The sequence below is a fragment of the Vibrio sp. D404a genome (assembly GCF_030248535.1).
Classification (GTDB): domain Bacteria; phylum Pseudomonadota; class Gammaproteobacteria; order Enterobacterales; family Vibrionaceae; genus Vibrio.
This window is the reverse complement of sequence record NZ_JAHGAJ010000036.1, coordinates 57672-105207: the sequence shown is the minus strand read 5'-3', so window position 1 is coordinate 105207 and position 47536 is coordinate 57672. Positions and strand designations below refer to the sequence as shown.

The window sequence follows — 47536 nt, the reverse complement described above, 5'->3', positions numbered from 1 at the left end:
CTCGAACATCTGACCAATAACCAGTACCACCGGAAATGGATTGGCTCGGGTAATAAAGGAGGCATGCCATTTATATATGGACTCTTTTTCACGGTGTAGATTGCTATTACCAAGTAATCGGTCAATACGTTTGATGGCATGCTTCACTGTGGTGTCAGTGTCGAGAGCTCTTCCAATTTTGGTGAGTGTTAGGTCAGAGCCATCAAGAACCGTTTTGGTTGCAAGTATCAGAGATATAAGTCGTTTTTTGTGAATTTCAGGGCATTGATTCTCAATAGTTTGCTGTAGAATTTGAATGTCGCGCATCGTTAGGGCTCCCTATTAAATCCATTTAATCATGTGTGTTTTTGGCGAAATTCATTAGATCAGAATGAGCGATGGGCGTCTACTCATTGTTTTATATAGAAATTATGAGGGGATTCGTAAGAACTGGGCGTTATGTTTTCGGCAGATTTCTATCACAAGGAAGTTTATGTGATCAAAAATGATATAAAATCAATAAATTACCGACTTTGGCTTGTGTTGGCTTTAACTAGCTTTATGCCATTAATTTACTCTACAACAAGAATCTACTTTTTAGGGAGCATCCCTAATACTTGGACATTTAGTATCGCAGCACAAGTTGCATGGTTAAATGTTGGATATGAAGTGCTTAGTGAAGCTTTATTAGTTCCATTGTCATATCTATTAGGCAAGTCTTTATCGGATAGTGCTAATTTTAACTATAAGGGTAAAAAAGCCCTAAAAATCATACTGTCTTGCTATTTTTTTGTAACGCTCTTTGTTATCACTTATACAGAAAATTTAGTTGTTGCTATGCAACAACAGAAAGAGTTGTTTGATGCTACAGTGACTTATATTAGGCTTGAATCATTAGCAATATTTATTTCAAGTATATATGCTTTTTTTTCATTGGTTCTTGTTTTGAAAAATGAGAAAAAAACGATGTATAAGTTGTTGTCTATACAAGTACTGTTAATGATTTTGTGCGATAGTTTATTAGTCAGTCAGTTACCATTTTCCCGGAACTTTGGTGTCAATGGTGTAGCATTTAGCAATATTATTGTTAATTCAATCTTAGCTGCTGTTACAACGATATACTTTGTTAAGTCTGGTTTATTTTCTAGCTCTTCTAAAAAACATGCACGACAGAGTGTATGGATTAAAGAGTGGGTAAAAATAGGGTGGAAGTCAGGTTTAGAGTCGCTTGTTCGTAATACTGCATTCATTGTTATGATCTTACAACTAGTGAATGAGGTTCAGCAGGCAGGTACATACTGGATAGCAAACCAATTTATTTGGGGGTGGTTGTTACTTCCAGTATTAGCTTTAGGTAAGTTGGTTACGCAAGATGCCGCTACAAATAGTGGTCTATCAAAAGTGAGAGTTCAGAGTTACCTTTGGCTAACTGTTGGAATTGTTCTTGTCTGGGTAATAACATCACCAATGTGGAGTGGATTTATATCTAATGTAATGGGTATTGCAGACCCTAGTAGTATCATTGAACTAGTGTGGTTATTAGTAGCTTTTTATATCGTATTTAGTCTGAATAACGTTATTGATAGTTACTTCTATGGTATTGGTCGTACAGATCTAATGCTCTATCAATCGTTAATAGTCAACAGCTTATTCTATGGTAGTGCTTTTGTGTGTTACCAAGTCGGCATGTTTACCCCTAACCTTGAAACTATTAGTTTAATGTTTGGTGTAGGGATGACAGTTGATGCCATCATTACATGGCTGCTATATCACATACATCGTAATCGAAAGAATGACGGTTTTGTTCTTGTCACGCTGTAGTGGAAGAAAAACATAACAATCTGTTTAAGAGTGATTCGCAACGCTTAGCATTTTTGCTATGCGTTGCGTTTAAGGTGGTATGCGGCGGCTTCAATATTGTGTTGCTCACACCGTAATTTGGCGTTAGGCATTATGAATAAATTTAAAGACTTGATTAGTACCGCGGTAGTTAATGGAACTTTGGCATTTTTGCTATTTATAAGTTATGCGTGGCTTGTATATGGTCCAATTGGAAGGTTAGACGAGCTATTTGTAATTTGGATTTTTGCTCTAACTCTAGTTGGGAGTGTTAATATATTTATTAATTACCCTGTTTCTATTTTATTAAGTGCTCGATTAAGAACTTTTACTTTATCGCAAGTGCTAGCTTTAGTTGGTCTAGTTTGTGTTTACGCGTTTTTTTCATTTTTCACTAATGCTTCTTTGAGTTTTGAATCTCAATTAAGGCTTAATTGGTTATTTTACTTAATATTTTATATCAACGGCATAGCTTATTGTATTCAGCATAAAAAATGCCTAACAATCGCTTAAAAATCAACAAAAACAGTTGGTTAGGTTCCGCTTCTCTCAACATTATAACCAACTATTTTTGTCCGCATAAGCAGGCGTTAGCTCTGCCATGAGACTAGAATCACTCCAACTGTGATCAGAATGATCCCAAACCAGTTTGTAGTGCTTAGTTGTTCCCCTAATAACATCACGCTGAACACTGCGACCAGAACCACACTCAATTTGTCGATTGGTGCTACCAGATGCCTGTCCTAGATTCATCGCTCTGAAATAGCACAGCCAAGAGGCACCCGTTGCGAGCCCTGACAAAACGAGAAATGTAAGCCCTTTACCTGAGATAGAACTAATTGGTTGAAATTGTTTCGTCGCATGAGCAATAACGGTTACAAGCACTAGAATTACGCATGTTCTAATGAAAGTAGCAAAATCTGAATTAATGGTATTTACCCCAAGCTTTGTAAATACAGCAGTCATAGCAGCGAAAATGGCAGATAGTAAAGCCCAGAAAAGCCATGAAGTATTTGGCATGGTACACAGTCCACTTAAGTATCAGAAACTAATGACCATTCTACCTTAGTACTCTCTAATTCTGTTATGTATGGAATGAATAATCAGTATCCTGCGCTTGAGGCAAAGCATACAAACTGTTTAAAGTGGACAAAATCATGCTAGCTCAGTTTCGCTCCGCTTCACATTTTAGCCAACATAATTTTGCCTATTAACGGGGCCTTATATCTAATTTACATCACACATTCACAACTGTATGGATGCACATGATTTTGCGTTGATATACTATTCACCGGTTTTTTAGTTATAGAGTTATAAAATGACCAAGTACCTAGAAGCTGGCATCAGAGAGCTAGTCGAAGAGTTTCAATCTAATGGTAAACCTTGCCCTTCAGCACAAACAGTCGCTGATCGCCGGGCTGGCTATATTGGTAGTACTGTATTGGCTGGTGAGAGTCCTAAAATTGAAAGCGAATACTTAGATGTAATTAATAGTATTCCGGTTAAGATTTACAAGCCTACAGATGAAGTGAACTTACCTGTAACGGTCTATTTTCATGGAGGCTGTTTCATCAGTGGTGGCTTTGATACACATGATGCTCAGCTAAGACAAATTGCTCTACTATCCAACTCGATAGTTATTTGCATTCAATACAGGCTTGCACCTGAACATACTTATCCAGCAGCACACGATGATGTATACCAAGCTGTACTTGGTATTAAGGAACAAGCGCACAAGTATGGTGGTGATTCCGATCACTTAGTATTTGTCGGCGATAGCGCCGGAGGGCAATTAGCTTTGGCTACGACGCTTAGACTGAAAAAGCTAGAGCAGTGGTTGCCTCGTCAGCAAATTCTTATTTACCCAATGCTGGATCCAACAGGTAATTCGCAAAGTTACAGAGAAAATGGCTCAGATTACATTATAACGGCAAATATGCTTCTTTCTGGTTTCGAGTTATACGCGAATTGTTGCTCTAACGAAATTGTTGAACCAGAGCTTAATCTTTTAAACAGTGACCTCAGCGGTCTGCCCACCACAACTATTATTACCGCGGAGTTTGATCCGTTACGTGATGAGGGTGAGCACTTACACAAGTTGATGCTTTCACAAGGCGTAGAGGCTTACTGCGAACGTTATTTGGGTGTGATTCATGGTTTCTTTCAGTTGTCCGGCGTGTGTAATTCGGCAAAACGCTGTATCACTGCAATTTCAAACCAAATAAAAAATTAGATATATATAAGCGTTTAAGACAGATTCCCAACGCATGGCATTTTTCATTTCATCGTTGGGTTTTGTGTTTACGGTGGTATGGTTAGGCTCTGTGGTGGCGTTACTCACTACTTAACGCGCGTTAGTTGCACAGGGGAGATTTCGTGGAAGAACTATCAGGCGGAAGACAATCCGCAATATATCGAGATGGTGAAGTTGTCTATCGACCTCTTCAACCGTGGAGCCCTACAATTCACCTTATTTTGAAGCACCTTGAACAAGAGAATGTGAATGAATGTCCAAGATTCCTTGGGGTAAATCAAGATCAGGAAATCTTAAGTTTTGTCGTTGGTAACACTGATAATTATCCGTTGGTTGGTGCAATCGCTACAGTTGATGCTCTCATTTCTGCGGGTAAGTTATTACGTAAAATACATGACTCAACAGTGCCACTTTTGGAGCAAATTGATGTTAATTCCAACAAGTGGATGCTAGAGCCACGAAAACCTTTTGAGGTTATCTGTCATGGTGACTTTACTCCATACAATGTTGCTCTGTCAGAGAATACAGTTGTTGGTGTATTTGACTTTGATACTGCACACCCTGCCCCAAGAATATGGGATCTAGCTTACTCAGTTTATTGCTGGTCTCCTTTCAAAACGGACAATAATGACAAGCTAGGCTCAATCACAGAACAAGTGGCTAGAGCTAAGTTGTTCTGTGATAGTTACGGTGCAAATGAGTCCGAAAGAAATCAATTAGCCGACGCAATGGTTCAGCGATTAGAAGCTTTAGTCTCATTCATGCAAAGTGAGGCTGAAAATGGCAATGAGTCCTTTGCTGAAAACATAGAGCAAGGTCATCTTCAATCTTACCTAAATGACATAGAATATATCATTGAAAATAAGCAAAAAATTCAGCGCGCATTGTGCAACTAATAATTGAAGAGTTATTCAGCACGCATGGTATTTTCATTACGCGTTAGTTTTTATGTTTAAGGCGGTATCAGTATTACGTTGCTCCCCTATAGCAAGGTGTTAGGCATATAAAATGGAAATTAAACTCATACTCTATTTACTGGTTTGGATATGCATATTTTCTGCTCCGGTTTTCATTTGTTTCCTAGTTCGAAAGAGGTCAATTGGGGTCAAAGCTTGGCTAACTTCATTTATTGTTTCATGGGGTGTCATGGCCCTTACGGTGTGCGTGCTATGGCTTGGATATGATCTATACCTTTCATATAAGACAGCGTTGTTAGACATAGATGGTCGAATCAGGAAATGGAGTCTTGGACCAAAGATGATCACAATGTGTTGAACCGACATATCGGAGATGGGGGAAGAAATGTTTTTGCTCTATTTATATTCCCTACTTTTTCATTAGCCTACTCATTGATGGCCACTGTTGTGTATTGGCTCATAGCAGATAAATTTAGCAAAGTGCCTAACAAATAGCTTAAGACGGAATATGTGTTGACAAGCTCTAATGGACACCTTCAATAACTATTGGAGGTGTTTATACCAGATTATAAATCAGCTTTGGTGTTCTGGGCACAATGGTTTAAGTGCAGTGGCCTGCGTTGCTCACCACTTGATACAGCGTGAGTTGAATACAGAGAACCATCGAATGGAATTAAAGTGTCACTGCGGAAACGTTAGCTTGATTTTGAGTTCGCTTCCTAAAGAAGTTGGAGAGTGTAACTGTTCTATTTGCCGTCGCTATGCTGCGGCTTGGGCATACTTTTCTCCAGAGCAAGTTCAAATCAGCATGAATGAGAAGACGGCTTTCTATTGTTGGGGGGACAAAGAAGTAGAATTTCATCGTTGTAACTCGTGTGGTTGTTTAACGCATTACATAACAACACAGAAATGTTCTGAAGATATCTTAGCGGTAAATATGAGAATGGCTGAAAACGAAGTGCTTTCCAGCATCCCAGTTAGGAAGATCAATGGTGCATCGTACTAATCGCCTAACATTTAAAGAGGGATTCCCAACACTTGGCATTTCTGCTTATACTTCAATTTTAGTATCTATGGAACAATAACTTAGGCTAGATGGCCGCGTTGCTCACTGTTAATTGGGCGCTATGTTTTTAGGAGAGAATATGGAAGTTCTAAACCAACTTTTTCCATCAGAAAGTCAGATGGAAAGGCTAAAATCTTCACCGGAATCAGGTGAAATTCATCTACTCAACCTTTTTAAGTTCAAAGAGAAGGCAGAATATACAGACGGCCGAGAAACCGATCTAACGGGCAAAGAAGCATATGAACTTTATGGTCAGCCTATGCTTAACGTTCTAGAAAAGTATGGTGCTGAGGTTGTTTTCTATTCAGAGGTGACAGGCTTGATCATTGGACAAGTTGAAGACCTTTGGGACTCATTTGTCATTGTAAAATACCCCTCTCGCCAAGCCCTCCTTGAAATGACGTCATCCGAAGAGTTCTTAGCATTAAGCGTGCATCGCGAAGCAGGATTGGCGGGCCAGCTCAACATAGAGACGAAGATCCCTTGAGTCAAAACATAGCGATAAATCTAAGAGTGATCCCCAACGCATAACATTTCTCATTCCATCTCTAACTTTAGTGATTAAGTTAGGATGCGTAGGCGTCTATATTAATTTGGCTCTCCTCTTAAAGCAGGGGCAACTGGCAAGGTAACAATGGAAGTTCAGCTAGTCGAAATTAAAGAACAAGAACGTAAAATCCTTGAGAACCTGTTTTCTTATTACATATACGACATGACCGAGTATATGAAATGGAATCCTGATCATGAGGGAAAGTTTAGTTACGATCCTTCGCAATTTGACGTGTACTGGGAGCTGGAAGATCATATTCCTTACTTCATTTACGCGGAGTCCGAACTCGCGGGGTTCGTGTTAGTTCGGCGTTATCCTCATGACTTATCGACATATGATGTTGCTCAGTTTTTTGTACTTCGAAAATTCAAAGGTCAAGGTGTAGGTAAGGAAGCGTTGGCAAAGATTGTTCATATTCTTCCCGGTAAATGGCAAATTAGAGTGCTTTTGGAAAATTCAGGTGCACTTAGTTTTTGGAAGTCTGCTGTTTCTAATATCGTCGGAGAAAAATACAGCGTGTCAAAGGCCAATGACGTGGATCTTTTAATGTTCTTTATCCACTTTGAGGTAGCCCGTTAACAAACTGCTCAAGAGAGCAATCTATTTTTAGGTAAATTATGCGATTTCAAGCAGTTAAAGAGTCGGATGTAGATTTGCAGAAAGAGTTTCTATTGGTGGCTCTTTGGACTCCAGATCACGAACCAGACCATAAGTCTGATATTTTGGATGTTCCTCATATCAAAGAGTATTACGCAGATTGGGGCAAGGATGGTGATCTGGGTTTCTTTGCCTTTTTATCTGAAGACGAGCCCGTGGGTTTGATCCAATTACGCTACAAATCCTGCCAAACTCAAAAATATGCTGACTACCCGGAAGTTGCGATTGCTGTACATTCTGAATATCGAGGGCTAGGCGTGGCTTCCTCTCTGATGCAACATCTCATTGAAAATTCAGCTTCAGGCTTAAGACTTGGTGTACACCCCCAGAATACCTCGGCGATAAAGTTGTATGAAAAATTTGGATTTCGTATATATGAAGTAGCCAAAAGTGGATACCCACAAATGGTTCGAGAAAAACACATATAACAATCTAAGGTTGATTAGCAAGGAAACGTCATCTAATGAGTAAAGTCGAAATCCCAAATCCTATACTATCTAAGCTTGGTGCAGAAATGAAAATGGATGTTCATTGGGTAAATGTAAAATTAGATAATGGAGCTGTTCACGCTAGGATGGTTGTTCGTGGCGGCCGCTATATTACTGGCTTTAGTCGTGACAAAAATGGCGGAGGCACAGTTCCGTTTAAATCTTCACAGATTGTATCTATTCGCAGACAAAAGCTAGTTACGTGGTGGCCATTTTGGTAAATAAAGTATGCTTTGATTGGTGCAAGAGCAGGCTTATCCCACATGGTTCTAATTGGCTTAGGATCATTAGAGAACAACTTATATTAATACCGAGCTTGAGATGGCTTGGTAACATAACTCGACGCTCGCTTCCAAAGTGATTCATTCTGTTCAGTCACACAATCCGTGCCATTCTAGACTGGTCTCCTACCCTCTCAATCGCATTCATCCTCAGGTTGCAGTTAATCGTTAAGACAATTTCATAATCCGCATTTAAGCTGTACCACCATTTCTAGTTACTACCTTTTAATGAAATTTGAGACATTTTGTTGATTGTTACGTAGTGGTCCAATAAAAAAGGAACCACATGCAAACAATCAATATCGTCTGGCTGAAACGCGATCTTAGGCTAACCGACCATGTCCCGCTTGCTAATGCACTATCTTCACGTCGCCCTACCCTACTGCTCTACATATTTGAACCGTCATTGCTGAGTGATAACCACTATTCAGACAGGCATTGGCGGTTTGTGTGGCAGTCCATCGAGTGTATGAACTCAACCTTGAGTGTTCATGGGCACCGGGTCTCAATTATGCAGGGAGAGGCATTAGACTGCTTTCAAGAAATCCAATCCAAATACCACATACACACTGTGTATTCTCATCAAGAAATAGGATTGAGTTGCACCTTCGAGCGTGACCGTAAAGTCGGTGCTTGGTTTAGGACGCAAGGCATTAGTTGGCAAGAGTCGAACCAAGGCGCCGTTCTTCGCGGGATTTCAAACAGGGATGACTGGGATAAAAATTGGACATTGGTCATGAGAGAACAAATAGTCGATCCGAGATTTGATAGTAAACACTTACATACTATAGATTTTAAACAGAGTGACTATGAGTTCTGCCCTCCGCAGCGATGGACAGAAAAAGCCTCCGGCATGCAAACAGGTGGAAGCAAGCTTGCATGGTTAACACTCCGTGATTTCTTTGATCGAAGAGGGAAAGGTTACTATCGCAGCCTCTCAAGCCCTATCGCTTCGAGAAATGCTTGTACTCGCCTGTCTCCTTATCTCGCGTGGGGAAACATATCGTTAAGAGAGGTTTATCAAACACTACTCCAACACTGGAAAGTACCCGGTTTTCGACGAAGCTTAGTCGCGCTCTCTTCTCGCCTCCATTGGCATTGTCACTTCATCCAAAAGTTTGAATCCGAGTGTGAAATTGAGTTTCGTTGCGCCAATGCAGCCTATGAGCCTCTGCTTGCAGAAACTTGCTATACAGACCCAAAACATCTTACTGCGTGGAAAGCAGGAAAAACCGGATTCCCATTGGTCGATGCGTGTATGCGTTGTTTGCATCATACGGGTTACATCAACTTCCGTATGCGCGCAATGTTAGTCAGTTTCCTTACTCACCACATGAACATGGATTGGCGACAAGGTGTAACTCACCTTGCCCAGTTGTTCCTCGATTTTGAACCGGGCATTCATTACGCCCAATTCCAAATGCAAGCCGGCGTGACAGGCATCAATACCATTCGAATTTACAACCCGATAAAGCAAGCTCAAGAGCATGATTCGGAGGGCGAGTTTGTCAGAAAGTGGGTGCCTGAACTCGAACAGGTTCCTACACCTTTGATATTTAAACCATGGGAGATGACACCTATGGAATCAGCAATGTACCAATTGAATCCGGAATCACCGTACTTAGAGCCTATTTTCAATCTCGACGAGAGAGCGCGCGAGGCAAGAGACCGACTATGGTCTTGGAAGAAACGCGCCGATGTGAAAAACGAAGGTGCTAGGATATTGGCAAGGCACGTTCGTCAGACCAATAAAAGCGCAACACGTTGATCGCAGAGCAAGCCTTCGACGTAATTACCTTTTTAAACAAGGCGTTCGTTGAACACATAGAGACTACGGATAGACACATGAGAGATCTAACTTTTTCGCACGATGATATTCAAACCATGGAAAAGCGTTTTCGTACTCGGTTGGTCAACTCGATATCGGGATTTAAAAGCGCGAATCTGATAGGGACAAGAGACCAACACGGGCGAGAGAATCTTGCGATCGTGAGCTCAGTCGTTCACTTAGGTTCTCACCCTCCCCTGCTGGGATTTGTTGTGCGCCCGTGTAAAACACCAAGACACACGCTTCAAAACATTATTGAGACCAAGGTGTTCACGGTAAACAGCGTCAACGACAAGATTTTTCAACAATCACACCAGACATCCGCTCGATACCCCAAAGAGACGTCAGAGTTTAGTGAGGTTGGTCTAACGCCCTACTACGACGGAAACTGCCCTGCTCCGTTTGTTCTAGAGAGTCGTTTAAAAATTGCTTTAACCTTGAAAGAGCGTATAGACATTAAAAGCAACGACACGGTAATGCTTGTTGGAGAGGTCAACACCATTCACGTACCTAAAACGGCGCTTATGCACGATGGCTTTCTTGACCTCGATGCACTGGGTTCAGTCACAATGTCAGGGCTAGACAGCTACCACCGGACTCAGCGCATCAACCGTTTAAGTTATGCCAAGCCAAATAAAACGGTCTTTCCTCTCACTACCGATGGTGAGCCGTCATCATGGGCAGCGGTGAATCCCATTCCCGAATAGCCTTCATTTAAGCTCGCTAGTGTGAGACTTTCTGATCTCGCCCCAAGAGCATTCCGGTAAAAGCATCTCTCGAAGCCGGTGTGCTCTCTCTGTCCACGATGTATTCCACATGAGCATCGAGATCAGCGGAGGTGGAGAGCTCAATACTCCAAAGCGCGTTGATTTGATTTGGCACCATCGAGTATCGCACATCAATAATTCGTAGTGGGTTATGTGGGTCTAAGGCAAGAAAGCCGTTTGAGAAACGCGAAAAGCGCTCCACATCGATCAATTGCTGACTGCCATTATCAAGCCATGTCAGGTTAGTAGCAACATCCAATTTCTGAATCGACTCTCCTGGGTACGTTTTTACATGCGCCCCTACCCTAACAGCATCAACAAAATAAAGACCATTGAACTCGTACACGACTTTCCAAACCAGTAGATTGGCCAAAGTAGGCTTCACTTCCAAGACGACAGGCATATGCTGACGCTCTTTTGCCATCTGCCATCCAACTGATTCCGCCCTCTGTTTCTGAACTCCTCCAATAGTCAGATAAACAAACGCCCAGCTTATCGCCACCAGAGCGAGCTTAGGTCTGCACTTCCAAAAAGCGAACATAACCAGTAGCAATAATGGCAGTGTAAAAATGGGGTCGATAACCGAGATAATATTGAAGGCAATACGTTCATCGGATATTGGCCAAAGCAACTGGGTACCGTAGCTGGTGCAAGCATCCAATACTCCGTGGGTGCCATACCCCAATGCGCAATAGAGCCATGTTTGACTGAACCTCAAGCCATTTCGTTTTGAAAAGAGCCAATAGAGACATACAGCGCAAAGGAGACTGCCAATAGGGATAAACAACAAGGAGTGGGTAAACTGTCGGTGATATTCTAGAAATAATAGTGGATCTTGGCTCGAATGGATGAGTACATCTAGGTCCGGAGCCATGCCAGAGAGAGCCCCCAATACGGCAGCAGTCCGTAAAGTCTTCTTGTTGCTTACTGACAAGGCTAGTGCTGCGCCCAATACTCCTTGTGTCAACGGATCCATAACTAACTCTTTGATAGCGTTAAGCTTAATGACTCATACTATATAGAGTAGACGCATTTTTTGGTCGATGTGTAGATAAGCTTACATTTCACATACGACGTAGAAGTTTAGGCCAGCCCTTAGCTACTTACACGATTTGAGATTGAGCGAGAAGTGCAGACTCACGAATCTGCTTTTCTTTGAAACTCGAGAGTATAAACATCATCATGTAACCCAGACACAGTGCAATAATAATCGCCACGATATTGTCCGTAAACGCAGATATCACGTAGAACATAACAACCAGCGTCGCTATACCAGTTAAGCGAATAAAGAGGCTCGTTTTAAAGTGTCCATTTGCTTTGATGTAAGCCAGTTGGTAGGCATTTAGCATCATAAAAATAAAGAAGATAGAGAAATGAAACAGCACCGGTGTCGCCCCAATATACTCTGCAGGGAAAAGCGCGGCTACAAGGTCCGAACCGAACAGCAACATGATCAAGAAGAACGCGCCACTAACAATAAACGACAACTTAAACACCCATCGACGAATGAGCTGAATCTCTAGAAACTCGCCATTTCTCACCTTCACAGAAAGCTCAGGAAGGACAAAGCGATAAATTGGGAATACGAACAACATCGTCATATAAGTAAAGGCTGGACGTACTACAACCTGAAAATCACCAAGTTCATCAACACTGAAGTAGCGAATGGTGAGCAGCACCGCTATGTAGATCATAAGAATGCTGGCGCCCGCCTCTAGAGTCGCAGTAAAGCTCTTTTTCACATAACCGTACATATCTGAATTTAGCTGCACAGGTTTGATTGGCAAGGTCGATATCTCTTTCCTACGGCTGATAAACATATAGAGCGCCGTTATTAACGAAGATATGGTTAAGCCATAAAACAACGCCGTCAAAGCGCTAAACCCAGCAATATAGTAAGCAAACAGAAATAGAGTCACATTCAATGCAGGGTCGAGCCACGTCGTACGGTTAGTAATATCATACAGACGATACATGGCGACTAAATTGGTAAAATAGAGCTTAAGCCCTAGACCAAAAATGATTCCTACCAATTGCAAGTATTCGACTCCAATATCAAGGCTGTGCTTGATGTATGGAATCACCCCACCCCATGTCATGAGAACGACGAATATAAGAGTAAATCGGAAGATATTGATTATATCGATATCATTTTTTGTCTGGGAATACGTCACCACCATGGATGAACGAAAGCCCGTCATCAGAATCATGGACAAAGAAATGATGTCAACGACCGTATGAAAGAGAGCCAAATCGGCCTTTGCTACCCAACTCGCAAGCCAGATTTTGAAGGTAAACCCTATCGCAATGCTGATGAGTGTTGCCCATATACCGGAAAGAAACGCCTTTTTTACCTTGGCGACTGATTGTGAATGCATTTCGGTTGCTACTGTCATATGGTGAGATAACCACATAGTATTGAAAGCTATTCTCATTTACAACCAAACTCTGTTGCACTTCCTATGACATTGACAATGCAAGAAGACAGATCAAAAAGAGACTAAATTTCCTCTCTATATAGTTGTCTCCCAACACAGGAATAAGTAATAAGCCAGTGACGCTTCAAGGGTTTATGAGCTCGTAAGGGAGTAATCATGATTGGGCGTTGATAGCTAACAAATAAACGCTTTATCAACACCATAATTCATCAAATAGGCAGCTTAATCTGTCAATGTTCAGGCTGAACATTGACAGTAAGCCGACTCGACCAAGCGTTCATATTCTGCTTGTACGTCATCGACCGAAAATGACGTCCATGGGATACCAGCGTCTTTCAAGGCTTGTTGGTAATGACGCGCGGGCTCAAAAGCCATAGGCTCTAAAAGTAACTCTACCCCAGTTTGTTCTTGTGGAGATACCACGGTTAACCACTTGTACTCGTCCAATGGCACTTCTGCCTTCTTAATAAAACCAAGCACATCTGTATAAAACGAAAGAGCTCGATCTTGGTCTTGTACGGGCACACTGGTTACTGTGATTTTCATTGCTGTTCTCCTCAATTATTGGAACAACTGCATCATAGATTTTATGTTCTATGATTACTTATCCTAGATTGTTCAGGTATCGGTGAGCCACTCATTTTTACTTGACCAACTTTTAAATCTTCACACATCTAACTGAAAACATATAGTTCTTGGTACTCGTGGCTCGTCTAATTTCACCTTTGTGAGCATTCCACCATGAGTACGCCAACGTACGAATATAGGCTTTGTTATCGGTCGCGCTACTTCCAGTCCAGAATTCAGTGTACGCACCTTGTGTAATGTACCAACCATTCCACTTGACACCTGCAGGTCGAGCAAAGAAACGATGCTTATTGAGTAGGGATTTATCAACCTTTTTAAACGGACCATCCGCTTGGGCCTCTTTTAGCTGAAGTCCAAGGTTTCTCTCTCCTCCTCGCCAGCCTTCAATATTAAGCTCGTCATCAGACATACCAATTGCTTTTTCTAAAGCCTTCCAATCTTCATCAGTCGCAACTCGCCAGCCTACAGGACAGATATTTCTTGAGTCAGAAACATCATGCCAATCATATAGCCTACCGTATTTGTGCAAGTTTTGTGGATCGTCTTTAGGAATAACGGCGGTCGTAATCTCAGAGCCATCTTGAAACTTGGTACTTCGTAAATTTTCTGCAAGCCATACCTGATCACCGATTGTCACAGTTCGGTAGATGTTACCTTCTCTGTCTTTAACAGTTCCTTCCAAATCGTAGAGTCCCTTATTCATGTCATTAGCAGATGATGTAGTAGCCACAACCATACAAACTCCTATAGATAAAATACGCTTTTTCACAATCATTAACCGTAATCGAATTGACCACTTAAGGTTAACGGTGAGCCTATTCGTCCACTAGGTGACATACTCTTTAAAACTTGCCCATTTGTCTCATTTGTTCATTCCTAGGCGAATCACGCAATATTATTAACTAAACCTTTTGCTTGAACCCACTGTTTCGGTGATTGCCCATATAAGCGTTTGAACTCTCGGCTAAACTGAGACGAGCTCACATAACCCACGGACATGGCAGCCTCACTGACATTCGTACCGGTCGCAATTTTCATTGCTGCACTATTGAGGCGCATGGACTTCATAAACTGAATTGGAGACATGTTTGTGGCCTGCTTAAATTTACGATGTAACACTGCCCTGTTCATCCCGACTAACGATGCGAGTTCGTCATGGAGACATTTTTGTCTAGATTCATAGATAAGTGTTCAATCGCTCGCGCGATACCATTGCTTACACTGAAGGCTTTTCTAACAGAAGGTCCGCACTCCCCTTTTAGTACCGCGTAATAGAGCTCTCGCAAACGGCTCTCCCCTAGCACTGCTGAATAAGTGACATTGTCACTCATTGTAATAAGGCGGTACAACGCATCTTCGAACTCTGGATCCCAATCGGAAAGCAATAGACTTTGTGGAGTGAAAGAAGATTTTGGTTCTGAATCGAAACCTTTGGCCTCTTCGACTTCTAACGTCAGCTCTTTCATAACTTTGGTATCAAGGGAAATGTAAACGCCGATTAGGGGATCATCCGAAGACGCTTCAGGCGTACCTGCTTCTACTGGAAGCGAAGCGACGCAACATATGTATTGTTGATTATCGTAGACGTAACGGTCGCGCTCGTGACCTTAAATAAATGTACTCCATTGATTCGACTTTCAATCATGCCATCGGTTGTCAGTCGATCAGCAACCCAATCTTTTAGGTTTTGCTTCATATTTCTTCCCCAATACAACAACGATATAAATAGGCAAATTTTAGAGATAAATCGTTGCAAGCCATTGATGATCTCAATACCACACTAGGTCACTATGTTGATGTCAGTTTTGTACACATGGATCTCGCCAGCTTAGCTTCTGTCAAGACAGCCGCATCGGAGCTCTTAGAACAAGTAGAAAGGATTGATGCGCTTATCTGTAACGGCGCCATTGCTCAAGTCGCAAAGCAAAAATTCACTAGTGACGGGTTTGAAAGCCAACTGGGTGTTAACCATTATGGTCATTTCTTACTGTGCGGTTTGCTATACCCGCGTATAGAAGCAAGTAACGGACGAATAGTAGTGGTAGGAAGTACCGCATATAAAATGGGTAAAAAGCGCATTCGATTTGAAGATATCAACTTTAATGAAAGATACACAGCTTGGGACTCATATGCACAAAGTAAACTGGCTCAAGTAATGTTTGCGTACGAGCTGCAGCGCCGTCTTCATCATGCGGGTAAACAAGTACAAGTTCATGTTTGTCACCCTGGCGCTTCTAGAACCAACCTCCTAAAAGACACGGCAGGCACTTTCCATAAAGTCGCTTGGGCGGTAATGTCTCGTTTCATAGCCCAATCTGCTGAAAAGGGAGCTTGGCCTCAACTGCTTTGTGCAACTCAAGAAGGGTTAACACCAGAAACTCTATATGGGCCAACTAAAAGAGCTGACACAGTAGGTCCCGTGGATGTAAATACTCTAGATAGAGTCGCCTTGGACGAGACAATGGCAGCGCAACTTTGGGAACTATCAGAGCAAGCCACATCATTTATGTGGAAGTCTTTGTTCTCCTAATGTATTTCTGTTCTTTCAATCAAACGTAATATTGGAGAGATGTTGTCAATGTTCAGGCTGAACATTGACAACAAGCAAGCGGTTTTGGTCGACTAAAACTGACTTCCCAAGCCGTTAATGATGTAGCGAAGAGAACCCAATACATCAGATGCTATCAAGCCCACTTGTCCGTGTCGCTCTGCATTATGGTCAGCAGCCATACTGTGAATAAGCGTCCCTAACGTTGCTGCATCAAAAGGTTGATAGCCTTGAGCTAGCAGAGAAGAAATTACACCTGCTAGTACATCCCCCATCCCACCAGTTGCCATTCCAGCGTTCCCAGCATGACACACTACGGTTTTCTTTCCGTCGCTGACTAACGTACCAGCCCCTTTTAATACCGTGACACATTGGTATTTTTGACATAGCTGATTGACTGCACGATAACGATTATCCTCAACCTCAGTGACACTGCAATCGAGTAACATCGCGGCTTCACCTGGATGCGGGGTAATGACCGTATTCTCTATTAAACAGACCTCACATCGTTTTTTGGCCAGCCAATATAAGCCATCTGCGTCTATCACTTTTGGAGTGGCGTGAGCTTCTTTCATCACGGTTTGATAAACATCCTGTCCCCAATCAAGCCGACCTAAGCCAACACCCAAACAGATCGTAGAGCACCACTTAAGGCGAGACAATAGTTCAGATGTTTGTGAAACCATGGCTTCAGGTAATAAAGAACGAACAGGCAAACAGCTCGAATCATGGACCGTTAATGCAGTGAGCCCAGTTCCCGTTCGTAATGATGCCGCTGCAGCTAGATAGGCGGCACCACTTATTCCATCGCCACCTCCAACAATAAGAAGACGCCCATGGGTTCCCTTATGCGAATCTTGCGATCTCTCCTTCAAAGCAGACAACCAGCCTTCATTCGTTAACAACGAATCAGCTTCATAGCTATCGGCAAACTCACTATCGACAGACAGTCCTGCGAATAGTAACTCTCCGACATAACGCCTTGCTTGTCCAGTTACCAGTCCTTGCTTCATTGCGATAAAGGTGACAGTAATAGCCGAGCGGATTGTCTCGCCAAGAGCTCTTCCTGTATCGGTATTGAGACCCGAAGGTGCATCAATAGAGACAATAGGAAGCTCGGTATTATTGAGAATTCTCGTCACACTGGCGACATCATCTCGAACGGCACCTTTTAGCCCTGTGCCCAACATGCCATCAATCACTAAATCGACACTCGAATCCACATAGTCTGCCGATGACAGAATGCAGCCTCCTTCGGCGAGAAAGCGTTGCTCAGCCGTCTTAGCATCGCCAGTGATTTTCACTGCTGAACCCACTTGCCACAACGTGACCTTATATCCCGACTTTAATGCTAACCGCGCAACGACATATCCATCTCCACCATTATTTCCTGTTCCTGTGACGACCAAAATATGGCGACACTGTTTAAACCGCGTCTCCACCACAGAGAATACCGACTCACCAGCTCGCTCCATTAAATCGTACATCGGAATACCCAGCGCCTTGGCTACTCGCTTTTCTCCTTGTCGTACAGTCTCAGACAGATATAAGGCCTCAGGGAGTTTTTCTGCGGTCAAATTCAATAACATAAAAGTGCCTCAATGATGACTTGATTATTCACGCTATAACCAAAGCATAAGACAAGGCTCATTGTTTTACAGAGATCCAGCGAGCAACAATGAAGCTGCTGGCGAGTTTGACTATTTGGTTGCTGTGGAAACACTAATGTTCAGCCTGAACATTGACAAACACTTCCACGAAAACTTCTCAGATAAATTGGCCGGAGTAAGAGATGTTCAAAAAGCTGACGTGAAGTGAATGGAGTAGTAAAAGATGATGTAGTAAAAATAAATAGAGTTGGGGAACGACTACCTAATGTTCAGGCTGAACATTGACAAACACTTCCACGAAACTCTCTCAGATAAATTGGCCGGAGTAGGGGATGTTAAAAAAGCTGACGTTACGTGAATAGAGTAGCAAAAGATAGATGTAGCAAAAGTAAATAGAGCAGGAGACAAACGACTCAATGTTCAGGCTGAACATTGACAAACACAACAATAAATTATGTAGGTATCACACAGGATTCCAAACCAGACCATTGCGAATCTATAGATTTTCAATAGTGCTAGGTTACTAAATGGTAACTGCTTGTCACTAAAGGAATTCACTTCTATATTTGAGTTTGTATTGAGTTAATATAACGAATGAGGGAATAAATGGGACACTCAAATAAACTCAAAGCAGGTGACAGCTTTCCTGTTTTAAATGCCACACTTCTTGACGGTTCGAACGTTACTCTTGGAGAGCCTAAATCCGGGATGACATGGCAAGCGGTTTTTGTTTACCGAGGCAAACACTGTCCTTTGTGTACGAAATATCTCAATGAAATTGAAACGTACAAACAAGCATTTAATGACGCTGGTGTTGATATTCTCGCAGTATCCGCAGACGCGAAACATCAATTGGAAGAGCAATTAGAAAAACTAGATATCTCTTTCCCAATTGCCTATGGATTAACAGAAGAGCAGATGAAAACGCTAGGTGTGTATATTTCGGTTCCGCGCTCAGAACAAGAAACAGACCACAACTTTGCTGAACCGGGTTTGTTTGTTATCAATGAGAAAGGGGAATTACATGTCGTTGATATTTCGAATAACCCATTCGTACGACCTGAATTAGGCGCATTGACTCGAGGTCTCGCTTGGATACGTGACCCAAATAACCACTACCCAATTCGCGGCACACTAGATTACTGATCTTGGATATGTCCATAATTAGAAAAGCCAGCCCAAGTGACTTACCGGGCTGGCTTTTTGTTTGTCTAACAGTAGGGCACTATTTATTTAGTTGTATATTATGTGCTTCCGACCAAATACGTAAGTCTTCAAGAATATTCAATGCAGTTGAACCAAACTCGGTTAGCTCATAACTGACCGCTATAGGGCGGTCACTAATGACTTTGCGGATAATCATGCCTTCAGACTCTAGCTCTTTTAATCGTTGATCTATCATCTTCTTGCTAGCACCGCCAAGCATTCTCGCTAAATCATTGAAACGAACAGGTCCATCTTTCAAATGGTAGATGATGGAACCTTTCCACTTACCACCAATCAAACGCATGCCTTTTTCTATAGCACAAGGCTCAGTACAAACATTCGCTACAGTCTTTCGCCCTTTGGTATCAATGGTAATAGAGCTTTGCATAATAGATTCCTCTACAAACTTACGCCTCGGTTAACAGATACAAATAAGTATACAGGAAAGCAAACTTCCAATCCGCACCCATTAATCTTGAATTAAAAATGCGTCTGAATATGCGCTTCAAAACGCTCAAAATCACTTTCAATATCTGCGTTTTTCATAACATCGAAACATGAAAACGTCGGAATAGAACTCATACCAAAGAAACGGAAATTAGCATGCATATGGAACATCAAATCATCAACACCTTTTCCTTGAAACAAATATTCAGTGTCATCATCGAACGATTCTTCAGGAGCATTAAATGTCAGTGAAAGCATGTACTTCGTTCCTGATTGGGTACCGCCAGTTCCGTAATTTTTCTTAGGCTCTTGTTCACTACGGCCATCAAACTTACAAAGGCCGCCGCCCATACCTGCAGTAAACACATCATCCATGTATTTTTTGAAAGACCATGGCACTGACATCCAATTCACAGGAGATTGGATGATAACTTTATCTGCCCATTCAAAGTGCGCCAGTTGCTCATCAACATTAATGTCATCTTGCATCGTAACAGTTCTAACTTCATAGCCCTTTTGTTGTAAAAGAGTCTGGGCTTTATCAACAAGACTTGCATTCAGTCGGCCTGGAGAATAAGGAGAAGTTTCGTGCGCGTTGATGATCAATACATTACTCATAGTCATTACCTTTTCACTGTTTATTATTGAAGTAGGATAGGGGACTCCTCATCCAGTGGTGGTATCTTATGGTAACCTGTAAACTGATTGCAATTAGTATACTTTTGGTAACCTAGTGCTTTTAATCCTAACATGTTGAAAATATGTATAAATTAAATTCAAAAAATCTATTCGATGGTACCTTCAATAAGGTACCAAGACACCAAACTTCTTTCTTATAATCTTGTCAATGTTCAGACTGAACATCCAAGCACTTTAGTTTTCATGTTCTTACAAAAGCTCATTGCGTCTACCAATCAAAGATTAACTTCAACACTCAAAATCAGTAGGTTCAACGATCCAGTAGCCTCAATACCACTCTTTACCGTTTCATGATGTACGTGATTTTAGAGCTCATTCGACCACAGCCTCCCTACATAAATCTCGATTGCAAGACCAAAATTATTTTTAAAAGTAGCAAGCCTAGTATGCCTAAATCTTAAGATAACAATTTGTTACAGCGTCACCTAAGATGAAGTAAATGATTTGTACAAAAGAAAAAAGAGTAGGGGAGAGGAATTAAAGAACCTTGAATTGATGAATTTACAGATGATACAAAAACAATGAGTTTCTTTTAAAACAAGGTATTCCAAAGAAGGTAATAATTAGACGAAAAGTGGTCAATGTTCAGCCTGAACATTGACAAGAATTTAACATATAAAATAAGCACTTCTTCAATTACCGATTCCAAACATAACACGATCGGCATAAACGAACATTTCGATCATATCAGTCTACTCTCCTATTACAAAAAGCAAATGAGATCAGTTATCCACTTCCATGATCTATCGACTTCGTTAAATGTTTATATCAACACTACAAGACTACTAATAACATTTAACGATCTATTTTGTGATCGGTTCAAAACAACCACATTTACCAATACAGGCCTGAGTAATTAACCATCAATCAGTACAATAAGTGACTGGTTTTTGATGATTAACTCGACATTCCATTGCAAAACTCTCTTGAGTTTTGTGATGGTATGTTGAGTCACCAGTTGAACCTCAGTGAAATTGGTATTTATTGAAACTAGATCCTAAAGGTTCTAGTTTCTTAGATGTCTGCAAAAAGTAACGACATTTACCGATTTAGAACCAACATTAGCCGATTAGATATAGATATTTACCGATTCCTTAATAACATTAAGCGATCGTCCATATAAACATTTACCGAATATGATTGTTTTTATATTGATATTTACCGATCTAAACGCCTCAAAGATCCTAAAATTCAAGTAGGTAATGATCACCACGTGATCCGCGCCTAAAAAACACTCAGATCCTATGAGTATTGAGCCCTGATCGGTAAAGTAAGATCAAATACTTCCAACTAAACATTTACCGAACTAACTAAACATCTACCGATGTTTATAGTCGTTTATTGTGATCTAGTATCAACATTTACCGATTTGGTATAGATAATTACCGAAGTTAATGAGTTAATCGAAGATCTCTGTTAGACTGATACTATCGTATCCATAGGTAATGATCATGACTTCATCATCCAGCTTGACCGTTATTAATGAAGAAGATCGAAAGAATCGATTTATCTCATCCATTTTATTCTCGAGAGCGACTATTTTCCATCCAGCCTCACGTTTGACATCAACGATGCAGTCAAAACTGGTTGAGATTGCACAAAATGGCGGTACGGATCTCAATTACCCCTTAGAAAGCGTAAATATCAATAGTTACGGTAAAAATTTTAGAGTTGATCTTCATGTTGACTATTTACTGCAACCTCACCGCGATATTTTAGAAACAATGTTGGCTTACGCTCAAACGATCCAACTGGATGATTCTTCTTATGAGGCTGGTGCTCGACTGACCTGGTCCCAGGTGTATCAAACGATAACTGATGGCGATGTGTCAGATACCCAAGAGGACGGCTTTGATTCGTTTATAGATCGTGATGCTACGGTGTTATCGATGAGTATGTATGAACTGGCTACACGTATGGGTATGGCAACGACGCGAGCTAATTATGATCAAATTGAACGGCGGATCACGCAGTTGGCCACGGCGCACCTTGTGATCAATGAGCTCGATGATGATCAAAATGTTGTAGGTAAAAAGCCTTTAGAGTTTGTACAAGATTACCGATTCTATTGCGATCGCAGCAAATTCAAAACTGGACGCAAAACCACAAAGAATCTAACGAATCATGTGTTTTTGGTACCAGATATGCGTTTACTCCAGGCTATTCGCGACCACGGCTATTACTACCGCTTAGAGCAGCACAAGATGACGAACTACAGTAAGCCATCTGTACGTTCATTCTTAAAATATATAACAACGCATAAAGCCGAGTTTCTACATAATAAGAAGTTTGAGTGGGCACTAGACAGCTATATTCAATCTATAGCTTCGAAAGTTAGTCATAGTTTTCGTAGTGATCTAAGAAAAGATCTATTGGCTAACGCGGTACAAATTGAAAAAGACTTTAGCCTACAGTTCCGAGATGTCGGAAACGGTATTCAAATTTTCTATATTGGAGAAAGTGAATCATGATCACTCAGTCTCTTGATACGCTGATGTCGTCACGTGCAAGTCAAGAAATGAGCTTTAGCTTAAAAGGTTTACTGAAAGGACATGTTGGGATGCTTATAGCAGCACCAAACGTGGGTAAATCTCACCTAGCACTATGTATTGCAATGGAACATGCATCTTCAATGACCTTATTAGGGATGAGTGCGGCCGATAAGCCTGCGAGAACCTTAGTTCTCAGCTCAGAAGATGGGGCTGGTGTAATACAAACCAGAATGAAAGACAAACTGGCAAGTTGTACACCGACTATTCGTTCTGAATTGAAAAACAATTTACACTTTCTCACCGATATCGAGCCAATTGTTATTCCGCCGGATTCTTCTCTTCAAGAACAATCAGAACACCAAGTCTATTTGAAGCAACTGACAGAGACATTTGCTCAATTTGACTTAGTGATCATCGATACCGTTACGGAATCGATCGGTCGATGTGAAGAAGTGAAGCACGATAGGCTAATCAAAAACGTCTTTCAATCACTCGCCAATGAATCTGGTGCGAGTCTTTTGCTTGTTCATCACGTCAATAAAGATGAGATCCGTGGTAACCAAGAGATCACTATGGCTTCCGGTGCGGGGCTTACTTCGGTTATGCGCTTGACTAAGTGCTTATTTACGTTGAAACGTAACAAAGACTTTATGTCGATCAAGTACTTGAAAAGTAACTATCTACCAGAGAATGAGAATCAAGAGTTTGCGGTAGAAGTGCGCCAAAGCCTGACCATTAATCCTGATGTTTATAACCCCAAAGCGCGAGCGAGTAAGGGAAGTCGAGCGTCTACGATTATCAAAGCGCCGCCAAAATCGATCACCTTGTCAGGCACGATTCCTGAACAAGAGGAGATCGAAGAGCGTAAAAACTTACGCGATGTTCTCTAATCACTTTCTAGTGTGAACCCCTTTCTATGAGCAGCTCAAATAAGAGCTGCTTTTTTGTTTGAGCACGTTTGACCTGTCTACAGGTTTCAGGTTTAGACTCCGCGCCTTAACCCAATAAGCCGAAGTGAGATCGAGTCTATCAGAGCCTGGTCACGCGAGCCTTAAGAAAAGACTTCGGCCAGTCGATTACTTCATCAAACGTTTGATCAACAAAGGCTGCAAGTAGATTGGCAGCTGCAGAGCGCCTACAAGGGGCAAGAACAGCGGACCTAGATAAGCCCCTGCAATGGTGTAGGTAAGGAGTACATTGCGGTTCCCCGATGTGATAGCAGCAATCATCGCGCCTTCGCGATCGGTAAATTTGAATATGAGGTAAGCGGCCACGAAAAAGCTCAGGCACAAAACAAACGCCAGTAGGAAAAGGTGTAACGCGTGCTCAGGGTTTGTATCCCACAATTGACGAAAGTCGCCCATTAAGCCGAGCGGGAAAAGAAACACCAGCATTATGTTGTACTTGGCCAGTTCAGCATGCACTTTTTTGATCTTAGAGAGATCAATGAAGGCATGGATCACGAAGGATAGTGCAATAGGGCCGACGATATAAACGATCAACTTGACTAAGTAAGCCTGCATGTCCAACTCAAAGTGATCGTTGTAAGCCCACCACAGTGTTGCGTAGAGAGCCACAGGCTTCAATAACGTTGATGTGATGGTGTATGTCATGGCTGAAAAGTAATCCAAGCCAATTGAGCGCACAATTGCAGGAGTGGCAAATAGGGAGCCGGTTGCCGCAACCCCTAACATGGCTAGAGCATAGTCTTGATTCAAGCCTAAAAGCATTATGACTGCAGTACAAAGCGCCATCATGCCAAATGTATGAACCAACGCGTAGCCCCAACCTTTAACTTGCAAAAGGGACTTGAGCAGGGTTTTCTGATCAAGCCCGACTAATGTGAAGAACATTAAAAAGAACAAGACGAACGGCAATATCTCAAATACATGCATTGAGATGCTAGGAACAATAAATCCTAGAAAGCAGAATGCAATGAGTAACAATGGGGCTTTGCTAGCGAGATAGTTGAGCATATTTCCGTATCATGTAAGGCGCAATAATGCCCTTAGTCCTTAATGTTTGCTGCGCTGACAGAAGAGCGTTGCACTAAGATCGGCATAAACAATTTGCGTTCTTTTTGCTCCATTTCTTCCTTGTTTGCAAGCTGTAGGGAGAGTTTAACGGCTTCGTTTGCCATCACTTGGATAGGGTAACGAATGGTGGTTAAACGTGGGTAAATGTAACGCGCGATATGACCGTCATCGAATCCAATCACTGACATGTCTTGAGGAATACGGACACCGTTTTCTTGAAGCAGCGTCATACATCCAGCTGCCATCGAGTCATTATAAGTCGCGACTGCGGTGATCGGTGTATTTCTCGCCATTAAATCGACCATGGCTTGTTCGCCACCGGTTTCATCAGGTTCACCGTATTGGATGTACTCTTCACGAGGTTCAATACCATTATCACGTAGAGCGTCTAGGTATCCCTCACGACGGTCGCGTGCATCATCAATGTCGTGACTAGAACACAGGTAACCAATGTGTTTGTGGCCATTACGGATAAGGTGCTCTGTCGCGATATAAGAGCCTTGTCGGTTATCAAGTGCAATACAGCGTGGCGCAATATCGTCAACGACACGATTGATCACCACCATCCCAGGTATCTCATCTGCGAGCTTGGTGAGCTCAGCATCTGACATCCCTTTACTGTGAACCACCAACGATTCACAGCGACTGTTGATCAGCAGATTGATGGCATTACGCTCTTTGGTCGCATCATGATAGCCACAGCCCACCAGCAGCTGCTTTTCTTGTTCACTTGCAATCGTATCAATGGCTTTGATCATAGAGCCAAAAAACGGCGCAGACATGTCATTGACCAACACACCGATAGCATTAGAAGATTTACTGACCAGTGCGCGTGCATTGGCATTTGGGCGGTATCCCAGTTTTTCCATCGCTTTCTTAACGGCGATGATGGCGGATTCACTCGTGTGAGGGGCGTTATTGAGGACGCGTGAAGTGGTAGCAATGGATACGCCAGCTTCTCGCGCGACATCTTTTATGGTGGCCATAGGGGACTCAGAACTAAAAATTTTGAGCTATTTAACAATGTGTAGCAGTTGAACTCAAATAGTTAAGTAATAATTACCGCTATGCATCAAGAATTTAGATGAAATACGTGCTCAATTGAGCACGCATTATTCTGATGTCGATACTGTATTATTGTACCCGTGATGGCGGGAAGGCTTGGCTGCCAAGGACATGACCATTCACTTCTTTACCGTAGTAACCTTGATGATCATGATACTTTTGCGCATTGGCTTCTAAGTCACCTTTATAACGAGGGTCTTGCGGACGCTCGTGACTATTAATGTAGGCCGCAACATCCCATGCGTCTTGTTCGCTTAACTGAACACTTTTCCCTAGCGGCATATTCTCGTAGATGAAGTAAGCTGCGGTGTTAATACGGTGCATACCTGCTCCCCAATTGTACGCGTATTCCCCCCATAATGGCGGAATGTATGAGCGTCCATTTCTATCGCGGATGCCTTGCCCACTGTCACCATGACACGCTGCGCAGTTATCAACATAGACTTGTGCGCCGCGTTCAGGTGAAGGTTGCAACTCAGGGTTATCTATTTTCGGGTACCCACGACCAGCCAGGTTGCCACGTTCATTAACCGGTAGCGCTTTCGCTATTTCTGACGGTAATGGGAAGTCCTCGGATTTACCGCCTTTCAATAACAGCTCTCGGCTTATCGCGGGAACAGGCTTGTCTTGCATACCGTATTCATCCAGTAAACCGCCCATTGCTAGCCAATACGCGTAGGCACTGAGTGCTTCGAGTTCTTTTGAGTCTTTTGATGGCGGTTTGCCGTTCATTGAATAAGTAAAACAGCCTTGAATACGGTCTGCGTAGCTGTTCACTTTGTCGTTCTTTTTGCGATAAGCAGGGTACGCCATATAGGCCGCCCAAAGAGGTGCTGCATTGGCTTTGCGTCCGGCTTCCATATGGCAATTCACACAGTTTTGTTCATTACCGACGTAGCGGTCTCGCATTTGCTGTGAATCGACAAATAGTGAGTATCCATATTTCACTTTTTCAGAAAATTCATCATCACCAATGATTGAGAGATCGCGCGGCTTTAGGTATTGAACATCGCTATGTTTTTCAACCGCTGGCAACTCTTTCTGACGATCAGGGAGCTCTTGAGTCACGATATCACTTGCAAACGCGTAAGCCGACACTGTGCTAAGCAGAAGGGAATAGATCAGTTTCATTTCGATTCCTCATAGCGAAAAGACGCAAAGTAGTAAGATAGATTTTCGATCTCTGTATCGGTGAGTTTTTTGGCAATACTGCCCATCATGTTGAGCGGATCGCCACTGCGGGTGCCATTCTTCCAAGCATGTAATTGGTTTTGTAGGTAGTCCGCCTGTTGACTTGCTAGGCGTGGAAACTTATCAACGCCCATACCGCTTGCTCCATGACAGGTTGAACAAGCCGGGATATTTCTATCCCAGTCGCCTTGGTAGACCAGTTTTCGGTATGGGTTAGTGATATCGGCTTGCGACCCTCGCTGTTCGAGTTCGGTGAACTCCCAAGTCGGAAGGCTTGAGAAGTACTCTAGAACCTCTAAGCGAGCTTGCGGATCATTCAGTCCGTCGGCGATCCCTTTCATTAGGACACTATGTCGTTTGTCGCTAGAGAAAAGCGTTAGCTGAGCTTCCATATATTCGATATTCAGCCCAGCTAACATTGGCGCAATACCGGTTTGCCCCTTACCGTCGACGCCGTGACATCCAGTACAGATCTCCCCTTGTTCAGGGATGTCCTTGGCTTGGGCTGCAAAAGTGGTGGTACTCCAGAAAAGTACAACCAATAAAACATTACGAAACATGCTGACTCACATTTGATTATTATTTGAGCGCGCTATTTTGGTGATTGTTCATCAGCGTGACTATTGTGGAAATCCACATAAATGATGGGTATGGCTGTTAGTCTTCTAGGTGATAGGTGATAGGTGATAGGTGATAGGTGATAGGTGATAGGTGAATAAAAGGCTTCCCCCACTACAAGGAGAAGCCTAACGGAGTGAACGGATTACACTTTGCGGATCTTGGCTGGTAGAGATTGGCGAGCCGCCGCACCAACCACCCAATCTAGCATCACGCCTTTGCCTTTACGAGTTGGGTCAATCAAACCAATATCGTTGATATTGACACCGTCATGACCACTGGTTTTCACAGGTTGCTGCTTATCACCAATCCAGTGTGCCCGCTGACCGAGTTCAGTGTGACCAAAGCCATGTTCAAAACCGAGTGTGCCTTGGCGAATACCAGCCATGACCATTGCGAGCGCCGTGGTGCTCGCTCCAGGTGTTTCAATCACGAAATGATCGCCAGTTTGAATGCCTGCCGCAGCGGCATCCGTTGGATGGATATAAACAGGGTTAACACCTTTAATCGAGTTCAAGCGTGGTGACAAATTGGATACCGCGCTGTGAATGTTCGATTTAAAGTTAGTCAGGCTGAATGGCCACTCTGCTTTCGGGTACTTTGTTTCGAGTGGTGTGCCGTCTGCCAGTTTTTGCGGGTGCCAAGTCGGGCAGCCGCTGTAGAAATCGCCCGTCATGGTGTTTCTAGCGCTCCCTACGCGGTCATTCCAAATCGCGACTGGACGTGTCCACCTGTACTTCATTTGCTCTCCTTTGTAGGCTTCTGTGGCGTTTTCAAAACGACCACCGCGAGCAAAAATGTACGCGACACGCTTCATCTCATCCGGAGTTAGTGCTTTTTGCATGCTTGGTAGTAGGCGCTCAAGCCCAGACCAAGCGATGTCTTCCGCACTCACTTCCGGAACGCCGCCTTTCACGTAGGCAAGGTTGGCAGCAGAACGCAGGTAAAAGTCTTCTGCGGCGTGAATACTGTGCCAACGACCACCTGAATCTTTGAGGGCGTTGTCACCAAAGCCGCCTAGATGCATCTTCTTCGCTACATCGATTAGGAAATTTTCTAAGCAGATACTGCGACCGTCTTCGGTTTTTTCTGTGCGTGATTCCACAATTGGCCAACGTGCTGTCACGGTTTTCACTGGCACATCGTGCCAAGGTGACGCCATCCCCCAGCTTTCGTAAGTGACCGTATCTGGCACGATGTAATCCGAGAGAGCCGTAGTTTCGTTGATAAAGGCATCGATAGAGACGATCAAACCCAGCTGCTTTGGATCTTTTAGCTTGTCTTCAAGCAGCGTTTTTAAACCCGGCACGCCATAAATTGGGTTCGCCATGTGGTTGATCCACGCTTTCACTCGGTATGGATAGCCATCGATCGCTGCCGATAGGTGCTCAGTAAGTAAAGGCGCTGCAAACGGATACCAAGGTGCGCGTGTTGGATACGGTGATTCACCGGCTTCAACACGACGTTTGTATTCGCTGGTTTTTTGGTAAGGGAATTTGCTGCGTGAAAGGAACACGCCTTTGGGTCCCACTTTGCCTTCAAACTTGGTGAAGTCGTAACGAGGCCCTGCCGCAGATGTTGGATAACCACCCGCTTTTGCCATCGCGCCGCCTTTCATGTTGATATTACCAATCAAGGCATTGAGCATCATGATGGTGAAGGCGTTGTAGAAACCATTGGTGTGCATGTTGCCACCATGCGTATCGACTACCGCTCTTGTACCATGACTGGTAAAGCGTTTTGCGAGTGCAATGATTTGGTCGACAGGGATTTCACATTGCTCGCTGTAGAAGTCAAGATCGTATTTAAACGCTTCTTCTTTCAAACGTTGCAAGGATGACTTAACGCGGACGACACCAGATGCCAGCTCTACATCTTGGTCGACAAACAACGATGCTTCTGCAGCCTGCTTGTGTACGCTAAATTCGCCACTTTGCGCATCGACAATTACATACGGGTCGGTCTCAGATAGGGGTTTTCCTTCAAATGGCATGCCCATTTCAGAAGCACGCAAGAAATGCCCATTACGTGAGTGAGATTCATCACTGATCACAAGGTGTGTTGCGTTACACCAATGTGCGGTACCTGCCTTTTTCATTGCTGTTTCGCCCGGTTGAGCGAGGAAGGTTTTGTTGTAGCGTTCGTTATTGATGATCCACTGAATCATACCAAGGACCAAGGCGGAATCTGTCCCCGGTTTAATTGGCATCCAATGGTTATTATCACCCGCGGCAAGGCTGGATGAACCTGCTGGCAAGCTCGGCGTGATGATGGTGTATTCGAGTTTGCCTTCGGTGCGTGCTTTGGCTAGCTGGCGAGCCTGACGTTTGAACGGGTTTCCCGCTTGTGCTGGTGACATGCCAATAAAAATAACGTATTCGGCATTATCGAAGTCTGGCTTTAAGTGGGCGTTCTTATCCAAATCGTTCATAAACGCGCCACTGCCGGCACGGAAAGCATAGCCACAGTAAGAACCATGATGGCCAAAGTTACGCGTACCAAAGCTATTAAAAGCAAAACGTTTGAAGATGTCGTCGCGGCCTTCGTTACCGGCGTTAGTCATCAACAGTTGGTTGGCTTTCGGGCCGTATTCTGGGTTTTGCGGATCAACGGGCGTAGTGAGGTCACGAATGTCTTTCAAACCTTCGACATGACCTTCGCCAAACAGATCGCCACCGTTAACGACTTCATCCACCAGCTGTTCGTAGCTGATCGGTTCCCATTTGCCTTCACCACGTTTGCCTACACGCTTTAGTGGTTGGGTTATACGATAAGGGCTATTACGGATTTCCATCATGCCGTTACCGCGAGCACACGCTGTAGAACGGCCCTCTAAACCGTTTTCACCCGCCAAGCTCAAGTAAGCGTCTTTTACTGGCGTCTCAAATGGAATGTGCTGCTGATGTGATAACGGGTGGTATGGGTTGCCCGAAATGCGCAGGATCTCGTCGTTGCGATTGTCGATACGAACGCGTAAACCACATAAGCTCCAACAACCAAAACACATGGATGGCGCAACACGCTGATTCGGGTTAGGAATTAAGTTGCCCTTGTCGTTCACCTTGTATTCGGGTTCAAGTGAGTTGCCGTGGTGAATATCACGGGTTTTCTCACCCGCAGTACCGTGAATAGCACCTTCTACCATGTGTTTAGTGGTGGTTGCGTAGCCCGCAGCAAAGGCGCCAAGCGCTCCCACAGCAATGCCAGATTTCAAAAACTGACGGCGTTTGTTATCCATAATGAAATCCTCTTAGATCAGTGTTGAGTTAGGGTTGAAGGTGTTGATTCACGCTTTGGTTGAATCAGTTCGGAACCAAGTAATGCCAGCGCAATCCACAGACCAAACATGCCGATGATGCCGAGCAGACCGTTACTGCCAATCGGCAAGTCGTATGGATATGGGCCAACATCGAACTTAGCGATGGTTTGTACTTCCATCATGGTGATCCAACGAACAGTCCATGCTGTGGTTAGTGTCATCGCCGATACAATTAGTAAGCGGATAAAGTTCGATCCTGAATCGCGTAATATGAACAGAGAAAGCAATACGCTGGCTAATAGGAACACGGTTAATAGGGCGATATGGTTGACCCACACGGATTCAGAATACAGTGAGAAAGAAGCATTGTTTGAAGCCCAAATAGGGATCAGTAGTAGTGCCAATACACCGCTCAGTGTTGTTGTTTGACGCAGCAGGCGAGTATCGCCAAAGCTGAGCTTTTCGGTTTTAGACGGGATGAGTAACCAAGCAAGCAGTGTAAAGCCGACGGCGCCAATGAATGCGGTAACAAACCAAATTACAGGTGATGCCGGTTGGTGCCACAATGAACGAGATTTCACGACGGCGATTTCAGCGCCAGTGTAGAGTGCAATGCTCAATCCAGACAGAACGGTTGCCAGAGCGGCGGCCATCATCAATCTGCGGCTGGTCTGCCAGCGACCAAGTGACAACTTAGAAATTAGACGAAGCGCTTTGCCCGGTTGGGCTTCAAGGCTGATCAAATCATGACGCAGATATAACCATGCCGTTGCCACAGCCAAGCCTGAGAACAGCGGTAAGAACAACGAACCTAATGACATCCAAGACCAAGGGGTGAGATGTGCGTAGAAATGCCAAGCACGCCCCGGCTGGTGGAGATCGCCTGTTAACGCGAGCGGGCCAACGATCGCACCAATCGCAAGAGTCAGCACTAAGGCTGCGCGCAGACGATGGCTAGTGTGAGATTCAAACAACAGCGCGATTAAGAACAAAATAGCCGCCGCATAAGCTGAGCCGATGTAGAAGAAATATTGCACCGCCCAAGGAAGCCAAGCGATGGCCTGAGGCTGTACGAGCACTTCGGTTATGTTCATGCTTTTTCTCCTTGTGGATCGTAAATCGCAGGCTGACCTTCAATCTGTTGAGTGAAGCGTTCATTCATTCCGATGTAGAACACGTGGGGTTTGGTGTCTTCGTTTGGCTTAAGCACCTTGATGTCGTCTTGGTGCTGCGTCATCAGGCGGCGAACTTCGCTGTTCGGATCGTTGATATCACCAATCACACGAGCACCACCGACGCATGTTTCCACACAAGCAGGCAGCAAACCTTCTTCGAGGCGATGTGCGCAGAAAGTACATTTGTCCGCAGTTAGGGTCTCTTCGTTGATAAAGCGCGCATCGTAAGGACAGGCTTGAACGCAGTAAGCACAGGCCACGCAGCGACTGTTATCGACCATCACGATGCCGTCTTCTCGTTGGAAGGTGGCTTGCACCGGACAAACGGCCACACACGGTGGGTTATCACAGTGGTTACACAAACGCGGCAGCATGAAAGATTTCACTTCTTCTGTCGCGGTTGATCCATCATCGAGGGTGACTTCATACTGTTTTACTGTGGTTCGGAACTGGCCAATAGGGGCTTGGTTTTCGATGCTGCAACCGACAGTGCAAGCCTGACAGCCAACACATTTACGTAAATCGACAACCATGGCGTAGCGTTTACCGACTTGGCCCTTGCGGTCGGGTTGATTGTTATTTCTGATCACAGTGCCTGCTGTGGCTGTGCCAATTCCGGCGATTGGAATCAGCGCTGCACCTGCGGTAACGGCACTGAGAAAACGGCGTTTGGTGGAATCCATAACTCACCTGCTAAGATTGATTAGAGCTTGTTTTCATTGTCAGAATTGCAGCCGTGTACCGATATAGTGGATTTCCACATACCGAGATCAAAGTTGATCTAAAACAAATGTGGATTACGCTAAGTTGCTGTTATTCTGATGTTCCAAACGCAGAGGGATAAGACGTCATTCATGATGAAAAAAACAAGAAACTTCATTCGCTTATGGATTGTTTTCATCAGTCTCATACTCGGCTACCTCACGGTTTCTTTTGTACACGCAGCACCAACACAAACATTAGATTCCAGCGCATCCTCTAAACCGCAAGTCGATGTGGGTGTGTTAGCCATACGCGGCCATTTATATGCGGAGCAGCGTTGGCAACCGACGATTGACTGGCTCAATCAACAGATCCCTGAAGTCCGGTTTGTTCTCCATCCGTTAGATCTCGATGGCATGACCGAAGCGGTTGAAAACCAAAGCATGGACTTCATTCTCACTAACCCCGGACAAGCGGTGCGCTTGGGACGTCAATACGCCTTGTCTTGGATAGCGACGTTGACCAGTCAAGCGCCAGAACACTCCAATTACGGCATTGGCTCTGCGCTGGTGGTGCGTTCTGATTCGCCTTATTCCACTCTCAATGATGTGTCCGGTTTGCCGATTGCCGCGGTATCAGAAAAGGCGTTTGGTGGTTACTTAACGCTGCGTTATCAAATTATTGAACGGGGGCTTGGTCCGAATGATTTTTTCTCGGATGTGCGTTACTTAGGTTTTCCGATAGACGCCAATCTTTACCAATTGCGTGACCACACTGTAGAAGCGGCAGTTGTACCTGCTTGTCTTGTTGAACAAATGGAAGGTGAAGGATTATTGGAAGAGGGACAATTGCGGGTGTTAAGTCCGCTTGAACTTCCTCAAACCGACTGTGCGGTGTCAACGCCGTTGTACCCAAACTGGTCATTTGCTAAAACCGAACGAGGGTCGTCGACACTGGCGAAGCAAATAAGCCGAGCCTTGCTTTCTATGCCGGAGGAACATGCTGCGGCGATTGCTGCCAAAGCCTCCGGTTGGACATCTCCGGTCAGTCTGCTGTCTATTGATAAACTCTATCAAGCAATGGATCTCCATCCACTGCAACAACCTTGGTGGAGAGAAGCACTTCGTTGGTTGCGCTTGCATCAGGAGTGGGCATGGGCTCTGTTCCTGTTTGTGATTGTACTCAATGGCTATCACTTCTGGTTGGAGTACCGATTTAGCAAAAGCAAAAAGGCGCTCGAGGCAACTTTGTCTCGTTTAAAGGAAAAGAGTGAAATGCTGGAACACTCACAACGAGTGGCTATTGTTGGTGAATTGGGTAGCAGTCTGGCACACGAGATCAACCAGCCTTTGGCCGCAATTAGAAACTATAGCGAAGGAGGTTTGTTGCGCTTAGCCAAGAAGCGTCCACATGAAGATATTGTTCCGGTATTAGAAAAAATCCAGACCCAAGTAGAGCGTGCCGATGCGATCGTTTGTCGCCTTCGAACCTTGATTAAAAAGCGCAGTGTCGACATGGCGATATGCGATATAGAACAACTGATTGCTGATACGATTGAGCTGTTAAACTTCCGCTTACACAAACACAGCATTGAAGTGGTGCGCAGCACCGAAGGACAACCCCAATTAACAGAAGCCGATGCCGTGGGTTTACAGCAAGTATTAGTGAACGTCATTAACAACTCGATCGATGCTTGTGTGATGTACGCTGAAAATCATCCCAGTGACCATCAAGGAAAAATTGCGCTTCACACGGATTATCAAGCACAAAGCCTGTCGATTCGGGTGGTTGATAATGGTACTGGGTTAGAGCATGACAACCCGACCGATGCGTTTGTCAGTACGAAACAAGAAGGGCTAGGGTTGGGATTGGCGATTTGCCGAGATGTGATGGAAATGCACGCCGGAGAATTCAGTATTCAATCGATTGAACCGCATGGTTGCTTGGTCGAATTGACTTTGCCTTATCAGGCAGAGGGCTTGGCATCAGTCAATAAACCAGCCTCAAATAATAACAATGAAAATCCGCAGGAGAAGTAAATGAGTGACAAGCAACTGCCCGTATTTGTGGTCGACGATGATGAGTCAGTGCGAGATTCTTTAGCGTTTATGCTTGAGGAGCACGACTTTTTAGTCACCACGTTTGCTGATGGTCAGGCATTTCTTGATGGCGTTGACACTCAACAAGCGGGATGCGTGATTCTCGATAGCCGAATGCCGAACTTGCGGGGTCAACAAGTCCATCAGATTCTCAATGAAGCCAAAAGTCCTCTAGCGGTCATCTACTTAACAGGGCATGGCGATGTACCAATGGCGGTCGATGCGCTGCAAGCCGGAGCGGTCGATTTTTTTCAAAAGCCAGTAAAAGGGGCAGATCTCGCACAAGCGATCCTTAAAGGGCAAGTTCAGTCGGCAGCGAACCTCGATATCGCGGGCGCGAAAGCTGCTTATGAATCGCTGACGCCAAGAGAGAAAGACATTCTGCGTTTGATTATCGCGGGCAAGCGCAATATCCGCATTGCGGACGAGCTTTGTATTGCGATGCGAACCGTGGAAGTGCATCGCGCAAGCCTGTTAAAAAGGTTCTCGGCTAAAACGGTGGCTGAGCTTGCGTATATTTATGGAAAATTAGCATCGTTGTAAGGTAATTAACTCATAGGAGGTGAAGATGTTATCTAAAAAAATACAGGACTGATCGTCGTTGATGTTCAAGGCAAGCTGGCGACCTTGATGCATGAAAGTGATGTTGTAATTGAAAATACCACTAAGTTGGTGAAAGGAGCGAAAGCGCTCAATTTACCTATCGTATGGTTAGAACAGAATCCAGAGCGTTTAGGTCCAACAGCTGAGCCGATTCGTGAAGTGCTGGCACAAGATCATCTAGCCATCGCTAAATACACTTTTGATGGGTGCAAAGAAGCCACGTTTAAATTGGCGGTAGAGAATACTAAGGTCGACACATGGCTAATCTGTGGGGTCGAAGCGCATATCTGCGTTTATCAAACGGCTTTATCTTTGCGAAAAATGGGTTACCGAGTAGAGCTTGTAACGGATTGCACAGCGTCAAGAACGGCGGCAAACAAAGCGCTTGCTATGGCTAAGCTCACTGCGAATGGTGTTGGATTGACGGGCGTTGAAATGTGTTTATACGAAATGGTCGAAGACTGTCGTGCGCCCGAGTTTAAAGAGATCTTAGGTCTGATTGAATAGCTAAGTATTTTATAGGCTTTATGCCTTCGAGCGTTAATAACCCATTGTTTTATTGCTTCGTCATCCACTTGTCTTATTGTCATGGTAATAATCGTTCTTTTTAATATCAGTAACGGTTTTTTATCAGGGAGTTTGGATTAGTTCGATGTTTGACAGGAGAGTATCACCAATAACGCTGCCACTGCTTAGGGCGTTTTATGAAGTAGGGCGATACAGGAGTTTTAAGAAAGCAGCAGACAATTTGGGTTTATCCCAGCCAACGATTATAAAGCAGGTCGGTGAATTGGAAGCGCTCTACAACGCTAAGTTATTCACTCGGGGGAGGGGGAATAACCGCTTAACAGACCTAGGGTTACAGTTAATGCCTTTGTGTCGCTCTGTCATTAATGGTGTGCGTGAAATCGATGAGTTTATGCAATCTCATGGTAAGTTGATTCACGGCACACTTACCATTTCTGCGGTGAGTCCTTACCACATCACTCAAGCACTCAAACACTTTGTCACCAAGTATCCAAAAATTAAAATCAAAGTTGTCTATGGCTCTAATGAGAAAGCCCTAAACCTTCTACAAACTGGAGAAGTCGATGTCGGGTTGTTTGTACATAAACAAGCTATTCCAGGTTTCCGTACATTCTTATGTCAGGAAGATAAGCTCATCGCAATTTTGCCTAAAGAGCATCCTTTGTCAGGGAAAGAGTCATTAGAGTATTCAGATTTCAATAATCAAATTTTGTTGTGTCGTGAACATGGCTCGATGACTCGAGCTATCTTTGAACAAGCTCTTGATGAGCACAGCATACAACTTGCTGGTAACCTCGAAATTGGCAGCCGTGAAGCGATACGTGAAGGGGTCGCTCAGGGGTTAGGTGTCAGTGTTGTCACCGAGCACGAGCATATTGAAGACGCTCGAATTATTGCAAAATCATTTAAGAACAGCCATTTAGGGATGAAGTATAGTTTTGCTGTTTCTAATGAACGTTTGGGAAGTCGCCTTGTTCAAGCCTTCTTAAAGTGTGCAGAGCCGACTCTACACAACCCTCTTCATTTCTGAACCATAGATGGCCTCAACGAAAAATACCATCGATAGAGGCCAGCATATATGAATGGAGTCACAATGTTTTATATGTGAGCCTCTACAGGGTTGCCAATATCAAAGTGCTCACTCTGATACATGTAGTCATGGTAGTGAATAAGAGTACGATCGTCTTCCAGAAGCACGACGCAGTATTGAGGCTCTTCAAAACATCCTTGAATCATATTATCTCTGTGAAGGTCTAAGCGTACTTGATGGTTCATCCCACGGAGTGTTGAAAATGCAATGCCGCGCCATTGTCCGGCGATAGGACGATGGTAATGACCAAAAAATAGGTGTTTAACATTGTTGTATTTATCGAAGAGCTCTCCCAGTCGTTCACCGTGTGACTTCTCTAGGCTGATTACATCCATCGCGGGGATACCGGTGTCAAAAGGAGCATGATGCATAAAAACATACACGGGAGTGTTATTCGCTTTCGCTAATTGTTTTTCAAGCCACGCAAAACGCGTTTCACAATAGTAGCCTGCGTGTGTGCCTTCAATGACGGTATCGAGAAGGATAAATAGCCCTTTTTTAGTGGTGATTACTTTTTGGGCAAAGCCATTTTCATCCAACTCAAAGTCGTGAAATAGCTCTGAAATCGTTGGTCTGTCGTCATGGTTTCCGATGACTAAATGATAGGGGATAGTTAATTTTTCTAGAATGGACTTGAGGTTTTGATAAGCCTCTGGGTGACCTGCATGAGCCAAATCTCCGGTGATCACCAGCATCTCAGCGTCGGTGTGCTCTTGGTTGATACTCTTAATGGCCTTTTCTAAAGCGGGAATAGGGGATCGTTGATAGATTTCTTGGCCAGTGTAACCCAGATGAGTGTCTGTTAAGTGAATGATTTTCATGATTAAGCCATTAATTCAGATATGTCGGATAGTTGGTGCACTATTGATGTTAATGCTGAGACGTTTTGTGCGACTGCAGTCGGTTTAGCCTGTTCTAAGTAACTCTGCGATTGCCACCCCCAAGTCACAGCAATAGATTGTGAACTGCTCTCGTGAGCGGCTTTGATATCACTAATGCAATCACCAATCATAATCGCGGCCGTTGAGTGGGTGCGTTTCAGTTCAAGGATTTTCTCACTCTTACTACCAGGTCTATCGCCCCCTAAAATATCTTCAAAATAGGAATCCAAACCATGCCTCACTAATTGGAGACGCACTGCTTCGCTATTACTGGCACTGACGATGAATAGGCGGTGTGATTGAGATAGTTGTTGGACTACTGCGTCAATGCCGTAGAAGAATTTCGTCTTAGTACTGTTATTGGACACAAACTCACCCACGTCCCTAGCAAATTGTGGCTCATCTAGCCCGAGTTCAGAGGCAAGGGTTTCAAATGTCACTGGATCTAAGTATCGGAACGGATTCGTTTCAATGAGTATGGGAGAGTGTTGCTTACCAACAGCATATTGGCACGCATTGCGGCACACTTCTAAGCTGTCGCAGATTACCCCATCAAAATCAAAAACAATCATATGTCTCTCTTAATTCAAAGGCCAGCCCCTAAATGCAATGAGGAACTGACCTATTGGTTTCTAGTTCAAAAGTTGATTTACTTTATTACTCATTTCTTCGAGTACAGCCTTAGGTTCATCACCCTGAGCTCGCGCACCAGATACGACTGTGTGGAGTTCGTCTGATATTACATCGGTAATCTTCAAACCATTAGCACCAGGGAAAGAAACCCACGTGTCCATCAAAGGCAGCGACGATACTGCGGTTTTATGATTTGGTCGCTCTTGATAAAAAGCGTCTAAAGATTGAGCTGCTATTTGGTTGGGCGGCATATAACCCGTAAAATGTGGGATCTGTTGATTTCCCTCTGGACCAGTGATGTATTTGATGTATTTCCACGCTGCTTCCTGTTGTTTCTTATCTTTAGAAAGCATAACAACCGCATTACCACCCACTGGCAAAGTGCCACCATCACGTACTTCTGGGAATTGGACTGTCTTCAGTTCAAACTTATCGCCAATAGAGCGTTCGAACATGGCTAGGTTGGATGTTGACGTGACATAAATACCGATGTTGCCTGCGCCAAATGAACGTTCTGCACTTCTGCGCTGGTAGTCCGGCATGTCGGCTTTAGTATGCATTTGAGCCAATTGGTTGATCGCCCACTGTCCCTCTTCTCCGTCGAATGCTACTTTCCCGTCACGTAAAATATCGCCGCCTTGTGACATAACAAGAGATAGCCATAACCAATTTCCTGTGATGTTCCAGTCGTAATACATGCCTTTAGGGTTACCTTCGAGCTCATTGATTTTTGCAGCGACAGAGTAAATATCTGCCCATGAACTTGGCAGTGTAGGTTCGCCAGTTGCTTGTTTTACTAAGTCTGCATTGAAGTAGACGATGGGCATCGATACAGCAAAGGGTAACCCATATGTTTGCCCATCAAATTTGCTTGGAGACATCATGGAGTCGTCATAACCGTTTTGTGTTCTATCTTCTTCAGTAATGAACTGATCAAGAGGTACCGCAATGTTACGTTCGTATAGAGGCAAGACGCGGTTTAATCCTTGAAAGCTAACATCTGGCAACTGATTCGTAATTGCCTCACGCATGACTTTTTGTGTTGCATCTTCGTAGTTCTCGTAGTTGGATCGGAACTTAACTTTGATATCTGGGTGAGCCTGTTCGAAGTCTTGCGCCAATTGTTTGTGTAGCCCATCAAATAGCTCGCCATATGGGTATTGCACAACAATGGTCGTATCTGCAACCGCTGATGTTGATAAGGTCATAGCGGCAAATGCGATAAACTTACGTGTCATTTTATTCTCCGATACTTCAATGTTTAGCCCTGTTTCCTTCGGACTATTGGTCTAAGTTGATTTGAGCATGTCCGGTGTTTAAACCATCTTGGGTATGCTCAAAGGTGTTTCTTGCAATAACAGATGTGTTACTTCATTCCTGACATCGTAATGCCTTCAATAAAACGTTTTTGCGCACATAAATAGGCGATGATTAACGGAGCAACGATGATTGTTGCCGCTGCCATTAGTGGCCCGTAATTGTCACCAGCTTCATCACTCTTAAAGGCGACAACCCCCAATGGTGGCGTGTAAACATCCTGGCTGTTAGCTATGATGAGAGGCCAGAAGTAGTCGTTCCAGTGAGCGACGATTGAAAAAATTCCAAAGGCGATTAATGCTGGTATCGCGGTCGGTACCATTATTCGCCAGATGATCCCGAATTCACTAAAACCGTCTAAACGAGCAGCAGAAATAAGGTCATCCGGTACCGAATTAAAAAACTGACGCATCAAGAATATGCCGAATACTGAGATAGAGAATGGTGCGATCAGGCCTTCATAGCTGTTTAACCATCCGAATTTGTACATCAATAGGTACCATGGGATAGATACCGCTTGCGGTGGAATCATCAAGCAAGCAAGAATTGCGATAAACACCACTTGCTTACCTTTAAACTGCAACTTTGATAGTGCGTATGATGCTGGCACAGCGACAGCTATCTGACTCAAGAAAATGGCGACAGTGACTATCACACCATTCAACATGAATTTGAGCAGTGGGGTTTCAGACAGTGCTGTGCTGTAATTTTCATACCCAGCGAACCTTTCTGGAAGCCAACGTATTTCGTTTAAGAAGATCTCGTTTTCTGGTTTGATGGAAGTGAGAACCATCCAAATAAAGGGCATTAGGAAAGCCAACGCAAAAATAACGAGTGTGATGTGGCGAAAGAGACCAAACAAATCGAGTCGTTTCATTAGTAGTGAACCTTCTTTTCCATAAAACGCATTTTTACAACGGTAATCATCAGTACAATGAACAGAAAAATAACGGTGATCGCGGCTGCGTAACTTGTGCGGAAGAATTGGAACCCTTCGACATACATAAGGTGCAGTAATACTTCAGAGTTTTTACTTGGTCCGCCTTGGGTGAGCACCTCAACAGTATCAAACACTTGAAATGCTTTGATTGCAGAGATCACCAGCACGAAGAGCGTGACTGGCCCTAACATTGGCCATGTAATGAGTTTGAAGCGTGACAAACCATTAGGGACGCCATCCATCTCAGCGGCTTCGTATAGATGTTTAGGGATCGCCATAAGGCCAGACATGAATAGAACCATGTTGTAACCAAGTTGGTGCCAGATACCTATGGCCGCGAGTACGTAGATCACGGTGTCTTTGTCGTTGAGCCAGTTTTTCCCATCGACACCGAGTTGATTCAGTATCATGTTGAGTAGGCCGAAGTCGGGTTGCAGGATGTATTCCCAAACAATCGACATTGCGATCAACGTTCCCATTACTGGTAGGAAAAATGCAGTCCGATAGACACTTTTTCCACTAGGTCTTGCTTCGATTAGGATGGCGATAGCAAGGCCACCGATGACCGAAAATGGCAAAACGATACCGACATAAAGTAGGGTGTTTTTAAGTGCTTTCCAAAATGTGTCGTCATTGATTAGTTGGATATAGTTATCAATGCCCACCCAAGAGAAGCTGGCCATGCCAAGTTGCCAATCGGTAAATGACAAGGTAATGACGGCAATAATGGGGCCGATTAAGAACAGCATCATAAGTACCACTGCAGGCAGTGTGAGTAGCCAAGCACTTCGTTGCTCGCGCCTTTGCCCTAGGGTAAGTTTGTCTGCTTTTTGAGATGGAAGTGGCATTGCCATTTCTTGGGACATTTTATGCTGCCTCCATCATGATATCGATCTGTTGAATACGACTGCCATCTCGATTGAAGTACATGAGGTTTTCGATATTCATTTCGAGATAAATGGTATCGCCTTGTGTTAAGTAGGCAGCTTCTTTGGTTGAAACTTTGATGGCGATTTTGCCTTTTGACCAGTTGGCTTCAGCAAAAATGATCTTCTCGCCACCCATGTTTTCAATATGGGTAATAGATGCTTGCATCTTGCCGTTAGGAACAATTTTCATGTCTTCGGATCGTACGGCAATGGTAATGGGAGCATCACATTTGGTGGCGTTGAGTTTGACGTTATCCAATGCTTGGCCATCAAAGATTATTGAGCCATGGTCATCAACCAAAGCTGGAATCGTGTTGATCTTTGGACTACCAATAAACTCAGCAACTTTAAGATGATTTGGGTTGTTATACATATTGGTAGGCGTGTCGACTTGTATCAGTTCGCCTTCTACAAGAAGTGCAATGCGATCAGACATGGTCATCGCTTCCACTTGGTCGTGTGTGACGTACACAAAGGTTGTGCCAATATCTCTGTGAATTTGTGTTAACTCTCCGCGCATGTGGACACGCAGCTTTGCATCCAGATTGGAAAGAGGTTCGTCCATCAGAAACGCAGAAGGCTTTCTTACCATCGCTCGGCCTAACGCTACGCGTTGGCACTGTCCTCCGGACAGTTCACCGGGTTTACGGTCTAGTAAGTGTTCGATATGCAGTTGCCCCGCCACGTCCTGAACGCGACGATCGATCGATTTGGCTGATGCTCTGCTTTCGCTGTTTACTTTGTCTACAAAGGGGAACCTTTGCCAAAGTGGCATACGCATTCTCAAAGGCACTTGCATGTTCTCGCGCACGGTTAAATGCGGGTAGAGCGCATAAGATTGGAAAACCATAGCAAGGTCGCGATCTTTTGGACGTTTATCCGAAATATCCGTACCACCAATGCGGATGTGACCCTCTGATTGTTCTTCGAGGCCTGAGATTATTCGTAACAGCGTCGATTTCCCGCTGCCTGAAGCCCCGACCAATGTTAAAAACTCACCATCCTTTATATCAAGATTGATTCCTTTTAGGATTTCCGTTTGACCAAATGATTTTTTAATATTTGAAAGATGTATATCTGCCATGGTGTCCAATCTTCGTTTTGTCAGTTTTAAGGGCGTTCGCCAGCAGCGATGCGGCGGTTTATATCGTTGATAACAGCTGGTAGGTCTGCGATCGTATCGATGACGTAATGCGCGTTAGCGTCTCGCAGTTTTTTGCTCGCCAGTTCGCGAGCATTGGCTTTCTGTTCGTCGGTTGCTTCTAAGAATTCATTGAGCGTGAATCCTGCTTCGTTACCAGAGAGGGAAAGTCCGACGGTCCACATTCCAGCATTCAGTCCTTCATCTATGCCTGGTACTGAGTCATCGACTTTGATGCATCGAGCAACGCTATTCACACCGAGTTCAATGACGTTTTGGAGTGCCATCCAAGGGCCTGGTCGGCTGCCAGCTCGAAGATCATCGCTAGCTACGACACAATCGGGGCTATAACCATTTGCTGCTGCGGCCGGGATAAGTGCTTCCATCACTGGGCGAGGGTAGCCAGAACACGATCCGACTTTAATGTTGTGCTGGGCAAGAAACGCTAATGTTTCAGTAGCTCCGGGGATCAAGCTTGAATGCTCAGGTTGCTGAACTTTCTTTATTTGCAATGGCATGAAAGCGTTGTAAATGGCGGTGACTTGCTCGTCTGTCATAGGTGCACCGAAATGTTGAATCCAACGTGCCGAGATTGCTTCATCGTTGCCCAACGTACGAATGTGATCCCATTTCCCCATTCCCATTGGGCCACGAGCTTCGCCTAGAGTTATTTCGAAATTGAAGGCTTCTTTAAATGCTTCAACAAAAATTGTGGTGGGAGCAAAAGAACCAAAATCAACCGTGGTTCCTGCCCAGTCAAATATAACTGCTTCTACTGTTTTCATTTCATAAATCCAATTTAATTAAAATTCGCAATAAGTTGATTAATATTTCCTGAGAAATTTCTCCCCCTTTGGCCTTGTGATGCTTGCTCTACTAAGCTATTCCATTGTTCTTTTGAATATCCGTAACTGATTGGATCTGTTTTAATATTGAGCTCGTTAAGAAATCGCTCCATTTTTTTGGCAGCTTGCCCAATGCTTGAGTCAAAAATAGTTTCTAAATAGTTGATGAGCTCTTGGTCGTCGGTGTCAATAGAGCGAATGATTGCGGGTAGCGTAAAGCTGCATGCAATGCCATGTGCTGTGCCTTTTTCTAGTGTGACCGCGTAGGACATGTTGTGGGCAATAGAGGTTTTTGTATTCGAGAAAGCGAGGCCTGCCATCAAAGCTGCTTCTTGCATTTTGGTTCTAAGTGTTAAGTTTGTGGGTTGTTTTACCAGTTTCGGCAATATAGTGATGATCGCTTTTGATGCTGTGACAGCAAAAACCGCACTGATCGGATTCCGGTTTTTATTCCATAAGCTTTCAAGTGCGTGAGAGAGAGCATCAAGCCCAGTGCTTACGGTAATTGAGACCGGTAGCTTTGCCGTAAATGGCGCATGTACAATGGCTGCTGTTGGGTATAGTCTCGGGTCGGATAGAGAGTATTTCTTGTCGTTTTCTGGGTCCCAAACGGTGCCCCAATGTGTTACCTCACTGCCTGTTCCTGCAGTGGTTGGTATCGCAATGATTTCTTGGTAAGTCAACGAGTCCGCATCTACTTTGCCTGTTAAGTAGTCAACTACACGATTGAAATCACCACTGCTCGCGGCCAATACCTTTGTGGTGTCCATTACTGAACCGCCACCAAGCGCGACAAAAACTTCGGTATTCTCTTTTTGCTGACCTAATTGGTCACAAAGCAGACTTAAATTATCAAAGTGAGGGTTTTCAACTACACCATCAATAATGTGGTTGGGCTGGTGACCAATCGCTTGAATGACTTCTTCTGTATATGTTTTAAATACGTCGTTGTCATAGGTGACTATTGAATAATTGCGCCCATTTATTCTTGAATGTAATTCGCTTAATGCATTATCACCACTGATAATTTCAACTGGATTTTGAAAGTGCCACATGATTTTTTTCTACTTCATCGCTGTATTTGATGACAATGGATATTGAAGTAGAAATATTAAAATTACGTGTAGTTAAATTAGATATAATCTAACTTAACTTAATTACATTTGAATTTTCTGTCATATAAATGAAGTGGTAGTGAAATGAATTTTAAATTTTTGAAGGTGTTTAGAAATGTGAAAAATCCCCAAGCCGGAACTTTGGGATTGATCTACATTGGCGTGTGTTTATGTCTTCTATCGCTTGCTGAGCGGGTTTAAACGTCACCTTGTTAGCGTATTGATTGTCCGTTAACTGGAATTCCTTGTGCACACTTGGGCTCCAAGAGTCATCACCGCCAACGCCCATGTGTTTATGGTCTAGGCGTACGTAAATCAACTAAATCGTTAGTGTTTTTCGCTGCTGCTAAATGTTGCTGAGCGTACTGATTTACATTGAACTGGAAGTCACCCGAGATTTCTAACTCATTCACCTTCAACCATTGTGTGCCACAACTTAGGCCACTGTCGGTTGGGAATATGTACGGCGTGAGCATTTGATCAAGCGTTTGTGTGTGCTGGCCTTCCGCATGCGATCTATTCAGACTCTGTCGAGGATTCAAAGCAGTGTGAGACCCACGTAATCTGGTTTCGTAAAGAGTGGATTGAGTCTTTAATCCATCTTTGCCCTGAACTCACATCGTTAACAGATCTTCTTAAAGACGCACATCGAGGTGTGCAATTTACAAAGAAAACCACCGAGCAAGTCGTTGCTTTGCTAGCCAACATTCTTGACTGTTCACCAACGCAGCAGCTGTCCAACTTACTGGCTATCTTCGGATTATTACTGGGAGATGATGGGGCCGTTCGGCTGATAAATGTCAGTACCTTGAAGGTGGACACTAAGGCTAACAAAACCCACAAGAATCTTGAAAAAATTGACGAATATCTCCTATCACACTTCAATCAGAATATCGCGCCAAGTGACCTTGCTGAGTATTTATTTTTGAGTGAAAGCAGCGTGCGTCGGATCTTTGCAAAACACTTCAACGAAAGTTTTAGCCAGCGGCTTAGAAAGATTCGCCTGAACGTCGCTTGCGATATGTTGATGAATACAGACCTACCGATTGGCATCATCATCGAAAAAGTTGGCTATGATAATCAAGCTAACTTCAATCGACAGTTCAAAGCTTATAAAAGAACCACACCTACTCAATACCGCCTAGCGATGAAGAGTGTTCGTTAACGACAAGCTTGAATGCTGTTTAGGTTAAATAGTTCTCAAATCTGGGGTTAAGTTACAATCATTTATAGCAAATTATCGAGCTTGAGGTTTTTATAGATACTCGAAGAGAGGAGACGAAAATGCTATCGAAAAACACCACAGGACTGATCGTCGTTGATGTTCAAGGCAAGTTGGCGACCTTGATGCATGAAAGTGATGCTGTAATTGAAAATACCACTAAGTTGGTGAAAGGAGCGAAAGCGCTTAATTTACCTATCCTATGGTTAGAACAGAATCCAGAGCGTTTAGGTCCAACAGCTGAGCCGATTCGTGAAGTGCTGGCGAAAGATCATCTAGCTATCGCTAAATACACTTTTGATGGATGCAAAGAAGCCACGTTTAAATTGGCGGTGGAGAATACCAAAGTCGACACATGGCTAATCTGTGGGATCGAAGCGCATATCTGCGTTTATCAAACGGCTTTATCTTTGCGAAAAATGGGTTACCGAGTGGAGCTTGTCACGGATTGTACAGCTTCAAGAACGGCAGCAAACAAAGCGCTAGCTATGGCTAAACTCACAGCGAATGGTGTTGGATTGACGGGCGTTGAAATGTGTTTATACGAAATGGTCGAAGATTGCCGTGCCCCAGAGTTTAAAGCGATCTTAGCGTTGATTAAGTAGTACGTTGATATTCAATAAGCACAACCTTCAAACGAGGAGCGCGTTTGCTCAGGAATAAGAGACACGATATTCTTGTTAGTTAACCAGTAGTTACTTATAAATCAATCGTTATGTCATTGCTCAATTATCGTGTTAATCAGCTCCACTTTGGTCATCCGCAAGAATCTTTACAGCTTGAGTCTATTTCTTTAGGAGAGCTCGAAGAGGGTAAGGTTAGAGTTGAAATTGAAGCGACGAACATTAACCCTAGTGATTTACTCTCGATTCATGGTGTAGGGCAATATAGCAAGAACCATATCCCTCCGAGAGTTCCTGGTTTTGAAGCGGTTGGACAAGTCATCCAATCTCGTAGCCCTGAGTTTTCTCTCGGGGAGCGTGTGGTGGTCGCAACGAGTGGTACTTGGCAACATTATATTGATACCTCTCCAGACAACCTCTTTCGTGTCCCTCAATCTTTAGATTGTGGTTATGCAAGTCAGTTATATATTAACGCGCTAACCTCGTGGGTGTTAACGAGTGAGATTGCAAAGCTCACTATTGGAGATTGTCTCATCATCAACGCCGGAAGCTCCGCAATCGGTAAAATCTTTTCTCAATTGTCTTGCTCTTTAGGTTTCTCGCTCATTGTGGTGACAACGCGCCCTAGCGACTATCCATTTGACTCTCCATATATCATTGATGCAAAACAGGACTTAGCGTCCCAGATCCACAAGTTAGGTGCACCAGTACCCAACGTTGCATTTGATGCGATTGGCGGGAAAGCTGGAGAGGCATTGCTCCTAACGTTGGAAAAGGGAGGGACGTTTGTCAATTATGGAACTCTTTCTTTAGAAATTTATCCCCCTTCATTTTTTAGAAATGCCAAGAGGTTGGACGTTGAGTTCAGTA

46 protein-coding genes and 3 pseudogenes (1 of these 49 running past the window's edge) are annotated in these 47536 nt (G+C 43.8%); 22 read left to right on the top strand and 27 right to left on the bottom strand.

Annotated elements, in window-relative coordinates; genetic code table 11:
• A pseudogene (locus tag KI655_RS19750) lies at positions 1 to 306 on the bottom strand (transposase); the annotation flags it as partial.
• A 132-nt stretch (positions 307 to 438) separates the two neighbouring features.
• Between KI655_RS19750 and KI655_RS19745 the strand changes: the two are divergent.
• Together KI655_RS19745 and KI655_RS19735 are read left to right on the top strand one after the other, a co-directional pair.
• Positions 439 to 1800 (top strand): MATE family Na+-driven efflux transporter, encoded by a 1362-nt coding sequence (locus tag KI655_RS19745; protein ID WP_285408107.1) that lies wholly within the window; start codon positions 439 to 441, stop codon positions 1798 to 1800.
• A 132-nt stretch (positions 1801 to 1932) separates the two neighbouring features.
• Positions 1933 to 2331: a hypothetical protein gene (locus tag KI655_RS19735; RefSeq protein WP_285408105.1), complete on the top strand. Its 399-nt coding sequence runs from the start codon at positions 1933 to 1935 to the stop codon at positions 2329 to 2331.
• Between the two features lie 77 nt (positions 2332 to 2408).
• Here the strand turns inward: KI655_RS19735 and KI655_RS19730 are convergent.
• Positions 2409 to 2838 (bottom strand): annotated as a pseudogene (locus KI655_RS19730) (EamA family transporter).
• Between the two features lie 298 nt (positions 2839 to 3136).
• Here KI655_RS19730 and KI655_RS19725 point away from each other — a divergent pair.
• From KI655_RS19725 to KI655_RS19685, 9 genes are all read left to right on the top strand, one after another.
• Entirely contained in the window at positions 3137 to 4051 is a 915-nt protein-coding gene (locus KI655_RS19725) for an alpha/beta hydrolase (protein WP_285408104.1), read from the top strand.
• 143 nt (positions 4052 to 4194) lie between these two features.
• Positions 4195 to 4968: an aminoglycoside phosphotransferase family protein gene (locus tag KI655_RS19720; RefSeq protein ID WP_285408102.1), complete on the top strand. Its 774-nt coding sequence runs from the start codon at positions 4195 to 4197 to the stop codon at positions 4966 to 4968.
• Positions 4969 to 5656: 688 nt separating this feature from the next.
• Positions 5657 to 5995, top strand: a complete 339-nt coding sequence (locus tag KI655_RS19715; protein WP_285408100.1) for a GFA family protein — start codon at positions 5657 to 5659, stop codon at positions 5993 to 5995.
• A 139-nt stretch (positions 5996 to 6134) separates the two neighbouring features.
• Positions 6135 to 6542 carry a DUF1330 domain-containing protein gene (locus tag KI655_RS19710; protein WP_285408098.1) on the top strand — a complete coding sequence of 136 codons (408 nt, stop codon included), beginning with the start codon at positions 6135 to 6137 and terminating at the stop codon, positions 6540 to 6542.
• Between the two features lie 147 nt (positions 6543 to 6689).
• The gene (locus tag KI655_RS19705) at positions 6690 to 7184 is read left to right on the top strand and encodes a GNAT family N-acetyltransferase (protein ID WP_285408097.1); all 495 of its coding nucleotides are present in this window, start codon (positions 6690 to 6692) and stop codon (positions 7182 to 7184) included.
• 38 nt (positions 7185 to 7222) lie between these two features.
• Entirely contained in the window at positions 7223 to 7690 is a 468-nt protein-coding gene (locus tag KI655_RS19700) for a GNAT family N-acetyltransferase (RefSeq protein ID WP_285408095.1), read from the top strand.
• A gap of 35 nt (positions 7691 to 7725) precedes the next feature.
• Entirely contained in the window at positions 7726 to 7971 is a 246-nt protein-coding gene (locus tag KI655_RS19695; RefSeq protein ID WP_285408094.1) for a hypothetical protein, read from the top strand.
• Positions 7972 to 8317: 346 nt separating this feature from the next.
• Complete coding sequence (locus tag KI655_RS19690; RefSeq protein WP_285408092.1) at positions 8318 to 9799, top strand: cryptochrome/deoxyribodipyrimidine photo-lyase family protein; 1482 nt, start codon at positions 8318 to 8320, stop codon at positions 9797 to 9799.
• Positions 9800 to 9876: 77 nt separating this feature from the next.
• On the top strand, positions 9877 to 10566 hold the full coding sequence (locus tag KI655_RS19685) for a flavin reductase family protein (protein ID WP_285408091.1): 690 nt from the start codon (positions 9877 to 9879) through the stop codon (positions 10564 to 10566).
• A 16-nt stretch (positions 10567 to 10582) separates the two neighbouring features.
• On the opposite strand, the gene KI655_RS19680 is transcribed toward KI655_RS19685, so the two are convergent.
• The 6 genes from KI655_RS19680 to KI655_RS19655 all read right to left on the bottom strand — a co-directional run bounded on the left by KI655_RS19680 (position 10583) and on the right by KI655_RS19655 (position 15217).
• On the bottom strand, positions 10583 to 11602 hold the full coding sequence (locus KI655_RS19680) for a metal-dependent hydrolase (RefSeq protein WP_285408089.1): 1020 nt from the start codon (positions 11600 to 11602) through the stop codon (positions 10583 to 10585).
• Between the two features lie 127 nt (positions 11603 to 11729).
• Complete coding sequence (locus KI655_RS19675) at positions 11730 to 13004, bottom strand: hypothetical protein (RefSeq protein WP_285408088.1); 1275 nt, start codon at positions 13002 to 13004, stop codon at positions 11730 to 11732.
• Positions 13005 to 13301: 297 nt separating this feature from the next.
• Positions 13302 to 13610: a VOC family protein gene (locus tag KI655_RS19670; RefSeq protein ID WP_285408087.1), complete on the bottom strand. Its 309-nt coding sequence runs from the start codon at positions 13608 to 13610 to the stop codon at positions 13302 to 13304.
• 112 nt (positions 13611 to 13722) lie between these two features.
• Positions 13723 to 14388: a fibrobacter succinogenes major paralogous domain-containing protein gene (locus tag KI655_RS19665; RefSeq protein WP_285408113.1), complete on the bottom strand. Its 666-nt coding sequence runs from the start codon at positions 14386 to 14388 to the stop codon at positions 13723 to 13725.
• Between the two features lie 149 nt (positions 14389 to 14537).
• Positions 14538 to 14783 (bottom strand): AraC family transcriptional regulator, encoded by a 246-nt coding sequence (locus KI655_RS19660; RefSeq protein ID WP_285408085.1) that lies wholly within the window; start codon positions 14781 to 14783, stop codon positions 14538 to 14540.
• Between the two features lie 5 nt (positions 14784 to 14788).
• Complete coding sequence (locus KI655_RS19655) at positions 14789 to 15217, bottom strand: AraC family transcriptional regulator (protein ID WP_285408112.1); 429 nt, start codon at positions 15215 to 15217, stop codon at positions 14789 to 14791.
• Positions 15218 to 15402: 185 nt separating this feature from the next.
• Here KI655_RS19655 and KI655_RS19650 point away from each other — a divergent pair, with 185 nt between their 5' ends.
• Positions 15403 to 16182 (top strand): SDR family NAD(P)-dependent oxidoreductase, encoded by a 780-nt coding sequence (locus tag KI655_RS19650; protein WP_285408084.1) that lies wholly within the window; start codon positions 15403 to 15405, stop codon positions 16180 to 16182.
• A gap of 92 nt (positions 16183 to 16274) precedes the next feature.
• On the opposite strand, the gene KI655_RS19645 is transcribed toward KI655_RS19650, so the two are convergent.
• Entirely contained in the window at positions 16275 to 17789 is a 1515-nt protein-coding gene (locus tag KI655_RS19645; RefSeq protein ID WP_285408082.1) for an NAD(P)H-hydrate dehydratase, read from the bottom strand.
• Positions 17790 to 18416: 627 nt separating this feature from the next.
• Between KI655_RS19645 and KI655_RS19640 the strand changes: the two genes are divergently transcribed.
• Entirely contained in the window at positions 18417 to 18956 is a 540-nt protein-coding gene (locus tag KI655_RS19640; RefSeq protein WP_285408080.1) for a redoxin family protein, read from the top strand.
• Positions 18957 to 19035: 79 nt separating this feature from the next.
• Here KI655_RS19640 and KI655_RS19635 read toward each other — a convergent pair whose 3' ends face one another.
• Complete coding sequence (locus KI655_RS19635) at positions 19036 to 19404, bottom strand: helix-turn-helix domain-containing protein (protein WP_285408079.1); 369 nt, start codon at positions 19402 to 19404, stop codon at positions 19036 to 19038.
• A gap of 92 nt (positions 19405 to 19496) precedes the next feature.
• Positions 19497 to 20081 carry an NAD(P)H-dependent oxidoreductase gene (locus KI655_RS19630; protein WP_285408077.1) on the bottom strand — a complete coding sequence of 195 codons (585 nt, stop codon included), beginning with the start codon at positions 20079 to 20081 and terminating at the stop codon, positions 19497 to 19499.
• A 1526-nt stretch (positions 20082 to 21607) separates the two neighbouring features.
• Here KI655_RS19630 and KI655_RS19625 point away from each other — a divergent pair.
• Positions 21608 to 22633: a hypothetical protein gene (locus KI655_RS19625; RefSeq protein ID WP_032550802.1), complete on the top strand. Its 1026-nt coding sequence runs from the start codon at positions 21608 to 21610 to the stop codon at positions 22631 to 22633.
• Positions 22630 to 23544, top strand: a complete 915-nt coding sequence (locus tag KI655_RS19620; protein WP_285408076.1) for an AAA family ATPase — start codon at positions 22630 to 22632, stop codon at positions 23542 to 23544. Before KI655_RS19625 ends, KI655_RS19620 begins: the two co-directional genes overlap by 4 nt.
• 186 nt (positions 23545 to 23730) lie before the next feature.
• Here KI655_RS19620 and KI655_RS19615 read toward each other — a convergent pair whose 3' ends face one another.
• The 7 genes from KI655_RS19615 to dsrO all read right to left on the bottom strand — a co-directional run bounded on the left by KI655_RS19615 (position 23731) and on the right by dsrO (position 32681).
• Positions 23731 to 24630: a hypothetical protein gene (locus KI655_RS19615; RefSeq protein WP_285408074.1), complete on the bottom strand. Its 900-nt coding sequence runs from the start codon at positions 24628 to 24630 to the stop codon at positions 23731 to 23733.
• A 32-nt stretch (positions 24631 to 24662) separates the two neighbouring features.
• Complete coding sequence (locus tag KI655_RS19610) at positions 24663 to 25676, bottom strand: substrate-binding domain-containing protein (protein ID WP_285408072.1); 1014 nt, start codon at positions 25674 to 25676, stop codon at positions 24663 to 24665.
• Positions 25677 to 25824: 148 nt separating this feature from the next.
• Complete coding sequence (locus tag KI655_RS19605; protein ID WP_285408070.1) at positions 25825 to 26886, bottom strand: c-type cytochrome; 1062 nt, start codon at positions 26884 to 26886, stop codon at positions 25825 to 25827.
• Entirely contained in the window at positions 26883 to 27506 is a 624-nt protein-coding gene (locus tag KI655_RS19600) for a c-type cytochrome (protein WP_285408068.1), read from the bottom strand. Before KI655_RS19600 ends, KI655_RS19605 begins: the two co-directional genes overlap by 4 nt.
• A 203-nt stretch (positions 27507 to 27709) precedes the next feature.
• On the bottom strand, positions 27710 to 30802 hold the full coding sequence (locus tag KI655_RS19595) for a tetrathionate reductase subunit A (RefSeq protein ID WP_285408066.1): 3093 nt from the start codon (positions 30800 to 30802) through the stop codon (positions 27710 to 27712).
• Positions 30803 to 30819: 17 nt separating this feature from the next.
• Positions 30820 to 31917: an NrfD/PsrC family molybdoenzyme membrane anchor subunit gene (gene nrfD / locus KI655_RS19590; protein ID WP_285408064.1), complete on the bottom strand. Its 1098-nt coding sequence runs from the start codon at positions 31915 to 31917 to the stop codon at positions 30820 to 30822.
• Entirely contained in the window at positions 31914 to 32681 is a 768-nt protein-coding gene (gene dsrO, locus KI655_RS19585) for a sulfate reduction electron transfer complex DsrMKJOP subunit DsrO (protein ID WP_285408063.1), read from the bottom strand. The genes nrfD and dsrO overlap by 4 nt, the downstream gene beginning before the upstream one ends.
• 171 nt (positions 32682 to 32852) lie before the next feature.
• Between dsrO and KI655_RS19580 the strand changes: the two genes are divergently transcribed.
• The 4 genes from KI655_RS19580 (at position 32853) to KI655_RS19565 (ending at position 36960) form a co-directional block, all read left to right on the top strand.
• A complete protein-coding gene (locus KI655_RS19580) occupies positions 32853 to 34739 on the top strand; it encodes a PhnD/SsuA/transferrin family substrate-binding protein (protein WP_373417300.1) in 1887 nt (628 codons plus the stop codon).
• Positions 34740 to 35342 carry a response regulator transcription factor gene (locus tag KI655_RS19575; protein ID WP_285408061.1) on the top strand — a complete coding sequence of 201 codons (603 nt, stop codon included), beginning with the start codon at positions 34740 to 34742 and terminating at the stop codon, positions 35340 to 35342.
• Between the two features lie 48 nt (positions 35343 to 35390).
• Positions 35391 to 35909 (top strand): hydrolase, encoded by a 519-nt coding sequence (locus KI655_RS19570; RefSeq protein ID WP_285408109.1) that lies wholly within the window; start codon positions 35391 to 35393, stop codon positions 35907 to 35909.
• A gap of 145 nt (positions 35910 to 36054) precedes the next feature.
• Positions 36055 to 36960, top strand: coding sequence for a LysR substrate-binding domain-containing protein (locus tag KI655_RS19565; RefSeq protein WP_285408059.1), 906 nt, complete (start codon positions 36055 to 36057; stop codon positions 36958 to 36960).
• Positions 36961 to 37028: 68 nt separating this feature from the next.
• Here KI655_RS19565 and KI655_RS19560 read toward each other — a convergent pair whose 3' ends face one another.
• The 9 genes and pseudogenes from KI655_RS19560 to lacZ all read right to left on the bottom strand — a co-directional run.
• On the bottom strand, positions 37029 to 37841 hold the full coding sequence (locus KI655_RS19560) for a phosphodiesterase (protein ID WP_285408057.1): 813 nt from the start codon (positions 37839 to 37841) through the stop codon (positions 37029 to 37031).
• 2 nt (positions 37842 to 37843) lie between these two features.
• A complete protein-coding gene (locus KI655_RS19555) occupies positions 37844 to 38473 on the bottom strand; it encodes an HAD family hydrolase (RefSeq protein WP_285408056.1) in 630 nt (209 codons plus the stop codon).
• Positions 38474 to 38533: 60 nt separating this feature from the next.
• Positions 38534 to 39772: an ABC transporter substrate-binding protein gene (locus KI655_RS19550; RefSeq protein ID WP_285408054.1), complete on the bottom strand. Its 1239-nt coding sequence runs from the start codon at positions 39770 to 39772 to the stop codon at positions 38534 to 38536.
• A 128-nt stretch (positions 39773 to 39900) separates the two neighbouring features.
• Positions 39901 to 40728, bottom strand: a complete 828-nt coding sequence (locus tag KI655_RS19545; RefSeq protein WP_285408052.1) for a carbohydrate ABC transporter permease — start codon at positions 40726 to 40728, stop codon at positions 39901 to 39903.
• On the bottom strand, positions 40728 to 41657 hold the full coding sequence (locus KI655_RS19540; RefSeq protein WP_285408051.1) for a carbohydrate ABC transporter permease: 930 nt from the start codon (positions 41655 to 41657) through the stop codon (positions 40728 to 40730). The genes KI655_RS19545 and KI655_RS19540 overlap by 1 nt, the downstream gene beginning before the upstream one ends.
• 1 nt (position 41658) lies before the next feature.
• Positions 41659 to 42804: an ABC transporter ATP-binding protein gene (locus KI655_RS19535; RefSeq protein ID WP_285408050.1), complete on the bottom strand. Its 1146-nt coding sequence runs from the start codon at positions 42802 to 42804 to the stop codon at positions 41659 to 41661.
• Positions 42805 to 42830: 26 nt separating this feature from the next.
• Positions 42831 to 43646, bottom strand: a complete 816-nt coding sequence (phnX, locus tag KI655_RS19530) for a phosphonoacetaldehyde hydrolase (RefSeq protein WP_285408048.1) — start codon at positions 43644 to 43646, stop codon at positions 42831 to 42833.
• A 14-nt stretch (positions 43647 to 43660) separates the two neighbouring features.
• Positions 43661 to 44761: a phosphonoacetaldehyde reductase gene (locus tag KI655_RS19525; RefSeq protein WP_285408047.1), complete on the bottom strand. Its 1101-nt coding sequence runs from the start codon at positions 44759 to 44761 to the stop codon at positions 43661 to 43663.
• 247 nt (positions 44762 to 45008) lie between these two features.
• Positions 45009 to 45324 (bottom strand): annotated as a pseudogene (lacZ, locus tag KI655_RS19520) (beta-galactosidase); the annotation flags it as partial.
• A gap of 152 nt (positions 45325 to 45476) precedes the next feature.
• Between lacZ and KI655_RS19515 the strand changes: the two are divergent.
• The 3 genes from KI655_RS19515 to KI655_RS19505 all read left to right on the top strand — a co-directional run.
• Positions 45477 to 45986 carry an AraC family transcriptional regulator gene (locus tag KI655_RS19515; RefSeq protein WP_285408046.1) on the top strand — a complete coding sequence of 170 codons (510 nt, stop codon included), beginning with the start codon at positions 45477 to 45479 and terminating at the stop codon, positions 45984 to 45986.
• A gap of 119 nt (positions 45987 to 46105) precedes the next feature.
• A complete protein-coding gene (locus KI655_RS19510) occupies positions 46106 to 46648 on the top strand; it encodes a hydrolase (RefSeq protein ID WP_285408044.1) in 543 nt (180 codons plus the stop codon).
• A gap of 110 nt (positions 46649 to 46758) precedes the next feature.
• Positions 46759 to 47536, top strand: the 5' portion of a protein-coding gene (locus tag KI655_RS19505) for a zinc-dependent alcohol dehydrogenase family protein (protein ID WP_285408042.1). 200 nt of this gene lie beyond the right edge of the window; only the first 778 of its 978 coding nucleotides appear in the window; its start codon is at positions 46759 to 46761; its stop codon lies beyond the right edge, outside the window.

Excerpts from the sequence above, each read along its gene's own strand:
- KI655_RS19745 (WP_285408107.1), top strand. The coding sequence starts at position 439 with ATGTTTTCGGCAGATTTCTATCACAAGGAAGTTTATGTGATCAAAAAT.
- KI655_RS19735 (WP_285408105.1), top strand. The coding sequence starts at position 1,933 with ATGAATAAATTTAAAGACTTGATTAGTACCGCGGTAGTTAATGGAACT.
- KI655_RS19725 (WP_285408104.1), top strand. The coding sequence starts at position 3,137 with ATGACCAAGTACCTAGAAGCTGGCATCAGAGAGCTAGTCGAAGAGTTT.
- KI655_RS19715 (WP_285408100.1), top strand. The coding sequence starts at position 5,657 with ATGGAATTAAAGTGTCACTGCGGAAACGTTAGCTTGATTTTGAGTTCG.
- KI655_RS19710 (WP_285408098.1), top strand. The coding sequence starts at position 6,135 with ATGGAAGTTCTAAACCAACTTTTTCCATCAGAAAGTCAGATGGAAAGG.
- KI655_RS19705 (WP_285408097.1), top strand. The coding sequence starts at position 6,690 with ATGGAAGTTCAGCTAGTCGAAATTAAAGAACAAGAACGTAAAATCCTT.
- KI655_RS19700 (WP_285408095.1), top strand. The coding sequence starts at position 7,223 with ATGCGATTTCAAGCAGTTAAAGAGTCGGATGTAGATTTGCAGAAAGAG.
- KI655_RS19695 (WP_285408094.1), top strand. The coding sequence starts at position 7,726 with ATGAGTAAAGTCGAAATCCCAAATCCTATACTATCTAAGCTTGGTGCA.
- KI655_RS19690 (WP_285408092.1), top strand. The coding sequence starts at position 8,318 with ATGCAAACAATCAATATCGTCTGGCTGAAACGCGATCTTAGGCTAACC.
- KI655_RS19685 (WP_285408091.1), top strand. The coding sequence starts at position 9,877 with ATGAGAGATCTAACTTTTTCGCACGATGATATTCAAACCATGGAAAAG.
- KI655_RS19680 (WP_285408089.1), bottom strand. The coding sequence starts at position 11,602 with ATGGATCCGTTGACACAAGGAGTATTGGGCGCAGCACTAGCCTTGTCA.
- KI655_RS19675 (WP_285408088.1), bottom strand. The coding sequence starts at position 13,004 with ATGCATTCACAATCAGTCGCCAAGGTAAAAAAGGCGTTTCTTTCCGGT.
- KI655_RS19670 (WP_285408087.1), bottom strand. The coding sequence starts at position 13,610 with ATGAAAATCACAGTAACCAGTGTGCCCGTACAAGACCAAGATCGAGCT.
- KI655_RS19665 (WP_285408113.1), bottom strand. The coding sequence starts at position 14,388 with ATGGTTGTGGCTACTACATCATCTGCTAATGACATGAATAAGGGACTC.
- KI655_RS19660 (WP_285408085.1), bottom strand. The coding sequence starts at position 14,783 with ATGAACAGGGCAGTGTTACATCGTAAATTTAAGCAGGCCACAAACATG.
- KI655_RS19645 (WP_285408082.1), bottom strand. The coding sequence starts at position 17,789 with ATGTTATTGAATTTGACCGCAGAAAAACTCCCTGAGGCCTTATATCTG.
- KI655_RS19640 (WP_285408080.1), top strand. The coding sequence starts at position 18,417 with ATGGGACACTCAAATAAACTCAAAGCAGGTGACAGCTTTCCTGTTTTA.
- KI655_RS19635 (WP_285408079.1), bottom strand. The coding sequence starts at position 19,404 with ATGCAAAGCTCTATTACCATTGATACCAAAGGGCGAAAGACTGTAGCG.
- KI655_RS19630 (WP_285408077.1), bottom strand. The coding sequence starts at position 20,081 with ATGAGTAATGTATTGATCATCAACGCGCACGAAACTTCTCCTTATTCT.
- KI655_RS19625 (WP_032550802.1), top strand. The coding sequence starts at position 21,608 with ATGATCATGACTTCATCATCCAGCTTGACCGTTATTAATGAAGAAGAT.
- KI655_RS19620 (WP_285408076.1), top strand. The coding sequence starts at position 22,630 with ATGATCACTCAGTCTCTTGATACGCTGATGTCGTCACGTGCAAGTCAA.
- KI655_RS19615 (WP_285408074.1), bottom strand. The coding sequence starts at position 24,630 with ATGCTCAACTATCTCGCTAGCAAAGCCCCATTGTTACTCATTGCATTC.
- KI655_RS19610 (WP_285408072.1), bottom strand. The coding sequence starts at position 25,676 with ATGGCCACCATAAAAGATGTCGCGCGAGAAGCTGGCGTATCCATTGCT.
- KI655_RS19605 (WP_285408070.1), bottom strand. The coding sequence starts at position 26,886 with ATGAAACTGATCTATTCCCTTCTGCTTAGCACAGTGTCGGCTTACGCG.
- KI655_RS19600 (WP_285408068.1), bottom strand. The coding sequence starts at position 27,506 with ATGTTTCGTAATGTTTTATTGGTTGTACTTTTCTGGAGTACCACCACT.
- KI655_RS19595 (WP_285408066.1), bottom strand. The coding sequence starts at position 30,802 with ATGGATAACAAACGCCGTCAGTTTTTGAAATCTGGCATTGCTGTGGGA.
- nrfD (WP_285408064.1), bottom strand. The coding sequence starts at position 31,917 with ATGAACATAACCGAAGTGCTCGTACAGCCTCAGGCCATCGCTTGGCTT.
- dsrO (WP_285408063.1), bottom strand. The coding sequence starts at position 32,681 with ATGGATTCCACCAAACGCCGTTTTCTCAGTGCCGTTACCGCAGGTGCA.
- KI655_RS19580 (WP_373417300.1), top strand. The coding sequence starts at position 32,853 with ATGATGAAAAAAACAAGAAACTTCATTCGCTTATGGATTGTTTTCATC.
- KI655_RS19575 (WP_285408061.1), top strand. The coding sequence starts at position 34,740 with ATGAGTGACAAGCAACTGCCCGTATTTGTGGTCGACGATGATGAGTCA.
- KI655_RS19565 (WP_285408059.1), top strand. The coding sequence starts at position 36,055 with ATGTTTGACAGGAGAGTATCACCAATAACGCTGCCACTGCTTAGGGCG.
- KI655_RS19560 (WP_285408057.1), bottom strand. The coding sequence starts at position 37,841 with ATGAAAATCATTCACTTAACAGACACTCATCTGGGTTACACTGGCCAA.
- KI655_RS19555 (WP_285408056.1), bottom strand. The coding sequence starts at position 38,473 with ATGATTGTTTTTGATTTTGATGGGGTAATCTGCGACAGCTTAGAAGTG.
- KI655_RS19550 (WP_285408054.1), bottom strand. The coding sequence starts at position 39,772 with ATGACACGTAAGTTTATCGCATTTGCCGCTATGACCTTATCAACATCA.
- KI655_RS19545 (WP_285408052.1), bottom strand. The coding sequence starts at position 40,728 with ATGAAACGACTCGATTTGTTTGGTCTCTTTCGCCACATCACACTCGTT.
- KI655_RS19540 (WP_285408051.1), bottom strand. The coding sequence starts at position 41,657 with ATGTCCCAAGAAATGGCAATGCCACTTCCATCTCAAAAAGCAGACAAA.
- KI655_RS19535 (WP_285408050.1), bottom strand. The coding sequence starts at position 42,804 with ATGGCAGATATACATCTTTCAAATATTAAAAAATCATTTGGTCAAACG.
- phnX (WP_285408048.1), bottom strand. The coding sequence starts at position 43,646 with ATGAAAACAGTAGAAGCAGTTATATTTGACTGGGCAGGAACCACGGTT.
- KI655_RS19525 (WP_285408047.1), bottom strand. The coding sequence starts at position 44,761 with ATGTGGCACTTTCAAAATCCAGTTGAAATTATCAGTGGTGATAATGCA.
- KI655_RS19510 (WP_285408044.1), top strand. The coding sequence starts at position 46,106 with ATGCTATCGAAAAACACCACAGGACTGATCGTCGTTGATGTTCAAGGC.